Below are 50,000 nucleotides of genomic sequence, written 5' to 3' on the forward strand. Positions count from 1 at the left end.
ACCTGTAGCCGCTGGCGTAGCCTGCGATCGGCTGCGCAGCAGACGCCTGGGGCCTTGAGATTGCTGAAGGTCCTGCGGCCCTTATCGCAGCCTCGTACCTCGACAGCGGCTACAGGGGGTTTTCCGGTTGCCGATTCCAATGCCTGAACAATGGCTCAGCCAGAAACAACACAAACAACAAACGCATCACCTGCATTGCCGTTACCAGCGGCACCGACAATTGCAAGGTTTCCGCCGTCAGGCTCATTTCGGCAATGCCGCCGGGCATCATGCCCAGGGTCAGTGAGCGCAGGTCCAGGTGGGTGAGGGCGCTCAAGCCAACCGCCGCCAGAGTGGCGAGCGCCATGGTCAAGACTGTACCAATCAAGGTCCGGCCCATGAACGACGGTGCGCGGCGAAAGAACTGGCGATTGAAGTGGCAACCCAGGCCACTGCCGATCAGCCATTGGCCGATTTGGCTGCCGCCGTCGGGCAGGCCGATGTGCAAATCCCAGGTCACGCTGGCGATGGCGCTGACCAACAACGGTCCAAATAGCCAAGGGTTGGGTTGGCGCAAACGCTGCCAGCCCCAGGCGACCAAGGCTCCCGCCGGAAACAGCAGGGCCAGCCAGGCCCAGTCGACAGGTGCCGGATGAAACTGTGGCGCGCCGCCGTCCAGCAAATACTTGAAGATCGCCGGCACACACAGCACCACCACCAGCACCCGCAAACTCTGCCCGGCCGCCACGCGGCTGAGCACCGCGCCATTGCGTGCGCCGAGGTTGACCATCTCCCCGGAACCGCCCGGCATGCTGGAAAAAAACGCGGTGGCACGATCTTCACCGCTGCGGCGCATCAACCACACGCCCACTACACTCGACAGGCTGGTGATCAGTGCACCGAAGAAGATCAGGCCGAAGTGGCTCATTACCTGCTCGATCACCACGGGCGTGAAGTGCAGGCCGATGCCGATCCCCACCACCCATTGGCCACATTTGCGACCGCCGGGAATCTCTGCCAACTGCCAGGGGGTCAGGCAACGCACCAGGATGATCGCCAGCAACGAGCCGACCATATACGGCAATGGCCAGCCGACCAGGCTGGCCAAGTACCCGCCGGCCAGGCCGACCAGCGGGGTTCCCCACCAATGTTTAAAGGTGACTTCAGACATCGGCCACGGTACGACGCTGCTGGGAACGCTTGCGCCAGATACGCACGATCGGGAACAGCAGCATCAGTACGATCAGCACCCAGACCCCGAGGGTAATCGGGCTCGACCACAAGATCTCCAGCCCACCGTTGGAGATCGACAGTGCACGGCGCAGGTTCTGTTCCATCAGGCCACCGAGGATAAAGCCCAGCAACACCGGCGACAGCGGGAAGTCCATCTTGCGCAGGATGTAGCCGAAGATGCCGATACCCACCATCAAGAACAGGTCGAAGGTAGTGGCATGAACCGCGTAGACACCAATCGCGGTGATGATCGCGATCACCGGCACCAGCGCCCAGTTCGGTACGGCGAGGATGCGGGTGAAGATTCGGATCATCGGGATATTGAGGATCACCAGCATGGTGTTGGCGATAAACAACGATGCGATCAGACCCCAGACAATGTCCGGTTGCTGTTGGAACAGCAGTGGGCCAGGGGTGATGTTGTACAGCGACAACGCGCCGATCATCACCGCCGTAGTGCCCGAACCCGGAACGCCGAGGGTCAGCATGGGCACCAAGGCGCCGCAGGCGGAAGCGCCGATGGCGGTTTCCGGAGCAGCCAGGCCGCGCATATCGCCCTGACCGAATTTACCGCTGGCGCCGGCCAGGCGTTTCTCAGTCATGTAGGCAACGGCTGATGCCAAGGTCGCACCGGCACCTGGCAACACGCCCATGATGAAACCCAGCAGGCCGCAACGAATGTTCACGGCGAACACCGCCGAGGCTTCCTTGAAGTTGAACATCATGCGTCCGGTGGCCTTCACTGCTTCCTGGCCACGGTGGGTTTTTTCCAGCAACAGCAGGATCTCGCTGATGGAGAACAGTCCCAGCACCAGCACCACGAATTGAATGCCGTCGGTCAGATGAATGTTGTCGCCGGTGAAGCGGTACACGCCGCTGTTGGCGTCGATACCCACCGCTGACAGGAACAGACCGATCAACGCGGCGACAAAGGTTTTCAACGGCTTGTCACCGGCCATGCCGCCCAGGCAGACGATGGCGAACACCATCAGTACGAAATATTCCGCAGGGCCGAAGGCAATCGCCCACTTGGCCAGCAGCGGGGCGAACAGCACCATGCCGCAGGTGGCGATGAACGCACCGATGAACGAGCTCCAGGCCGACAACGACAAGGCCACGCCGGCCAGACCTTTACGGGCCATCGGGTAACCGTCGAGGGTGGTCATCACGGTGGAGGCTTCGCCCGGGATGTTCAGCAGGATCGAGCTGATACGGCCGCCGTATTCGCAGCCCAGGTACACCGCGGCCAGCAGGATCAATGCTGACTCAGGCGGCAGCCCAAGGGCGAAAGCGATAGGAATCAACAGCGCCACGCCGTTGATCGGGCCCAGGCCCGGCAGCAGGCCGACCACGGTGCCGATCAGGGTGCCGCACAGCGCAGTCACCAGGTTGTAGGGGCTCAGCGCGACGCCGAAACCCTGGCCCAAATAGCCAAAAGTATCCATATCAGTTCTCCAGAACGTCGAGCAGGCCGAGGGGCAGTGGCACGTCCATGGCTTTATCGAACAGCAGATAAAGACCGACGCTCATCAAGGTGATGATCACCGCACCGGGCAGCCAGCGGCCGCCATACAGCCGGGCCATCGGAATGCCGATCAGCATGCTGCTGAGAATGAAGCCCAGGGGTTCGAATGTGCCGGCAAATACCAGTAGCAACGCCACGCAGATGCCAATTTTGATCAGGGTGGCGCGGTCCAGCGGTGGTTCGTCGTCGCTGTGTTTGATCGGTTGTGGACGAAACAGCATGTAAATCAATGCTAGGCTCATCAGCCCGAGCATCAACAAAGGGTAGGCCCGAGGCCCGACGGGCTCGTAGGAAAACGACGCCTGATATGGCCAGGCCATCAGTGCCAGGCACCCGCAGGCCAGCAACATCACGGCCGCGAAAATGCGTTGTAAGAGCATGTGGAACTCCTGGGCCACATACCCCTGATGCACAGGGGCGTGGCCGCGAAAACAAGAGGCGATTACTGGACCAGGCCGAACTCTTTGGCCAGTATTTTGTAGTCAGCCACCTGTTTTTTCACATAGGTGTCCAGCTCCGGGCCGGTCATGGCAAACGGGAACAGTTCGCGTTGGTCACGCAGCTTGGCGAAGTCTTCGGAGGCCAGCAGTTTGTCGAAAGCAGCTTTCCACCAGGCGTAGTCTTCATCGCTGACTTTTGGCCCGAGATAGAAACCACGCACTACCGGCCAGACGATGTCGTAGCCTTGCTCCTTGGCGGTCGGGATGTTCTTCATTTCCGGCTCGTCCAGACGCTCATTGGCGAATACGGCCAGCAAGCGCATATCGCCACTTTGGATGTGTGGCATGGAGTCGGCGATGTCGGTGCTGCCCACCTGAATATGACCGCCGAGCAGGGCAGTGGCGATTTCACCGCCGCCTTCGAGGGCCACATAGCGCAATTCCCGCGGGTTGATCCCGGCGGCCTTGGCGATCAGGGCGGTTTGCATCCAGTCCTGGCTGCCGACGGTACCGCCGGAGCCGATGACTACCTTGCTCGGATCTTTCTTCAGGGCCTGGACCAGGTCGTCGAGGTTTTTGTAGGGCGAATCGCTTTTGACCGCGATGGCGCCGTAGCTGGTGCCGACGGCCGCCAGCCAGCGTACGGCGCTTTCGTCGAAACGCCCGAATTTGCCTTGGGCCAGGTTCAACAGCGAACCGCTGGACCAAGCCACCAGAGTCCCGGCATCCGCTGGACGCTGCGCCACTACGGCGTTGTAGGCCACTGCGCCGACACCGCCAGGCATGTAGGTCACACGCATCGGCTTGCTCAGCAGTTTTTCGTTGACCAGCGCGCTTTGCGCCAGTTTGCAGGTCAGGTCAAAGCCACCACCAGGGGAGGCCGGGGCAATGCATTCCGGGCGCTTGGGCTCGTCGGCTGCCAGCAGTTGGCCGGCGAATAACAGGCAACCGGCGGTCAGGGCAAATTTACGCAGTGAAAAGGTCATGGGTGTCTCCGTCATTTGTTGTTATAGGGTGTGTCTACTACCAGAGCGCTACGCTGTAACTGACCAGCAAGCGCACTTCATCTGCATCACGGGCCGAATAGTTGGAGCGGTAAGTGGCATTGCGCAAGCGTACGGCCACATCCTTGAACGTGCCGCTCTGTACCACATACTTGACCTCGGTATTGCGTTCCCACTCTTTGCCGGTCTCGCCATTTTTGAGCTTGATGTTGTCGCCTGAAAGGTAGCGGCTCATGAAGCTCAGGCCGGGAATCCCCAGTTTGCCGAAGTCATAGTCGTAACGGGCCTGCCAGGAGCGCTCCTCGGCGCCGGCAAAGTCGTTGATCTGCACGAAGTTGATCAGGTACGGGTTACTGCCATCCACGTAGGGGAAGGCGCTGTCACCAGACATGTGCTGGTAGCCGGCGCTGAGTTTATGGCCGTTCAGAGCGTAGCTGAACAGGCCGTTGAGTGAGGTGTTGTCGATATTGCCGCCACGTGCGCTGCCGGTGTCGTCACTGATGGCCAGGCGCAGGTCGGCGGCGAAGGTACCAGGGCCCATGGGGCGCGAGGCGACAAGGCCGAGGAAGTGCTGGCGATACACATCGTCGAGTTGGGCAAAGTGGTAGCTGCCGGTGAGTTTGTCGGCAAACTTGTAGTCCACACCACCGAAGTTGAAATGCTTGCCGGTGGCGCTGCTGAGGAAGCGGCTGTTCTTGTTGTTGAGGGTGATGTCTTCGTAGTTGCTGTCGTCGCGATCCTTGACCTTATCCAGGCGGCCCCCGGTGAACACCAGGTTCTTGAACTCCTTGGACGTCAGCAGGCCACCGTTGAAGGTTTGCGGCAGGATGCGGCCGTCGTTGGGCATGAGAATCGGCAGCTCGGGGATCAGCGAGCCGATTTTCAGTTCGGTGGCAGAGATCTTCACCTTGCCGGTCAGGCCCAGCTTGGAGTACTCGCTGGCCGCGCGGCCGTCGTCGTGGGTTGGCAACAGGCCGCTGCCGGTACGGTCGGGACTGGAGTCGAGCTTGACTCCCAGCATGCCCAGCGCATCGACCCCAAAACCGATGGTGCCATCGGTGTAGCCCGATTGCAGGTTGAGCATGAAGCCCTGGGCCCATTCGTCGCGCTTGGACTGCTGGGCGCTGGTGCCGTCGCGAAAGTCGCGGTTGAAGTACATGTTGCGGGTTTCGAGGGTCGCGCTGCTGTCTTCGAAGAAGGCGGCTTGGCCTAGCGGCGAGAAACCGGCAAGGGCGGCGGCACTGGCGAGGGCGGTGGAGGTCAGGCGTGAAAAACGAACAGGCGGGCAAGCCTGCAGCTGCGAGGACAGCATTGTTGGAATACTCCCGTTATTGTTCTTATTGGATGAAAACGCATCGAGGCGTTTTTCGGGCGCTATCGGTGAAATAGCTCGGCGGACGTAGCCCACCGTGGCTGGATGCTAAAGGTCGAAGCTTTCATTAACCTTTCAGTCGCCTTTCAATGTTTTCGGGCTTCACAGTGCAGGCGTCGCCTGTAAACTCGCAGTCTTTGTGTGGTGCCGACCACCCTCAACGAGGTACAGATCCATGCGTGTCCTTCTGGTCGAAGATCATTTGCAGCTAGCCGAAAGTGTCGCCCAAGCGCTCAAGAGCACGGGGTTGACGGTCGATGTGCTGCACGATGGGGTGGCGGCGGACCTGGCTTTGAGCAGCGAGGAATACGCGGTGGCGATCCTTGATGTAGGCCTGCCGCGCATGGACGGTTTCGAGGTGCTGGCGCGCTTGCGGGCCCGTGGGAAAAATTTGCCGGTGTTGATGCTGACTGCCCGCAGTGATGTGAAAGACCGGGTGCATGGTCTGAACCTGGGCGCTGACGATTACCTGGCCAAGCCCTTTGAACTCACTGAGCTGGAGGCTCGGGTCAAGGCCTTGTTGCGTCGCAGTGTGCTGGGTGGCGAGCGCCAGCAGCAATGTGGCGCGCTGGCCTACGACCTCGATACGCGGCGCTTTACGCTGGGTGATGAGCTGCTGACCTTGACCTCCCGTGAACAAGCGGTGCTGGAGGCGTTGATTGCACGACCGGGCCGGGTCATGAGCAAGGAACAATTGGCGTCCCAGGTGTTTGGCCTTGATGAGGAAGCCAGCCCTGACGCCATCGAAATCTATGTGCACCGCCTGCGCAAGAAACTCGACGGCCAGCCGGTGGCTATTGTGACCTTCCGTGGCCTGGGTTACTTGCTGGAAGCCCGCGATGCATAAGCCCAGCAGCCTTCGCTGGCGTTTGTTGTGGAACCTGGCGCTGTTGCTGGTGGTATTGATGCTGGCCAGCGGCTTGAGCGCTTATTGGAATGGTCGCGAGGCGGCGGACACCGCCTACGACCGGACCCTGCTGGCCTCGGCGCGTACTATCGCCGCCGGACTGTCCCAGCGCGACGGTACCCTCAGTGCCGATGTGCCCTACGTCGCCTTGGACACGTTTGCCTACGACAGTGCCGGGCGGATTTATTATCAGGTCAATGATATTCACCAGAAGCTGATTTCCGGCTACGAAAACTTGCCAGGCCCTCCGTCGGGCACGCCGCGCACCGACGACTACCCGGCCCTGGCGAGTTTCTACAACGCCAGGTACCAGGGGCAGAACGTGCGGGTAGTGAGCCTGCTCAAGCCGGTATCCGAGCCGAATATGAACGGTATGGCGGAAATCCGCGTGGCGGAAACCGATGAAGCGCGGGTCAGCATGGCCCGTAGCTTGATGGCTGATACGTTGCTGCGTTTGGGCATGTTGGCCGTCGGCGCACTGTTGTTGGTGTGGTTCGCTGTCAGCGCAGCTCTACGCCCGCTGGAGCGTTTGCGCACGGCAGTGGAAGAGCGTCAGCCGGACGATTTGCGCCCCCTGCCGCTGGTGGAAGTGCAGCACGAACTGGGACCGTTGGTGCATTCCCTTAACCATTTCACCGAACGCTTGCGTGGTCAGTTCGAGCGTCAGGCGCAATTTATCGCCGACGCCTCCCATGAGTTGCGTACACCCCTGGCCGCACTCAAGGCTCGCCTGGAGTTGGGCTTGCGCGCCGAAGACCCGGCGACCTGGCGCAGTACCTTGGAAACAGCAGCCCAGGGCACCGATCGACTGACTCACTTGGCCAATCAGTTGTTGTCCCTGGCCCGCATCGAAAACGGTGCTCGGGCGATTGCCGAAGGGGGCGCGCAGTTGCTCGATCTCAGCCAGTTGGCCCGTGAACTGGGGATGGCCATGGCGCCATTGGCCCATGCCCGTGGCGTCGCCCTGGCGTTGGAGGCGGATGAGCCGGTCTGGCTGCGAGGCGAGCCGACCTTGTTGAACGAGCTGTTGAGTAACCTGGTGGACAATGCCCTGGCGCACACGCCGTCGGGCGGTAATGTGATCCTGCGGGTCACGGCGCCGGCGGTGCTGGAAGTGGAGGACGATGGGCCGGGGATTGCGCTCGACGAGCGGGACCGGGTGTTCGAGCGTTTTTATCGGAGCAATCAACAGGGAGTGGGTTCAGGGCTGGGCCTGGCGATTGTCGGCGAGATTTGCCGGGCGCATCTGGCGCAGATCAGTCTGCATGATGGCGAGCTGGCAGGGTTGAAGGTGCGGGTGAGCTTTGTCGCCGGCTGAACCGTTTTTCTGCCGGGGCGTCAGTAAAACATCGACCGCGCTTCATCCATCTCGGCATTCAAGGTGCGATTTTCCGGGTTGATCCTGAGCTTTTTGAACGCCGGCAGGGTCGACAGTGGCACAGTGGCCAGCGGGTGATCAGTGCCTTTGTGGCAGTACAGCACCGCCACCTGGACCAGGTCGATGTAGTCCAGTTTGTCAGAGTCACGGCCCAGGTCCAGGTAGTACCCCGGTACGTCCACCAGCATCTGCGGAAAGTCCCAGACCCGAAGCAGTTTGTCCCCCAGTTGCGGGTGAATACTTTCAATCACATGGTTGAGGCTGACCGGGTCGGACAGCAGCTCATAGTGATCTTCGGCATAGGTCAGGATCGGTAGCACGCCAATCTGGTGCACCAGGCCGCCGAGGGCTGCCTGGTCGGGTTGCAGTTGGCTGTGCTTGCGGCACAAGGCGTAGCTGACGCCTGCCACTTCCAGGCTACGGCGCCAGACGTCGCGCATCTTCTGCTCGATTACGTCGGATCGGGCGTGGAAGATCTGCTCCATCACCAGGCCAATGGCCAGGTTGCTGCTGTAGTTGGTGCCCAGCCGAGTGATCGCGGTGTGCAGGTCGGTGACTTCCTGGGTCGCCCGCAGCAACGGGCTGTTGACCACTTTGATCAGTCGCGCCGATAGGGCGGTGTCGCGGCCGATCACTTTGCTCAAGTGACTGATGCTGATCTCTGGGTCTTCGGCGGCTTGACGAATGTTCAGGGCTACTTCCGGTAATGTTGGCAGAACCAGGTCATCGTTATCGATGGCCACAACCAAAGCCTGTTGGACTTTTTCCGCCAGCTTGTTCATTTCTACTCTCTAGGGCGCTACAAAAAAGTATGGCGATTAACGCTGGATCTCACGATCGCGGTCCAACGAGTAGGGCAGGTCCAGCAATTGCAAACCTGGTCCTTCCAGCGTACCCACATGTACATCTCCTGCGTCTGCTGCTTCGGCTTGCAGCACTGCTAGAAGTTCGATCACTGGGCCTGCCTGGGCGGCGAGTACCACTTCCCCGATGGCGCTGTTATGGCTGGGTGAAAACAGCGGCGTACCTGGTGTGGGTAATTCGCTGGCATTCAGGCTCAGGCGATACAGGCGCCGTTTGAGCTTGCCCAGGTATTGCATGCGGGCAACGATTTCCTGACCGGTGTAGCAGCCTTTCTTGAAGCTGACGCCGCCAACGGCTTGCAGGTTGAGCATTTGCGGAATGAACAGTTCGCGGGTCTGGGCCATGACCTGGCCGATGCCGGCGCGGATCTGCCCCAGCAGCCACTGGTTCAGGTCACCTTCTCTCAATTGCGCGGCCAGTTGGTTGCGCAGGGTGTCGGCTTGCGAGACGGGTGCCCAGAGTTCGGTGCGGCCAGGGGAGACCCGAATGGCGATCAGTTCGTCGGTACGGGCGACGCTATCGGTTTCAGGTGGCAATTCCAAGCCCAGGCTGGCCAGTGCCGAGTCTGCCCCGGTCAGGCCGAAACGCACCCAAGCGGGACTTTCGTCGGTCAACTTGGATTTGGAGAACACGGCGTATTTCTTAAGGTCTGCCAGTTGTGGCTCGAGCAGTTCGCTGGCCATGGCCAGGAGCACGCCGTCACCTTGCAACAGGATACGGAAGCTCGACTGCATGCGGCCTTTCTGGGTGCAGCGGGCACCGAGGCTGGCCTGGGTGTCGCTCAGGTAATTGAGGTTGCAGGTCAGTTGCCCCTGCAGGAATTTGGCAGCATCAGCGCCGCGGACGGCGAGTACGCCTTCGTGGGACAAGGGACAGAAAAAAGCAGAGTCAGCCATGGGTCATCGCAGGTTGAAAGATCATAGGTGCATCATAGAGGGGCGCCCGGCAAATGGGTAGTTTCCATATGCCGACCAAAGCCGACTGTTCCGAGCTTCCCGGGCCTGTATACTTGCGCTCTATTTGAGGAGCGCTCCATGGTCGAAGATGTAGAACTCAATCGCCTCTACTGGCACAGCCGTCGTGGCATGCTTGAGCTGGATGTGTTGCTGGTACCGTTCGTCAAGGAGGTGTATCCACACCTCAATGATGTCGACCGTGACTGCTATCGCAGGCTGCTGGAATGCGAAGACCAGGACATGTTCGGCTGGTTCATGGAGCGCGCCGAGTCGCAGGATCCAGAGCTGCAACGCATGGTTCGGATGATTCTGGATCGTGTCCAGCCCAAGTAATAGCTTCGAATGCCGCTGGCAGGCCTCACGGCTGTTGCTGGCGGTGTATCTTCTCGCCCAACTGTTCGCGCTGGGTGCTCTGCTGGTTCTCTCTGTTCCCTTCTGGGCCGCTGTGTTGGGGGGCTCCCTGTGCCTGGTCCATGCTGTTTGGGCCCTGCCGCGTCATATTTTATTGACTCATCGTTTATCGATTCGCGGCTTGCGTCGCGATGCTGATGGCTGGCAACTGTGGAGTGCTGCACAGGGTTGGCGCAGTGTGCAACTGCGTCCCGATAGCCTGGCTTTGCCACTGATCGTGGTACTGCGCTTTCGGGTGCCGGGAGAGTGGCGGGTGCGGTCGATCTGTGTACCGAGGGATTCGCAGGTCGCCGATGTGCATCGACGCCTGCGGGTGCGCTTGAAGTTCAGTCGCTGTAGGTGGCTGGCACCAGGATAGTGTCCCGGGCCTCAGGCAGCATTTGCGGGTAATCGAGGGTGTAATGCAGGCCTCGACTCTCCTTGCGCTCCATGGCTGAGCGAATCATCAGTTCGGCGACCTGGGCCAGGTTGCGCAACTCGATCAGGTCACGGCTGACTTTGTAGTTGCTGTAGAACTCGTCGATTTCGTCCAGCAACAATCTCACCCGGTGCTGCGCTCGTTGCAGGCGCTTATTGGTGCGCACGATTCCTACGTAGTCCCACATGAAGCGCCGCAACTCGTCCCAGTTGTGGGCGATGATCACGTCTTCATCCGAGTCGGTAACCTGGCTGGCGTCCCAGCGTGGCAGGGCGTCGGGAACCTGGATGCGCGGCAATTGCTCGAGGATGTCGGCAGCCGCCGAGCGGGCGTAGACGAAGCATTCCAACAACGAATTGCTGGCCATGCGATTGGCGCCATGCAGGCCGGTGAAGCTGGTTTCACCGATGGCGTACAGGCCGGGCACGTCGGTGCGGCCTTGCTGGTCGACCATGACACCGCCACAGGTGTAGTGCGCCGCCGGGACTACCGGGATCGGACCTTTGGTGATGTCGATATTGAACGCCAGGCAGCGCTCATAGACCGTCGGGAAGTGGGTCTTGATGAAGGCTTCGGGCTTGTGGCTGATGTCCAGGTAGACACAATCGATACCCAGGCGCTTCATCTCGTGGTCTATGGCCCGGGCCACGATATCCCGGGGCGCCAGTTCGGCCCGTGGGTCGAAGCGTTGCATGAAGCGTTCGCCGTTGGGCAGTTTCAGGTGCGCGCCCTCACCGCGTAGAGCTTCGGTGATCAGGAAGCTCTTGGCTTGGGGGTGATAGAGGCAGGTGGGGTGGAACTGGTTGAATTCCAGGTTGGCCACCCGGCAGCCTGAACGCCAGGCCATGGCGATACCGTCGCCGCAGGCGCCGTCGGGGTTGCTGGTATAGAGATAGACTTTGGCCGCGCCGCCCGAGGCCAGGATGGTAAAGCGGGCACCGTAGGTGTCGACTTCGCCGCTGCCACGGTTGAGGACGTAGGCACCGAGACAGCGTTCGCCTGGCAGGCCCAGGCGCTTTTCAGTGATCAGGTCGACGGCGACTCGTTGCTCCAGCAGTTCGATGTTGGACCGCTGTCGCGCTTGGGTGAGCAAGGTCTTGAAGATAGCCGCCCCCGTGGCATCGGCGGCATGAATAATGCGTCGATGGCTGTGGCCGCCTTCGCGAGTCAGGTGAAACTCGAAGCCGCCGTCGTCGCTGCCGGACTCTTCGTCCCGGGTGAAGGGTACGCCTTGGTCAATCAGCCACTGGATGGCTTCGCGGCTGTGCTCGACGGTGAAGCGCACCGCGTCTTCATTGCACAGGCCGCCCCCAGCGTTAAGGGTGTCTTCGACGTGGGATTGCACGGTGTCGGTGTCATCCAGTACGGCTGCGACACCGCCTTGGGCCCAGAAGGTCGAGCCATTGGCCAGGTCGCCTTTGCTCAGTACGGCTATACGCAGATGGCTCGGCAGGGTCAGCGCAAGGCTTAAGCCTGCCGCTCCACTGCCAATAATCAGGACATCGTGTTGAAACTGTTGGCTCATTTGAAGGATTCCGCAAAAAGCGATCCGAAGGGTTGGCGCAAACAGGACACCTGGATCGGCGAATCAAAGGGTCGCACGACCCACTAGTATATAGAGGGGGGGATCGGCACAATAGCGGGGATTCGTGGCATTGTGAGACTACGGTCAACGAACTGCACGGCTTTCAGAAAACGGCCCGGTATTGATACGGGAACTTTTTGCATAAGTTCCGACTCAATAGCAGGTTGCCCGAAAGCTGGGAAAACGTTGGAATTGCTGGCCGGCCTGGAACATGAGGCGTGTCAGAAAACCGGCGACAAGATTATTCGCGCAGCCGGCGTTGCCCGTGCTGCGTTTTTCGCGTGTGCCAAATCAGTGTGCGCCGGAAACTTGCTTGGAGGGGAGAACTTTTGCGAAAAGCCCGAGTCTATGTTTGCAAGCCTGATCGTTTAGTTATGCAAGTCTCCTCCAGGCACAACGAGGAGTGTTCATGCTAACCCAGGAAGAGGATCAGCAGCTGGTCGAGCGTGTTCAGCGCGGCGATAAGCGAGCATTTGATCTGCTAGTGCTGAAATACCAGCACAAGATTCTCGGGTTGATCGTGCGATTTGTGCACGACACCCATGAAGCCCAGGATGTTGCGCAGGAAGCCTTTATCAAGGCCTACCGCGCACTTGGTAATTTTCGCGGTGATAGTGCGTTTTACACGTGGCTATACCGCATCGCCATTAACACGGCGAAGAACTATCTGGTTTCTCGCGGCCGCCGCCCACCAGATAGTGATGTGAGTTCGGAAGATGCAGAATTCTACGATGGTGATCACGGCCTCAAGGATCTCGAGTCGCCGGAGCGTGCATTGCTGCGCGACGAGATCGAGGGCACCGTCCATCGAACGATTCAGCAACTGCCAGAAGATTTACGTACGGCATTAACTTTACGTGAATTCGATGGTCTGAGTTACGAGGACATTGCGAGTGTCATGCAGTGTCCGGTGGGGACCGTTCGCTCCCGGATTTTCCGGGCTCGGGAAGCCATCGATAAAGCCCTGCAACCATTGTTGCAGGAAAACTAAAGACAGCGGCGACAGCCAAGAGAGGAACCGCCATGAGTCGTGATGCCCTGCAGGAATCGCTGTCCGCAGTGATGGATAACGAAGCGGATGAACTGGAGCTTCGTCGGGTGCTCAACGCATTTGATGACGCCGAAACCCGTGATACCTGGTCTCGTTACCAAGTCGCTCGGGCGGTGATGCACAAGGATCTACTAATCCCTCGTCTGGATATTGCTACGGCCGTTTCTGCTGCGCTGGCCGATGAAGCTGTTCCGGCCAAGGCAGCCCGCGGCCCTTGGCGTAACCTGGGGCGTCTGGCAGTGGCTGCCTCGGTGACCGTCGCTGTACTGGCCGGTGTTCGTCTGTACAACCAGGACGAAATCGCAGGGGCCGAACTGGCCCAGCAGACCCAGCAACCGGTTATGGCCGGTCCGCAGGTCAAGGGGCCTGCCGTACTGGCTGGCTATAAGGAAAGCACTGACACTACCGGCCCGATGGCCAGTGGTGTGCTGCAAGGTCAATCCGGTTGGCAGGATCAGCGTCTACCAAGCTACCTGCGCCAGCACGCCGAGCAATCGGCGCTCAAAGGCTCCGAAAGCGCTCTGCCATACGCCCGCGCTGCAAGTCTGGAAAACCGCTAAACCGCTAAGGAGCCTTATGCGCGCCATACCGCTCCTTGCGCTTTTGCTCAGTGGCTGGTTTGCAGTACCTGCCCATGCTGACGAAGCCCAGGACTGGCTGACTCGTCTTGGGCTTGCCGAGCAGCAGCAAAGTTTCCAGGGCACCTTTATCTACGAGCGTAACGGCAGTTTTTCTACCCATGACATCTGGCATCGCGTCCAGGATGGTCAGGTTCGTGAACGGTTGTTGCGGCTCGATGGCTCCGCCCAGGAAGTCGTGCGTGTCAATGGCCGTACCCAATGTGTCAGTGGTACCTTGATTGCCGGATCTGGCGATTCACCTGACTCCCACGCCCACGCCCTTGACCCACAAACACTCAAAGCTTTCTACGACCTTGCCGTCATTGGCAAGTCGCGTGTTGCTGGCCGTAATGCCGTCATCGTGGCCCTGGCGCCTCGTGACCAATACCGCTATGGCTTTGAGTTGCATCTGGACCGTAAAACCGCACTGCCCCTCAAGTCCTTGTTGCTCAATGAGCGGGGGCAGCTACTGGAGCGTTTCCAGTTCACTCGGTTGAATACCTCCGTTGTACCTGACGATCCCGGGCTGCAGCCCAGCAGCGAGTGCCTGCCGGTGGCAGCCTCCAGCGATAAAGAGCAGCAGGTTGATACACCTCAAGCTTGGCGCCTGGATTGGTTGCCTCCGGGCTTCAAACTGACTAATAGCCACGCCCGCAAGGACTCCCAAACCAACGTTGTCGTCAACAGCCTGATGTATGCAGACGGGTTGGCGCGCTTCTCGGTATTTTTCGAGCCGCTCAACGGGGCGGTGGCGACTGAGAGTCGGACTCAACTGGGGCCGACGGTGGCTGTGTCACGACGACTGGTTGCTTCGGAGGGTGAGGTGATGGTGACGGTGGTCGGTGAAATTCCGATCGGTACTGCTGAACGGATTGCTCTGTCTGTACGCCAAGGTGCGGCGCCCGCCAAGTCGTGAGCCGTTAATCCTATGTTCATCCTGACATTTCACCGTTGCGCAGGAGGAAGTCGGTGCCTGTGTCCCAGCTGAGAATATGAAATGTCTGGACAGTATTTTCACTTGCAAAATGTTCCCATGTTTTTTATAGGTCAGAGTTTCTCGGCTCTGGCCTTGTTTTGTTCGTGGAACAAAAATGTCGGAAACAGGTTCCGGCGTTTATTGAACCCTGTCGCTCAACCCTGCTCGTCGTAACGGGAGCTGTATGTCGATACCACGCTTGAAGTCTTACCTATCCATAGTCGCCACGGTGCTGGTGCTGGGTCAGGCCGTTGCCGCGCAAGCGGCCGAGCTGCCTGACTTCACCCAACTGGTGGAGCAGGCATCGCCTGCTGTGGTGAACATCAGTACCACTCAAAAGCTGCCGGATCGCAAAGTCTCCAATCAGCAGATGCCTGACCTTGAAGGTCTGCCACCAATGTTGCGGGAGTTTTTCGAACGTGGCATGCCACAGCCGCGCTCGCCCGGTGGCGGCCAGCGTGAAGCCCAATCCCTGGGGTCGGGTTTTATCATTTCGCCGGACGGCTACATTCTTACCAATAACCACGTTATCGCCGATGCCGACGAGATTCTCGTGCGTCTGTCTGACCGTAGCGAACTCAAGGCCAAGCTGGTTGGCACTGATCCGCGCTCCGATGTGGCTTTGCTGAAGATCGAAGGCAAGGACCTGCCAGTGCTGAAGCTGGGGAAATCCCAGGACTTGAAAGCCGGGCAGTGGGTGGTCGCTATCGGCTCGCCGTTTGGTTTTGACCACACTGTGACCCAAGGTATCGTGAGTGCCATCGGCCGTAGCCTGCCGAACGAAAACTACGTACCGTTCATCCAGACCGACGTGCCGATCAACCCGGGCAACTCCGGTGGTCCGCTGTTCAACCTGGCGGGCGAAGTGGTGGGTATCAACTCGCAGATCTATACCCGTTCTGGTGGTTTCATGGGTGTGTCCTTCGCGATCCCGATCGATGTAGCCATGGACGTTTCCAATCAGTTGAAAAGCGGTGGCAAGGTCAGCCGTGGCTGGCTGGGTGTGGTGATCCAGGAAGTGAACAAGGACTTGGCTGAGTCCTTCGGCCTGGACAAACCGGCCGGCGCCCTGGTTGCGCAGATCCAGGACGATGGCCCGGCTGCCAAGGGTGGCCTGCAGGTAGGTGATGTGATCCTGAGCATGAATGGTCAGCCGATTGTCATGTCTGCGGACTTGCCGCATCTGGTGGGGGCGCTCAAGGCTGGCAGCAAGGCCAAGATGGAAGTGATTCGCGAGGGCAAGCGCCAGAACGTTGAACTGACCGTCGGTGCGATTCCGGAAGAGGGCGCGGCGCTTGACGCCCTGGGCAACAGCAAGCCCGGCGCCGAGCGCAGCAGCAATCGCTTGGGCATTGCCGTAGTCGAACTGACCGATGAGCAGAAGAAGAGCTTCGACCTCCAGAGCGGCGTGGTGATCAAGGAAGTGCAGGACGGTCCTGCGGCTTTGATCGGTCTGCAGCCGGGTGATGTCATCACTCATCTGAACAACCAGGCCATCAACTCCACCAAGCAATTCACCGACATCGCCAAGGCGTTGCCAAAGAATCGTTCGGTATCGATGCGTGTTCTGCGTGAGGGTCGTGCCAGCTTCATTACCTTCAAACTGGCTGAGTAAGCCACTGGTCGTTGTCCAATAAAAAAGCCCTGCTCTGGAGCAGGGCTTTTTTATGCGCGAGCACTTTAGCTCATCATTCCCTTGATCAGGCGTTCCTGCTCGATCAGTTCGCGCTGACGGGCATCGATCCGCGCCGACAATGGGAAATTGCTGCCGGCGCGACGCTTGGCAAAGTCCAACTGCTGAATAGCCTGCTGGAAGTCACCCACCAACGCGAAGTATTCGGCGCGAGCCTGATGCAGGCCGATGATATTGCCCGACAAACCGCGGGTCTCGGCCACTTGATACCAGACGTCCGGGTCATCCGGGCGAGACTTGAGCAAACCTTCCAGGGCTTTTTCCGCATCAGCCAGGCGATTCTGTTTGATCAGCAAGTCCACGCGTACCTGGTTCAACGGATAATTGCCGGGATATTGAGTCAGCATCCGATCTGTGCGCTGTTGGGCGTCCGGCAAGCGATTGTTGGTGATATCCAGCTCGATCTGCGCCAGGTTGTAAGTAATGTCGTTGGGAGACTTGGCCAGCAGCGGCTTGAGGCTCTCTCGAGCCTCATTGAGTTGGGTGCCTTTGATCTGGGCGATGGCCAGGCCATAACGTGCGACGTCATTTTTTGGGTTTTCATCCAATTGCGCACGAAAGCGCTTGGCCGCAAGCCCTGGGGTGTCTTCGTAATACAACTGGACCCGGGCGCGAATCAGTTGATAGTTCAGGCTATCTTCCTTGCCGCCAGCCTTGGACTGTTCGGCACGGTTGCGGGTGTCAGCGATCCGCGATTCGGTCACCGGGTGAGTCAGCAAAAATTCCGGTGGCTTGGCGTCGAAGCGGTACTGGCGCATCAGGCGTTCAAACATGGTCGGCATGGAGCGCGGGTCGTAACCGGCTTTCTCCAGGTTGAGAATGCCGATGCGATCCGCTTCTTGTTCGTTTTGCCGGGAAAATCGGCGTTGTTCCTGGATCGCTGCCGCCTGGCTGCCGGCAATCGCAGCGATACCCGCATCGCCAGCACCGGCTGCTGCTGCAATGATCCCGCCGAGCAGGGCGGCCATCATCGGGAGCTGCATGCGTTGCTGTGCTTCCACACCCCGAGCGAAGTGGCGTTGGGACAAGTGAGCCAATTCGTGGGCCAGTACCGACGCGTATTCGCCTTCGGTCTGGGCATTGAGGAACAGGCCGCCGTTGACCCCGATGATGCCGCCGGGCGCGGCAAAGGCGTTCAACTGCGGGCTGTTGATCAGAATGAACTCCAGGCGCCGGTCGTTGACTTGGCTGGTCTCGACCAGTTTGTAAACGCTGGTTTCGACGTAGTTCTTTAACTGCGGGTCATTGAGCTGTGACACCTGCCCACGCAGGTAGGCGAGCCATGCCCGGCCCAGTTGGTATTCCTGTTGTGGTGAGACAATGGCAGAACTGGCGTCGCCAAGTGACGGCAGGTCGTCAGCGAAGCCTGGAGAGGCAAGCAGGCAAGCCAGCGTCAGCAGGGTAGGGCGCAAAAAAGTCATGCACAAAGCCTTTCGACAAAGAGCTTACTGTAGCCGGACACTGAGCTTCGGACCAGATATTCTAAGCGCGCCCCCCAATGCCTTCCCGGAGTAAAACCATGACCGACGCTGTAGCCTTTGATGCCGAACTCGATGCTAGCGGCCTCAACTGCCCGCTACCCTTGCTCAAGGCCAAGCTGGAACTTAATCGACTGGCCAGCGGCGCGGTGCTCAAGGTGATTGCGACGGACGCAGGTTCCCAGCGGGATTTCCGCACCTTCGCCAAGCTTGCAGGCCATACGCTGTTGCGTGAAGAAGACGAGGCCGGAGTCTATCGTTACTGGTTACGCAAGGCCTGAAACCGTTTGAAAGTGCTTGCCCCTTTGCCAGAGGTTGATTGATGTTCAAAGTGTTACGTGACTGGATTCAGCGCTACTTCTCTGACGAGGAAGCCGTGGTGCTGGCTGTTTTGCTGTTTCTGGCCTTCACTGGCGTATTGACTTTGGGCGGCATGCTGGCGCCGGTTTTGGCAGGGATGGTCCTGGCTTACCTGATGCAAGGCCTGGTCACTGTCCTGGAGCGTTTGCGCTTGCCGGGCGGGGTTGCGGTGGGGCTGGTATTTGCCTTGTTCATGGGTGTGCTGCTGGTGTTTATCGTGGTGGTCGTGCCGCTGCTGTGGCATCAGTTGATCACGCTATTCAACGAACTGCCGGGCATGCTCGCCAAGTGGCAGTCGCTGTTGTTGCTATTGCCTGAACGCTATCCGCACTTGGTGTCCGATGAGCAAGTGTTACAGGCTATTGATGTCGCCCGGGGCGAGATCGGAAAGTTCGGGCAGTGGGCTCTGACGTTTTCCCTGTCTAGCCTGCCGTTGCTGGTCAACATCATGATCTATCTGGTGTTGGTACCGATCCTGGTGTTTTTCTTCCTCAAGGACCGGGAGATGATCGGTCGTTGGGTGCGCGGCTACTTGCCACGGGAGCGGGCACTGATTACCCGCGTAGCCGAGGAAATGAACCGACAGATCGCCAACTACATTCGCGGCAAGGTCATTGAGATTTTTATTTGCGGTGGTGTGACCTATATCGGCTTTGTCGCGTTGGGGCTCAATTACGCGGCGCTGCTGGCGCTGCTGGTAGGCATATCAGTGGTGGTGCCTTATGTCGGGGCCGTCGTGGTGACGGTGCCGGTGTTGTTGATTGCGCTGTTCCAGTGGGGCTGGAGCGACCAGTTCATCTACCTGATGGCGGTATACGGGATCATCCAGGTCCTGGATGGCAACGTGCTGGTACCGTTGCTGTTCTCCGAGGCGGTGAACCTGCATCCGGTGGCGATCATCTGTGCAGTGTTGCTGTTTGGCGGGTTGTGGGGCTTCTGGGGAGTGTTTTTCGCGATTCCCTTGGCGACGCTGTTCAAGGCGGTGCTGGATGCCTGGCCGCGCAAAGAGCCGGTGGTGGCTCCGTTGCTTTGATCGCTGGTGAGGCTGATGGCCTCGCGCGGCATAGGTCTCTACGCAATTCTTGAACTTGCCGAAAAACTGTAGCCGCTGGCGCAGCCTGCGATCGGCTGCGTAGCAGTCGTTTGGGGTTTGAAATTGCTGAAGGTCCTGCGGCCCTTATCGCAGCCTCGTGCCTCGACAGCGGCTACAAAAGCCGATCACCGATCACCGATCACCGATCACCTGTAGCCGCTGGCGCAGCCTGCGATCGGCTGCGTAGCAGTCGTTTGGGGTTTGAAATTGCTGAAGGTCCTGCGGCCCTTATCGCAGCCTCGTGCCTCGACAGCAGCTACAGAAAGCCTGGCCTTCAGGCATTGTGTCGATGCCTGTGCCCATTGCGGGCAAGCCTGCATTTGGTGTTCTCAGGGGATCTGTGCCCCTTCGGTCAGCAACATATCTACCAGTCGAATCAGTGGCAATCCCACCAGGCTGGTGGCATCTGGTCCCTCTGTGCTTTCAAACAGGCTTACTCCCAGGCCTTCGGCCTTGAAGCTGCCAGCGCAGTCGTAGGGCTGTTCAATGTGCAGGTAGCGTTCGATACGCTCGGCATCCAAAACCCGCATTTGCACGGTAAACGGAATGCAGTCTACTTGGCAGTGCCCGGTTTCGCTGTTCAGCAGTGCCAGGCCGGTAAGGAAGCTGATGCGCTTGCCGCTGGCTGCCAGCAGTTGCTCGCGTGCCTTCTCGAAGCTGTGGGGCTTGCCGATGATCTGCCCGTCGAGCGCCGCCACTTGGTCCGAGCCGATAATCAGATGTCCTGGGTGGCTGTTGGCAAGGGCGCGGGCCTTTTCCTCGGCCAGGCGCTTGACCAGCGCTACGGCGGGCTCGCCCGGGCGTTGGCTTTCGTCGATATCCGGCGAACTGCAGATGAACGGCAGGTGCAGTCGGTTCAGCAACTCCCGGCGGTAAACGGAGCTTGAAGCAAGTAATAAAGGCAGCATGTGGGTCTCCTTGAGGCTGTCGCGGATTCTAGCGGGGTGACCGGGTGACGCACAGGGCTGAATTTCCTTTGACATGGCTGGGGGCATCCCTATAATGCTGCGCCTATGTTGAATGACCCGATTCCACCTCACGTTGACCCGCGCAAATTGGCTGATCGTGGCACCACCCTTCAAGGTGAGGTGCTGCTGGCCGATTTGGAGAGACTCTGCGACCCGCTTTCCGACACTGTCGGTACGGTGCAGGCTAAATTCGTTTTTGAACGAGATGAACGTAAATCTGTGGTAATCCACAGCTTTATCGACACTGAGGTCAAAATGGTTTGCCAGCGTTGTCTTGAGCTGGTCACCCTGCCGATCCACAGCGAATGCAGTTATGCTGTGGTGAAAGAGGGTGCGAATACCCAGTCGTTGCCGAAAGGTTATGACGTGCTGGAACTGGGCGAAGATCCTTTGGATCTGCATGCACTGATCGAGGAGGAGCTTTTGCTCGCCTTGCCCATTGTGCCTGCTCATCATCCGGAAGAATGCCAGCAGCCGGAGGGTCTCGATGACGAGGCCGAGCCGAGCGAGGACGAGGTAACGCGGTCCAACCCGTTCAGTGTATTGGCGCAGTTAAAGCGTGACCCAAACGTTTAGGAGTTAATCAATTATGGCTGTTCAGCAGAACAAAAAATCCCGCTCTGCCCGTGACATGCGTCGTTCCCACGATGCTCTCGAGGCTAGCACCCTGTCCGTAGAAAAGACCACCGGTGAAGTTCACCTGCGTCACCACGTATCGCCAGAAGGCGTATACCGTGGCCGTAAAGTGATCGACAAGGGCGCTGACGAGTAATCACTTGTCTGCTCAAGTCATCGCGATTGACGCAATGGGCGGGGACTTTGGTCCCCGCAGCATTGTTCAGGCCAGTGTTGCTTGCCTGTCTGCCACACCTTCGCTGCACCTGACCCTTGTCGGTCAACCTTCCTTACTTGAAGAACTGATTGCCAGTCATCCGGCTGTGGATCGCGCGCGCCTGACGATTATGGCTGCCAGCGAAACCATTGGCATGGATGAAAAGCCCGCTCAGGCGCTGCGTGGCAAGCCGGACTCCTCGATGCGTGTGGCTCTCGAGTTGTTGCGTGATGGCAAGGTCCAGGCCTGTGTCAGCGCCGGCAATACGGGCGCCTTGATGGCGCTGTCCCGGTATGTGCTGAAAACCCTGCCAGGGATTGATCGGCCAGCGATGGTGGCGGCCATTCCGACCCAGAAGGGCTATTGCCAGTTGCTGGACCTGGGGGCGAATGTCGATTGCAGCGCCGAGCACCTGCTCCAGTTCGCGGTGATGGGCTCGGTGGCTGCGCAGGCGTTGGGGGTGGCCCGGCCCAGGGTGGCGTTGCTTAATATCGGTACTGAAGACATCAAGGGTAATCAGCAGGTCAAACTGGCCGCCAGTTTGTTGCAAGGCGCTCGGGGCTTGAACTACATCGGCTTTATCGAAGGGGATGGCTTGTACCGGGGTGAAGCGGATGTAGTGGTATGCGATGGTTTTGTCGGCAATATCCTGCTCAAGTCCAGCGAAGGCCTGGCCGCCATGATCGCCTCGCGTATCGAGGTGTTGTTCAGGCAGAACCTGGCTTCACGGCTGGTGGGTACCTTGGCGCTGCCATTGATGCGGCGTCTGCAGGCTGACCTGGCGCCGGCCCGGCATAACGGGGCGAGTTTTCTCGGCTTGCAGGGCATTGTGGTGAAAAGCCATGGTTCGGCAGGCGTCCAAGGCTTTCAAAGTGCCATTCAGCGCGCCTTGATCGAGATCCAGGAAAACCTGCCACAACGCTTGCACGGTCGCCTTGAGGATCTGTTGTCTTAGGCGAACCGGGCTGGAAATGCTTAAATGTGACCGGCCAGTTCAATTGACCATCCAATCTGTCAGTTTCTTGCGCTCCCACCTGTGGGGCGTCAATTCTCCGACGACCAGATCATTAGGGGCTTGTTACATGTCTACATCCCTCGCATTCGTCTTTCCAGGGCAGGGTTCGCAGTCCCTCGGCATGTTGGCCGAGTTGGGCGCACAATATCCGCTGATCCTGGAAACCTTCAAGGAAGCTTCCGATGCCCTGGGTTACGACCTGTGGGCACTGACCCAGCAAGGGCCGGAAGAACTGCTCAATCAAACCGACAAGACCCAGCCGGCCATCCTGACCGCTTCGGTCGCCCTGTGGCGCCTGTGGCTGGCCGAAGGCGGGGTGCGTCCAGCTTATGTAACCGGTCACAGCCTGGGCGAATACAGCGCTCTGGTGGCGGCGGGCAGCTTGACCCTGGGTGAAGCCGTCAAGCTGGTGGAGCGTCGTGGCCAACTGATGCAAGAGGCTGTTCCTGCCGGGCAGGGCGGCATGGCGGCCATTCTTGGCCTGCAAGATGCCGACGTGATCGCAATTTGCGCCGAAGCGGCTCAGGGCGAAGTGGTCAGCGCTGTCAACTTCAACTCCCCAGGCCAGGTAGTGATCGCCGGTGCCAAGGCGGCGGTTGAGCGCGCCATCGAAGGCTGTAAGGCCCGTGGCGCCAAGCGTGCGTTGCCACTGCCGGTGAGCGTGCCGTCTCACTGTGAGCTGATGCGTCCGGCGGCCGAGCGCTTTGCCGAGTCGATTGCGGCGATCAACTGGCAGCTACCACAGATTCCACTGGTGCAGAACGTCAGCGCGGCTATTGCCCCAGACCTGGAAACCCTCAAGCGCGACCTGCTGGAACAGTTGTACAAACCGGTGCGTTGGGTTGAATCGGTCCAGGCCCTGGCGGCCAACGGCGTCACCGAACTGGTCGAGTGCGGTCCGGGCAAAGTCCTGGCCGGCCTGAACAAGCGCTGCGCCGACGGCGTGTCGACGTCCAACCTCAATACCCCGGATGCCTTCGCTGCCGCTCGCGCGGCACTGGCCTGAACTTAGGAGAAGCCTGCATGAGTCTGCAAGGTAAAGTTGCACTGGTAACCGGCGCAAGCCGTGGCATTGGCCAGGCGATTGCCCTGGAATTAGGGCGTCAGGGTGCTGTGGTTATCGGCACTGCCACCTCCGCCTCGGGCGCCGAGCGTATTGCCGCGACCTTGAAGGAAAACGGCGTTCAGGGCGCCGGCCTTGAGCTGAACGTGACCAGTGATGAGTCTGTGGCCGCCGTACTGGCCAGCATCACCGCGCAGTTCGGTACACCGGCTATCCTGGTGAATAACGCTGGTATCACCCGCGATAACCTGATGATGCGCATGAAAGACGACGAGTGGTACGACGTGGTCGACACCAACTTGAACAGTCTGTTTCGCCTGTCCAAGGGTGTTTTGCGTGGCATGACCAAGGCGCGCTGGGGCCGAATTATCAATATTGGCTCCGTAGTGGGTGCCATGGGCAACGCAGGCCAAGTAAACTACGCCGCGGCCAAGGCAGGTCTGGAAGGTTTCAGTCGTGCCCTGGCGCGTGAAGTCGGCTCGCGGTCGATTACGGTCAATTCGGTGGCCCCTGGGTTCATCGATACCGATATGACCCGCGAATTGCCTGAGGCACAGCGTGAAGCCTTGCTGACGCAGATTCCGCTGGGTCGTCTGGGCCAGGCTCAAGAGATCGCCAATGTGGTCTCTTTCCTGGCGTCCGACGGTGCGGCATACGTGACTGGGGCTACAATCCCGGTGAACGGCGGGATGTACATGAGTTAAATTGTGACGGATCGCTTCAAAAAAATGTCATACGAGTTGTCTAAAATCCGTTATAAAGCTGCAATCTATTTATAGACAGATGGTCGAGAAGGTAAGAGGTGAAGCTTTCAGTTGAAAAGCTGAAAAGTCTTTCTATACACTTACCCACTGGCCAGCTGCCTGAATTTGTCCATTAGGAGTGAAAACAAGGTATGAGCACCATCGAAGAGCGCGTCAAGAAAATCGTTGCCGAGCAACTGGGCGTTAAAGAAGAAGAAGTGACCAACTCCGCTTCCTTCGTTGAAGACCTGGGTGCCGACTCCCTTGACACCGTTGAGCTGGTGATGGCTCTTGAAGAGGAATTCGAGACCGAAATCCCGGACGAAGAAGCTGAAAAAATCACTACTGTTCAAGCTGCTATCGACTACGTTACTAGCCACCAGGCGTAATAATTTGTAGTCGTCGCTTGCTGTCAGGGAAAAACCGCACTGCTGTAACGGCGTGCGGTTTTTTCTTTAGCTCTGAAGCAAAGTGTCGTCATCAAGATAAAGGAGAGTGCTGTGTCGCGTAGACGCGTCGTAGTCACCGGTATGGGTATGTTGTCGCCACTGGGTACGGATGTACCGAGCAGTTGGCAGGGCATTTTGGCTGGCCACAGTGGTATTGGTCTGATCGAACACACGGACCTTTCTGCCTACTCCACCCGTTTTGGCGGCTCGGTAAAGGGCTTCAACGTCGAGGAATATCTCTCGATCAAGGAATCCCGCAAACTCGACCTGTTCATACAATACGGCCTGGCGGCCGGTTTTCAGGCAGTGCGTAATGCCGGCCTGGAAGTCACCGACGCCAACCGTGAGCGCATCGGCGTGGCCATGGGTTCGGGTATTGGTGGTTTGACCAATATCGAAGAAACCGGTCGCACTCTGCACGATTCCGGCCCCCGTCGAATTTCACCGTTCTTCGTGCCCGGTTCGATCATCAATATGATTTCCGGTTTCCTGTCCATCCATCTGGGTGCCCAGGGGCCTAACTACGCCATTTCCACGGCATGCACCACGGGCACTCACTGCATCGGCATGGCAGCGCGCAATATCGCCTATGACGAAGCAGATGTGATGATCGCCGGTGGTGCCGAGATGGCGGCTTGTGGTCTGGGCATGGGTGGCTTCGGCGCGTCCCGTGCATTGTCGACCCGCAACGACGAGCCGACCCGTGCCAGTCGTCCATGGGACAAGGGGCGTGATGGTTTTGTGCTGTCCGACGGTGCCGGTGCCCTGGTTCTTGAAGAGCTGGAACATGCCAAGGCCCGTGGCGCTACTATCTACGCCGAGTTGATCGGCTTCGGCATGAGTGGTGATGCCTACCACATGACCTCGCCGCCGGCCGATGGCGCAGGTGCTGCGCGCTGCATCTCCAACGCGCTGCGTGACGCCAGGATCAACGTCGATCAGGTGCAGTACATCAACGCCCACGGCACATCGACCCCGACCGGCGACCTGGCGGAAGTCGAGGCCATCAAGTCGGTGTTCGGCGAGCACGCCTACAAGCTGGCGGTCAGCTCTACCAAGTCCATGACCGGTCACCTGCTGGGTGCGGCGGGCGCGGTCGAGGCGATCTTCAGTGTGCTGGCAATCAAGGATCAGGTGGCGCCGCCGACCACCAACCTGGATGAGCCGGATGAAGGCTGCGACCTGAACTTTGTGCCTCACGAGCCGCAGAGAATGCCGATCGATGTGGTGCTGTCCAACTCGTTCGGTTTTGGTGGCACCAACGGTTCCCTGGTGTTCCGCCGGTTCGCCGAGTAATGCACAGCTGGGTCGACGGTCAACCGGCGCACGCAGTGCCCCTGAAAGATCGTGGCCTGGCATACGGTGATGGTTTGTTTGAGACCATTGCCGTCAAGGCCGGGCAGCCCGTGCTGCTCGACCGCCACCTGCAACGCCTGGACGAAGGTTGCAGGCGTCTGGCGATTGTTGCGGATCAGACGCTGATCCGCAGTGAGTTGCAGGCCTATGCCGCTGCCCTGGGCGAGGGTGTGCTCAAGTTGATCCTTACCCGCGGCGATAGCCTGCGCGGTTATGGCACCCATGCTGGGGCCGTGGCCCGCCGTATTCTACAAGGCAGCCCGCCTGCTACTTACCCCCAAGCCCATGGTTCTTCAGGCATCCGCCTGTTTGCGTGTGCTACCCGTTTGTCCGAGCAACCCTTGCTCGCCGGTCTCAAGCACCTCAATCGCCTGGAGCAGGTGATCGCCCGTTCCGAGTGGCGGGATACCGAGCATGCCGAAGGTTTGATGCTGGATATGTCCGGTCGGGTCATCGAAGGCGTTTTTAGTAACCTGTTTCTGATACGTGACGGGATGTTGCTGACCGCTGATCTGAGTCGCTGTGGTGTCGCCGGCGTCATGCGGGCCGAGCTCTTGGCGCAGGCTCAGGCGTTGGGCATTGCGTTGACGGTGGCGGATATCACCCTGGAACAGCTGCAAGAGGCCGACGAGGTCTTCGTTTGCAACAGCGTCTATGGCATTTGGCCGGTGCGTGGATGTGGGGCAATGAGCTGGTCGGTTGGGCCGCTCACCCGTAAACTGCAAGGCATCGTTCGCGCGTTATTGGATATTTGATTTGAGACGTAAATTTGTATTGTTGCTGGAGATCGGTCTGGTCCTGGCGGGCCTGCTGCTGGGCGTTTCTGCCTGGAAGATGAACTCGGCCCTGGAGCAACCCCTGCGCCTGGGCGAGGAGCAGTTGCTGGATGTGCCGGCCGGTGCAACACCCACGGGCACGTTCAATCGCCTGGAAAATGAAGGTGTGCTCAGGGATGCGTTCTGGTTGCGTCTTTACTGGCGTTTCAACCTCGATGGCCAGCCGTTGCATAGTGGCGAATACCGCATGAGCCCAGGCCTCACTGCCCAAGGCCTGATTGGCCTGTGGCAGCGCGGCGAGGTGGTGCAGTACAGCCTGACGCTGGTGGAGGGGTGGAATTTCCGCCAGGTGCGTGCTGCCCTGAGCAAACACGAAAAGATCAAGCAAACTCTGTCAGGCTTGAGTGACAGCGAAGTGATGGACAAACTCGGCCACCCGGGCATTTTTCCGGAAGGGCGGTTCTTCCCGGATACCTACCGCTTCGTGCGCGGAATGACCGACCTTGAGTTGCTGAAAAAATCCTACAACCGACTGGACGATGTCCTCGCCCAGGAGTGGAGCAAGCGTGCGCCTGATGTGCCTTACACCGAGCCTTATCAAGCATTGATCATGGCCTCGCTGGTGGAGAAAGAGACCGGTGTGCCAGAGGAGCGCGGGCAAATTGCCGGAGTATTCGTGCGGAGGATGCGGATTGGCATGCTGCTGCAAACCGACCCGACGGTAATCTACGGCATGGGCGAGCGTTACAACGGCAAGTTGACTCGCGCCCACCTCAGGGAAGCCACGCCCTACAACACTTACATGATTGCCGGCCTGCCGCCGACACCAATTGCCATGGTCGGTCGCGAGGCCATTCATGCGGCGCTGAACCCGGTACCTGGCAGCAGCTTGTATTTTGTCGCCCGTGGCGACGGCAGTCATATTTTCTCCGACAACCTGGAGGCTCATAATTCTGCGGTGCGTGAGTTCCAGATGAAGCGTCGCGCCGATTACCGGTCCAGCCCCGCGCCGGCGACGAAGCCACTGGATGCGGAGCCCGAGGTGCCGGTTGAGCCATCACCCGAGCCCGAATCGCTCCTCGACGCCGCGCCGCAAGGCCCGCAATGACTCTGACTAAGGACTGCCTGTGACTGGCTTGTTTATTACCCTGGAAGGCCCGGAAGGCGCGGGCAAAAGCACTAACCGCGAATACCTGGCAGAGCGTTTGCGCGCCGAGGGCATTGAGGTGCTGCTGACCCGCGAACCGGGCGGTACCCCTTTGGCCGAACGGATCCGCGACGTACTGCTGAGCCCGGGTGATGAGCCGATGAATCCGGACACCGAACTGCTGTTGGTGTTCGCCGCTCGTGCCCAGCACCTGGCCGAAGTGATTCGTCCGGCTCTGGCACGCGGTGCCGTGGTGATCTGTGATCGCTTTACCGATTCGACCTATGCCTACCAAGGCGGTGGCCGTGGCTTGTCCGTGAAGCGCATCGCCACCCTGGAGACCTTCGTCCAGGGCGACCTGCGTCCGCATCTGACCCTGATGTTCGACTTGCCAGTGGAGGTGGGCCTGGCTCGCGCCAGCGCCCGTGGTCGTCTGGACCGTTTCGAGCTGGAAGGCAGGGTGTTTTTCGATGCAGTGCGCAGCGCCTACCTCGAGCGCGCCGACGCTGATCCCTCCCGGTATTACTTGGTGGATGCAGCACAGCCCCTGGCTCAGGTTCAGCAATCATTGGATGCCCTGTTGCCAAAACTGCTGGAGCTTTATCGTGGCTGAAGCCTACCCGTGGCAGGACAGTCTCTGGCAGCAAATGGCCGGGCGTGCCCAGCATGCCCATGCCTATTTGCTCCACGGGCCGGCAGGTATTGGCAAGCGTGCGCTGGCCGAGCGGTTGATGGCCAGCTTGTTGTGCCAGCGGCCGGAAGGCCTCGAGGCCTGCGGGCAATGTAAGTCCTGCCTGTTGCTCAAGGCGGGTAGCCATCCGGACAACTATCTGCTGGAGCCGGAAGAGGCCGACAAGGCGATCAAGGTCGACCAGGTTCGTGATTTGGTCGGCTTCGTGGTTCAGACCGCGCAGATGGGCGGGCGCAAGGTGGTGTTGATCGAGCCGGTGGAAGCGATGAACATCAATGCCGCCAATGCGTTGCTCAAGAGCCTGGAAGAGCCGTCTGGCAATACCGTGTTGCTGCTGGTCAGTCATCAGTCCAGCCGTTTGCTGCCGACTGTCCGTAGCCGTTGTGTACAGCAGGCGTGCCCGTTGCCCAGCGAGGCCATGAGCTTGCAGTGGCTGGGCCAGGCCTTGCCGGAGTGCTCCGAAGAAGAGCGGGTCGAATTGCTGACCCTGGCCGCCGGTTCGCCGCTGGCAGCAGTCAAGTTGCAGGCCCAGGGCGTGCGCGAGCAGCGGGCGTTGGTGGTGGAGGGCGTGAAGAAGCTGCTCAAGCAGGAGCAATCTGCTACGCAACTGGCTGAAACAGCCTGGAAAGACATCCCGTTGCTGCTGCTGTTCGACTGGTTTTGTGACTGGTCGGGCCTGATCCTGCGCTACCAGCTGACTGAGGATGAAAACGGCCTGGGCCTGGCGGACATGCGCAAGGTCGTGAAATACCTAGCGCAGAAGAGCGCCCAAGACAAGGTCTTGGGTATTCAGGACTGGATTCTCGCCCAGCGCCAGAAGGTTTTGGGCAAAGCCAACCTCAATCGGGTGCTGTTGCTTGAGGCCTTGCTGGTGCAATGGGTCGGTTTGCTCGGCCGTCGTTGAAGTTTTTGGGGTCGACGGGTGTATCGTTGGCCAGACATTTCCTGTGACGCAAGTTGTAACTTCTTATGCTCGTAGATTCCCATTGCCACCTTGATCGCCTCGACCTTGCCGAACACGGCGGCTCCCTTGACGCCGCCCTTGAGGCTGCCCGCCAGCGTGGGGTAGGGCACTTCCTGTGCATTGGCGTCAGCGCCGAAAACGCCGCCGACGTCAAGGCCCTGGCCGAGCGTTATGCCGATGTCGATTGCTCGGTGGGTATCCATCCCCTCGACCTCAAGCCTGGTGAAGCGCCCGCCCTGGATTGGCTGCTGGGTGAGCTCAATCACCCGCGCGTGGTCGCCATTGGCGAGACCGGGCTGGATTATCACTACGAGCCGCAGGCCGCCGAACTCCAGCAGGCATCGTTCCGCTTGCACCTGCAAGCCGCCCGGCAGACGGGCAAGCCAGTGATCGTCCACACCCGTGGCGCCCGAGCCGACACCTTGACCTTGCTACGAGAAGCCGCGCTGCCCCAAGCGGGCGTGTTGCATTGCTTCACCGAGGATTGGGACATGGCCAAGGCGGCCCTGGACCTGGGCTTTTACATTTCCCTGTCGGGTATCGTGACCTTCCGTAATGCGGACGCGTTGCGTGATGTGGCGCGCCAGGTGCCCGCGGACCGCCTGTTGGTGGAAACCGATTCGCCGTACCTGGCGCCGATCCCCCATCGTGGCAAGCCGAACTTGCCGCAGTACGTGCGGGATGTGGCAGATTATCTGGCGATATTGCGGGGCGAGCCCTATGAACGTTTGGCCGAACAAACCACGGAGAACTTCAAGCGCCTGTTCCCGTTGGCGCACGTTCACTGCCCGCGCTGATAAACACGGGCAAAAAAAACCCGGGTTCTGGGGGGGCGAATCCGGGTTAAGACCATTAGGAGTAAAACAAGGGCGCACAGTCCTTCGGCACCCATGTCGACGCTTCACTTGGGGGAGATGTTGCGCCGACCATTCAAGTATTGATCAGTATCCGATTCAGTCCAGCTACATCTGATCGTTTTTTAAACAGATTTGGAATACGCTCGCTTCTGTTGAGTTCTCATTGGTACGGTAGGCGCACAAAGTGCGGTGCGTCTTGTTTCTGACTCATACCGCCTGATTCGTTGGCGGACTGTAAGTTAAGTGCGCCGATTGTTCACATAGACATTGCCCAACGACCGTTCAGTCGGGATAATCCCTCGCACTGGGTAAAACGTTCCGCCAAGCGAGGCTTGGGGTGCGCGCCCTCCCGATATTGACCTCTGCAGACCTTTTTCTTATGCATAAAGAACCTCGTAAGGTCCGTGAGTTTCGCCGCCGTGAGCAAGAAATTCTCGACACCGCACTCAAGTTGTTCCTCGAGCAAGGTGAAGACAGCGTCACCGTCGAGATGATTGCGGATGCCGTGGGTATCGGCAAAGGCACCATCTACAAGCACTTCAAATCCAAGGCCGAGATTTACCTGCGCCTGATGCTCGACTATGAACGGGATTTGAACGAGTTGCTGCACTCGGCAGATGTCGACAAGGACAAGGAAGCCCTGTCCCGGGCTTACTTCGAATTCCGCATGCGCGATCCACAACGCTACCGCTTGTTCGATCGCCTGGAAGAGAAAGTGGTCAAGGGCAACCAGGTGCCGGAAATGGTCGAGGAGCTGCACAAGATCCGTGCCTCGAACTTTGAGCGCCTGACCCTGTTGATCAAGGGTCGCATCAGCGAAGGCAAGCTGGAAGATGTGCCACCGTATTTCCACTACTGCGCCGCCTGGGCGTTGGTGCATGGCGCCGTTGCGCTGTACCACTCACCGTTCTGGAGCAACGTGCTGGAAGATCAGGAAGGTTTCTTCCAATTCCTGATGGACATCGGCGTGCGCATGGGCAACAAACGCAAGCACAGTACCGAGCTGCCGAACGCCGAGACACCGGCTACGTAAGTCATTCGGCGCAGTGATGGGCTGATGTTTTGCTGCCGGATGCGGTAGTCCAGGAATATACTCAGGCAAGGACTTGCTAAAAACTGATTTATGAGTCAGGTTTTGGTGTGCTCGAATTATCCTCTGCCGGAGTCATCCATGATCGTTGATCGTCAAGGCAGGCGATTCCGCAATTTGCGGATCAGCCTGACCTCAGCCTGCAACTACGCGTGTACCTACTGCGTGCCCAACGGCAAGCGGTTGGTGGCTGCGCAGGATGAGTTGTCGGCCGAGGCCATGGCACGGGGCGTGGCTTATTTGATCGAGGCTGCCGGTATCGAGCGCTTGCGCATTACCGGCGGTGAACCGCTGGTCAGCCCCAAGCTGGAGGCTTTCATGGGGGCGGTGGGGCAGATGGGCTTGAGTGATATCAGCCTGACCACCAATGGCCAGTTGCTTGCGCGTAAGCTGCCGTTGCTGGTGGACGCCGGTATTCGGCGGATCAACGTCTCTCTCGATACTCTGGATGCCGACGCCTTTCGCAGCATTGCCCGAGGCGGCGACCTGGCCACCGTGCTTGATGGCATGGATCAGGCCAGCGCGGCCGGCATCAAGATCAAGGTCAATATGGTGCCGTTACGCGGCCAGAACCTCGACCAGGTGATGCCACTGCTCGACTATTGCCTGGCGCGCGGTTACGAGTTGCGTTTTATCGAACTGATGCGCATGGGCCATCTGGCCAAAGACTCGAATGCCTTTCTTCAACAGTTCGTCAGCCTTCAGCAGTTGCTGAGTCTGATTGGCGACCATCACGAATACCTGCAAGCCGATGCCCCGGTAGATGCTACCGCCGTGCGCTATGAGGTACCGGGCCAAGGCTTCTTCGGCGTAATCGCCAACGAAAGCGTGCCGTTCTGCCGCACGTGCTCGCGGTTGCGGCTGTCGTCTACCGGGTGGCTGCATGGCTGCCTGTCATCGAGCAATCGTCACTACGTCGGCGACCTGCTGGACAAGCCCCGCCACCAGGCGTTGCCGGCCTTGCAGCGTTTGCTGGTCAAGGCGTTGGACGACAAGCAGGAAGTGGCGTTCTCCGGTGGGGCGACCGTCATGAAGATCATCGGCGGCTGACGCCGAGCGGAAAGCCACAAGCTTGAAGCTTAAAACTTGTGTCCCTCCCTCTGGCCTAGAACCTGCATCGAGTGCCCATTCGCCGGTTTTCCGTCACCGGCTTCTGGAGGGTAGGATGCGTAGTCTGGTTTTGTTGCTGGCCTCATTTGCGTCGTTGGCGTTGAGTGGCTGCATGACCGTCAGCGATATGGCCGAAGGCACTCGCTATCAGATGAGCGATGCCGGGTTGCTGGATCACAGCGATACTCGTCGTTCCAACTCGGTTCGCGTGCAACCGGATTCCTTTATTTTTATCGCCCAGGGTGCGTTTGCGCCTCCGGGCAGCGCTTATCCACGGCCCAACGTGGTGGCTGAAGAAGCCTTCAACGGGTTTGTCGAATATTTTCCCATGGTCCGTCGCGCCCGTGCACCGCAAGGCCTGGAACAAGCGATGGTCGAGGCGCGCAGTGTCGGTGCCCACTACCTGTTGTACGCCCGCTTCGCCAGGGCCGACGACCGCATTGGCAATGCTGATGAATGGGTCGATCAGCAGGCCGTGGACCGCCTGGGGATCGACAGCGGGATCATTCAGATCATGCTGATCGAGACTAGCACCCAGTATTTGATTGATACTGCACGGATTCGCAGTCGTGGCGGTTTACTGACGTTCCACGATAACAAGCCTGAAGACCTGATTGCCAAGCCCCTGGCGCAATACGCCCGTAGTCTGTTGGGTATGAGTGATCAGTAAGCCCCGAGGAGAACAGCATGACCGACTCTGCCAAGGCCAATGATTTGTTGGCGCAATTGCCCAAGGGTAAAGGCCCGGCGCCGGTGCATCTGTGGAATCCGGATTTTTGCGGCGACATCGACATGCGTATCGCCCGTGATGGTACCTGGTATTACCTGGGCACGCCGATTGGCCGTAAACCCATGGTCAAGCTGTTCTCCAATATCATTCGCCGCGACGGTGATGATTACTTCCTGATCACCCCGGTGGAAAAAGTCGGAATCAAGGTCGACGATGCACCGTTTGTCGCGGTGACCCTGGAAGTCGAAGGGCAGGGCGAGCACCAGGTCTTGCGCTTTACCACCAATGTTGACGAGCCGATCGAAGCCGGTACCGAGCATCCGCTACGGGTGGTGATCGACCTTCAAACCCAGGAACCTGCGCCGTATTTACGGGTACGCAACAACCTTGACGCCCTGGTGCATCGCAACGTTTTCTACCAGTTGGTGGAGCTGGCAGTGAGCCGTCCGATCAACGGTCAGGAATGGCTTGGCGTCTGGAGCAGCGGGGTGTTTTTCCCCATCGGGCCACATCCCTGAGGCCGATTTTGTCTTTTCCCTGAAATAATTAGCTTGCTGTAGCTGGGTGCTTTCGGTTATCAATTTGTACATGATTAGACATGTTCGGTTTGATAAGAAAAAACGCGTTGTCGACGAGATGATCCGCCGCATCGAAGGCGGACTCATGAGCGACGGTTTCCTGTTGCCGGGCGAGCATCAACTGGCCGAAGAGTTTGCGGTCAGTCGAGGCACCCTGCGTGAGGCCCTCGCCGAGCTCAAGCGCCGTAACTATATTGCCACCCAGAGCGGTGTCGGCTCCATCGTCACCTTTGATGGCATGGTCCTCGATCAACGCAGCGGCTGGGCCCAGGCCTTGGAGGACACGGGTGCCCTGGTGACGACCGATATCCTGCGCCTGGAAGCCATCACGCGGCCGGACCTGCTCAGCCGCTTCGGCAGCGATCAGTTCATTGCCCTCGACCGTCGCCGCTGTACCACTGATGGCACTGCCGTGTCCCTGGAACGCTCGTTGATGCCCGCGTCCGGAGGCCTGGAACGCCTGCCACAGGTTGGGCTGATCGATAACTCCCTGACCGTTACCCTGGCGGCCTACGGTTTTATCGGCGCTGATGGCGACCAATGGATCGGTGCCGAGCCATTGAACGAAGCCGATGCCCTGTTGCTGGGCCGCCCGGCCGGTACTGTATTTCTCAAGGCGCTGCGCACCACCTATGACCGCCGCGAGCGTTTCATGGAGTACGTTGAAAGCTTGCTCGACCCTCTGCACTTTCGCCTGCATCTTCAATTTGGAACACCGAAATGACCCCGCACACTCGCGCTCTCGGCGCTTTCTATGGCCTGGCCCTGGGCGATGCCCTGGGCATGCCCACTCAATCCTTGAGTCGCGAGCAGGTCAAGGCTCGCTTCGGCAACATCACCGGCCTGGAAGATGCAGGCGCCGATCAGCCAATTGCCCCGAACATGCCCAAGGGCTCCATCACCGATGACACTGAGCAGGCGATCCTGGTGGGTCAGCTGTTGGTGGACGGCCAAGGCCGGATCGACTCGGGGGCGCTCGCTCAGCGCTTGATCGACTGGGAAGCAGTCATGCGTGCCAAAGGCTCCCAGGACCTGCTGGGCCCATCGACCAAGCGGGCCATCGACATGATCCTCGCGGGCCACTCGCCGGAAGAGTCCGGGCGCTACGGCACCACCAATGGCGCGGCAATGCGCATTACCCCGGTGGGCATCGCGGCAAACGTCACCGACCCTGAGCCGTTTATCCAGTCAGTGATCCAGGCCTGCCAGGTGACCCACAACACCACGCTTGGTATTGCCAGTGCGGCCGCTGTCGCGGCGGTGGTCTCGGCCGGCATCAATGGCGTAGACCTGGGAGAAGCGCTGAGTATCGGCACCCAGATTGCGCAACAGGCTGAAAACCATGGGCATTGGGTTGCCGGTGGGCGTATCGCCACCCGCATCAGTTGGGCGCGGACGCTGAGTGTGGGCAGTAGCGACAAGGCACTGTTCACTGACCTGCTCTACGAACTGATCGGTACCTCGGTGGCGTCCCAGGAATCGGTGGTGGTGTCGTTTGCCCTCGCCCAGCAAGTGGCGGTGGGCGAAATGGAGGCTTTCGAAGCCCTGTGCATGGCTGCCAGCCTTGGCGGCGATACCGACACCATTGCCGCCATGCTCGGGGCCATGCTGGGTGCGTGCCTGGGAATGCAGTGCTGGCCGGAGGCGATGATCGAGCAGGTCAAGCAGGTCAATGGCCTGGATCTGCAACCGCTGGTGCAAGGGCTGCTGGCGCTGCGCTGAATACCTGTAGGCGCGAGTCAGGGAGGCCGGCTACAGATTTGAATTTTCCAACTGCCACAACCACAAAAACAGGCATCAGGAGCACCCCATCATGAGTTCGACCTCTTCCGGCCAAAGCGCCGGGCAATTGGAAACCCGCGGTATCGAGCCCGTCCCTGAAGGCGAATGCAACGGCCACCCGCTGCAACTGTTCTGGGTCTGGTTCGCCGCTAATATCAGCATCCTCGGCTTGCCGCTGGGGGCGACCCTGGTGGCGTTTCGCGGGCTGGCGATCTGGCAGGCAATCATCGTCGCGATCCTAGGTGCCGCTGGTTCCTTTGCGGTGGTGGGGATCATTTCCATCGCCGGTCGTCGTGGCCGCGCACCGAGCCTGACCCTGTCCCGGGCGATCTTTGGTGTACGTGGCAATATCGGCCCGACTCTGGTCTCGCTGATGTCGCGCCTGGGTTGGGAAACCGTCAATACCACCACTGCCGCCTTCGTGCTGCTGTCGCTGTGCTCGATCCTGTTCAACTCGCCGGTCGCGGCAAAAAGTGCGCCGCTGCTGACCTTGCTGTTCATCGGGATTTTTGTGCTGCTGACCCTGGCAGTCTCGGGCCTGGGCCATGCGACCTTGCTGGTGATCCAGAAGTGGGCGACCTACGTTTTCGGCGCGCTGAATATTGTGGTGGGCGGGTTCCTCTGCGCCACCATCGACTGGAGTGCGGTATTCAACGCCACCCCGGCACCGCTCAGCGCAATGATCATAGGCGTCGGCACCATGGCCGCCGGCACTGGCATCGGTTGGGCCAACGCCGGCGCCGATATGTCCCGCTACCAGCATCGCAGCGTCAAGGCCGTGCGCCTGGTGGCATCCGCTGCTTTCGGTGCGGGGATTCCACTGGTGCTGTTGATCACGTTGGGCGGCTTGCTGTCGGTGGGCAACAACGACTTGGCCTCGGCCACCGACCCGATCATCGCGATCCGCGACATGCTGCCTACGTGGATGGCCGTACCGTATCTGATCACCGCATTTGGCGGGCTGCTGTTGTCGAATAACCTGTCGGTGTATTCGGCGGGCTTGACCACCTTGACCCTCGGTTTGAAGGTCAAGCGCGTCCATGCGGTGATTGTCGACATCGTGGCAATTTTCGCCGGCTCCATCTATTTCATGCTGATTGCCGACAGTTTCTACGGCCCGTTCATCACCTTCATTTCGCTGCTGGCCGTGCCGATCACCGCCTGGGTGGGGATCTTTGTGGTTGACCTGATTCATCGTCACTACTACAGCGCCAAAGACCTGCTGGACGTCACGCCGAGCAGTGCCTACTGGTATCGCGGCGGGATTGAGTGGCGGGCATTCGGTGCCTGGGTACTTGCGATTGTGTTGGGCTTTTGCTTCACCACCATCGGCACCACCGCTGAAAATATCTGGTTCGCCGGGCCTTTGTCCGATTCCTGGTTGGGTCATAACGGCCTGGGCTGGATCGTCACCTTCCTGGTGGCTGGCGGGGTTTACGCGGTTTTGGGCGGTGCTGCTGATCGTCGTCCGGCATTAGTCGAGAGCCAGAATGTCTAGATTGATTCACAGCGGCCAGGTCATCGTCGACCTGGTCATGTCCCTCGACACCCTGCCGGCAACTGGCGGCGACGTATTGGCCAACTCCGCCAGCTTTGAAGCCGGCGGTGGCTTCAACGTGATGGCGGCTGCGCGGCGCAACGGGTTGCCGGTGGTCTACCTGGGGCGACACGGCAAGGGCCGCTTCGGTGACCTTGCGCGTGCGGCGATGCTGGCCGAAGGGATCGAAATAGCCCTCGCTGCCAGCGACAACAAAGACACCGGGTTGTGCGTGTCCCTGACCGAAGCCACCACCGAGCGCACCTTCATTTCCCATATCGGCGCTGAAGGTGAGTTGAGCGCCGAAGACTTGGCGAGTGCGGTGCCCCATCCTGACGATTATGTATACGTCAGCGGCTACAGCCTGCTGCTGGAGGGCAAGTCCCAGGTCTTGCTCGACTGGCTATTGGCGTTGCCGCGAGCGATCACGGTGGTGTTCGATCCGGGTCCATTGGTGAAGGCGCCTGACTCGGCCTTGATGGTGGCGTTGTTGCCGCGTATCGATATCTGGACCAGCAACGGTCCGGAAGCCTTGGCATTCACGGGCGCCAGAGACCTCGCAGGTGCCTTGCTCAAACTCAACGACCACCTGCCTGCTGCTGACACCTTGTTGGTGGTGCGCGACGGGCCGAACGGTTGCTGGGTCAGCCGCAACGGCCAGGCGCAACATGTGCCGGGATTCAAGGTGCAGGCAGTGGACAGCAACGGCGCGGGCGATGCCCATGCCGGCGTATTTATCACCGGCCTGGCCAACGGTTTGGCGCCGGACGTTGCTGCTCGACGAGCCAACGCAGCCGCCGCGTTGGCGGTCACCCGTTGGGGGCCGGCGACGTCGCCGGGCACCGCTGAAGTGGATGCGTTGTTGGCCCACAGGCCTGAGTCGGCAGAATAGGCGGCATTGCTGCCGCCCATGGCTGGTTTGAACGTGGTGGACCTTGGCTGTGGCTAGGGTGCACTTTCAAGCTTGCGGGCCGCTTCCACGCCGGAGGCCGTCAGTTTTATCGGCAGGTTCAGCGTGTGTTCACCGGCATCGTTGCAGGTCACATGACCCTCCTTGATCAAGCCGCGGTCCTGAAGGGTGGCCAAGGTGCTGGCTACCACTTTTTCACCTCGGTAATTGTCCAGCACTTCCTTGCCCAATCCACTTGGATGGGCGTGCAGCAGGCGAGTGAGAACTTCTTTTTCAAGGCTTTTATCGACGTTCATGCATACCTCTTCACTGGGAAATGGTGGGTGTTCGTCTGTTCTGTGATTCAGGGCGTGGGCTGTTTGGGCGTGCCGGGGATGTCGTCATTGTCGCCAGGGGTGGCATTTTTGCCCGGGCCCATTTTGCCGTTCTCCACGTCGTTACCAAGGCCTTGGCGGTTGCTGTCATTGCCTTGGGTGCGAGGGTCGGTGCTGTTGTCGATGATCGCTCCGCCATTGGTGTCGAGGCCAGTACCCATGGAGTCCTTGGACTCTTCGGTCGCGGGGCTGGGTGGGCTGCCAATCGGGTTGGTCGGGCCGGTGGAATCGGCAAAGCTACTCAGCGAAACCGCAGAGAGCCAACCTGTGAGGGCGAGGGCAACAAGTCTGGAAGTCGTCATGATGGTGTCTCCATATGATTAATGTCCGTACTTGATGTTGGGCCGCCCCTATTTGCCATTGGTGCCTGGCCAGCGACGAACGGTCCTATGTTGCTTGTAAGATTTTATGTGCCGAGCCCCGTCGCCAGATCAGTCGCCCCACGGTGATCAAGCCCAAGGACAACCCAAAGAGCATCTGACCTAATGACGCCTTACTTCACGCCTATCTCATCAATAAAGGCTTCCATAAATTCCTTGAGCCGTTGATGCCGGACTTGCGCCAACCGTTGCCCTGTCGCCGTTTGAAAACCCCCGGCCAGATGCAACAACTTGGTCTGGAAGTGATCGAGGCAGAAGCGCTTGTCGTCATAGCCCCGATCCTGTGCCGTCGGATCGGCCGGGTCATACAGAATGCTGCCCATGCGCCCGGCGGTGTAGAACGTGCGGGCCACGCCGATCATCCCCAGGGAGTCGAGGCGGTCGGCATCCTGGACGATCCTGGCTTCCAGGGTGTTGGGTGTAAGTGCCGCAGAGAAACTGTGGGTCTCGATAGCATGGGTCACGGCGAGGATACGGGCGGGCTGCCAATCCAGGCTCTGTAATATCCGTTCGGCCTTGGTGGCCGCCAGCCGTGATGCCTGGGCGCGCAACGGTGAGTTCTTTTCCACCGCCACGCAGTCATGCAGCAACACCGCTGCCAGCAGTACCTCAAGGTCGCCACCTTCCTCAGTCTGGATCGATTGCGCGTTGTGCCATACCCGCTGCAAATGGGACAGGTCATGGGCGCCATCCTCCGAAGGTTCCAGCGCGTGGGGCAGCAGAGTGCTGGCGAGGGCGGACAAGGGGGCGAAGAGCATGGGCGTTCTCGTTGGGCGGTTAGCCTACAGGGTAGTTGCGAATGAAATTGCACTGCAACCGGTCATCAAAGCCCCTTAATATGTGTTCTTTCCTTTTGCCCCAAGGCCTGTCCATGACCATCGAGATTCGCCCCGCCGTGCCCAGCGATGCTGCGCAGATCCTGACCTTCATCACGGAGCTTGCCGACTACGAGAAAGCCCGCCACGAAGTGATCGCCAGCGTGGTGGATATCGAGCGGAGCCTGTTCAGCGAGGGCGCCACCGCCCATGGTCTGATCTGCCTGCGGGACGGTGTGCCGATTGGTTTTGCGGTGTTCTTTTTCAGCTATTCCACTTGGCTGGGCAGTAACTGCCTGTACCTGGAAGACCTCTACATCAACCCGGAGCAACGCGGCGGCGGCGCGGGCAAGAAGTTGTTGCGGCACCTGGCGAAAATTGCTTTCGATAACGGCTGTGGCCGCTTCGAATGGAGCGTGCTGGACTGGAATGAACCGGCCATTGCGTTCTACAAATCCATCGGTGCCCAGCCCCAGGAGGAGTGGGTGCGCTATCGCATGGAAGGGGATGCCCTGAGGGAATTTGCCCAGGGCTGAAACGTTTGGGAAACCGGCAATTACTGCCGGTTTTTTAAATAATGTCTCAATATATGGGATGTATAATTATATATTGAGATATTTCAAGTTCTGGGTTTATAGTCCCCTGCATCAGCACTCACTACCAAAAATAAAACAGGTGAAGCGATGCAGGCACAACCGTTGTCATTACCCGCCGTGCCCGAGCCAACGTACGGCGAGCGGCTCAAAGACAAAGTGGTGATCATCACTGGCGCCGCCCAAGGTATTGGCGAGGCCATTGTCGCCTGCTTCCAGGCCCAGCAAGCACGTTTGGTGATCGGTGATATCCAGGCCGAGAAAGTCGAGGCTCTCGCCGCCCACTGGCGCGAGCATGGCGCCGAGGTCTATGCGCAAGCCGTCGATATCACCTCCAAGGACCAATGGCAGGTATTGGTGGCTGTTGCCATTGAGCGCTTCGGTCGCGTCGATGTGCTGGTCAACTGTGCCGGCGTCAACGTATTCCGTGACCCCCTGGAGATGACCGACGAAGACTGGCGCCGCTGCTTCGCCATCGACCTGGACGGCGCCTGGTACGGTTGCCGCACAGTGTTGCCGCACATGATCGAGCAGGGCATCGGCAACATCATCAATATCGCCTCCACCCATTCCAGCCACATCATTCCCGGCTGCTTCCCTTATCCAGTGGCCAAGCACGGCCTGCTGGGCCTGACTCGGGCCTTGGGCATCGAATACGCACCCAAGGGCATCCGCGTCAACGCCATCGCGCCCGGCTATATCGAAACCCAGCTCAACATCGACTACTGGAACGGCTTTGCAGACCCTCACGCCGAACGCCAGCGTGCCTTCGACTTGCACCCGCCCAAACGTATCGGCCAACCCATCGAAGTGGCGATGAGTGCATTGTTCCTGGCCACCGATGAGGCGCCGTTTATCAATGCGACCTGCCTGATGATCGATGGTGGGCGCTCGGTGATGTACCACGACTAGAACTTTGCCAATAACAACAAGAGGTGCCCCATGCTGGTCAAAAACAGGTTCAAGAAAACACTGCGCACCCTGGCTGTCGCCGTCGCAATCAGCGGCTTCAGTACCCTCGCCACCGCCGAAGAAGTAAAGATCGGCTTCCTGGTCAAGCAAGCCGAAGAGCCCTGGTTCCAGACCGAATGGGCCTTCGCCGAAAAGGCCGGCAAGGACCAGGGTTTCACCGTGATCAAGATCGCCGTGCCCGATGGCGAGAAAACCCTGTCGGCCATCGACACGCTCGCGGCCAACGGTGCCAAGGGCTTTGTGATCTGCCCGCCGGACGTATCCCTTGGCCCGGCGATCATGGCCAAGGCCAAGCGCAACGGTTTGAAAGTGCTGGCGGTGGATGACCGGTTCGTCGACGCCAACGGCAAGCCCATGGAGGACGTGCCCTACGTCGGCCTGGACGCCTACAAGATCGGCCAGAAACAAGGCGAGGCCATGGCGACTGAAGCCAAGAAACGCGGGTGGGACTGGAAGGAAACCTATGCGGTCATCAACACCTTCGACGAACTGGAAACCGGCAAGAAACGCACCGACGGTTCTATAGAAGGCCTCAAGGCCGCCGGCCTGCCTGCCGACCACATCCTGTTCAGCCCGCAGAAAACCCTCGACGTCCCAGGCAGTATGGATGCCACGAACTCGGCCCTGGTGAAACTGCCCAGCGCCGCGAAAAACCTGATCATTGGCGGCATGAACGACAGCACCGTGCTGGGCGGCGTGCGTGCCACTGAAAGCGCTGGTTTCAAGGCTGCCAACGTGATCGGCGTGGGCATCAACGGCACCGATGCCATCGAGGAACTGAAAAAATCCGACACGGGCTTCTTCGGCTCGATGCTGCTCAGCCCCGACGCGTCCGGTTATAAAACCGCCACCGCGATGTTCGAGTGGGTGACTAAAGGCACTGAGCCTGCGAAGTTCACGGCCCTGGATAACGTCACCCTGATCACCCGAGCCAACTTCAAGGAAGAGTTGGGCAAGATCGGTTTATGGAAATGAGCGGGGCGGCCTTACGTTTCAACAGCGTTGGCAAGGAGTTTCCCGGGGTGAAGGCCCTGTCGCAGATCAGCTTTGAAGCGCGCCCCCATTCGGTGCATGCGCTGATGGGCGAGAACGGCGCGGGCAAGTCGACCTTGCTGAAAATCCTCGGTGGTTTCTATCCGCCCAACAGCGGAAGCCTGCAATTGGGCGAGCGTAGCGTCAGTTTCAAATCGGCGGCCGACAGCATTGCCAATGGTATCGCGGTGATCCACCAGGAGCTGCAACTGGTACCGGAAATGACCGTCGCCGAGAACCTGTTGCTGGGGCATATGCCGTCGCGCTGGGGCGTGGTAAATCGCGGGGCAATGGTGCGCAAGGCCCGGGAGTTGCTCAAGGGCCTGGCGGATGAGATCGACCCTGCGGCGCGCCTCGCCAGCCTGTCCCTGGGCCAGCGGCAACTGGTGGAAATCGCCAAGGCCATGTCGCGCAATGCCCATGTGATCGCCTTCGACGAACCCACCAGCAGCCTGTCGGCCCGGGAGATCGAGCGGCTGATGGTGATCATCGCCAGGCTGAGGGATGAAGGCCGGGTGATCCTCTACGTGTCCCATCGCATGGAAGAAGTGTTCCGCATCTGCGACGCCGTCACCGTGTTCAAGGATGGGCGCTTCGTGCGCACCTTTGACGACATGCAGCAGCTGAGTGTCGATCAATTGGTCAGTTGCATGGTGGGCCGCGATATCCAGGACATCTACAACTACCGGCCTCGGGAACACTTCGGCCAAGCGTTGCGGGTGGAAGGGTTGTTGGGGCCGGGACTGCAGGAGCCGGTGAGCCTGCACGTCGACAAGGGCGAGATTCTTGGGCTGTTCGGCCTGGTGGGGGCAGGGCGTACCGAGCTGTTGCGCCTGCTGGCGGGGTTGGCCCGCCGCGAGCAGGGCGCGCTGGTGCTGCATGGCCAGGCGCAGACGTTCAAGTCTCCTCGGGATGCAATCGCCGCCGGCGTCTTGCTGTGCCCGGAAGACCGCAAAAAGGAAGGCATCGTGCCCCTCGCCAGCGTTGCAGAGAACATCAATATCAGCGCCCGTCGCGACCATGCGCGTTTCGGCTGGCTACTCCAGGGCGGCTGGGAACGGGACAACGCCCAGCAGCAAATCAGTGCGCTGAACGTGCGCACGCCGTCGGCCGAACAACCGATCCTGTACCTCTCCGGCGGCAACCAGCAGAAGGCCATTTTGGGTCGCTGGTTGTCGATGCCGATGAAGATCTTGCTGTTGGATGAACCGACCCGTGGCATCGATATCGGTGCCAAATCCGAGATCTACCAGATCATCCACAACCTGGCGGCCAGTGGGATTGCGGTGATTGTGGTGTCCAGCGACTTGATGGAAGTGATGGGCATCAGCGACCGCATCCTGGTGATGAGCGAAGGCGCGCTCACCGGCGAGTTGGCCCGCGATCAAGCGGATGAAGCACGGCTGCTGCAATTGGCTCTCCCGCGTTCGCGGGACTGAAGAATATGAGGTGGGTATGTCACAGGTAAAAACCGCGAGACGCTTCTGGCCGGGTTTCAACCAGCGCAAGTTTCTTGATGAATGGGTCATGCTGTTGGCGGCCTTGGGCATCTTTTTGCTCAGTGCCGTGTTTATCGACAACTTCCTGTCGCCGCTGAATATGCGGGGCCTGGGCCTGGCCATTTCCACCGTCGGGATTGCTGCCTGCACGATGCTGTTTTGCCTGGCGTCGGGGCACTTCGACTTGTCGGTGGGCTCAGTGATCGCTTGTGCCGGCGTAGTGGCGGGGATCGTGATTCGCGACACCGACAGTATCGTCCTGGGCGTGTCGGCGGCATTGGCCATGGGCTTGGTGGTGGGGCTGATCAACGGCATTGTCATCGCCAAATTGCGCATCAATGCGTTGATTGCGACCTTGGCGACGATGCAGATTGTGCGAGGGTTGGCCTACATCTTTTCGAATGGCAAGGCGGTTGGCGTGATGAACGAAGGCTTCTTTGTCTTCGGTAATGGCCAGCTGTTTGGCGTGCCAGTGCCGATTGTCATCACCGTGCTGTGCTTTGTATTTTTCGGTTGGTTGCTCAACTACACCACCTACGGGCGCAACACCATGGCCATCGGCGGCAACCAGGAAGCGGCGTTGTTGGCCGGGGTGAATGTCGACCGCACCAAGATCATCATCTTTGCCGTACACGGTGTGATCGGGGCGCTGGCGGGGGTGATCCTGGCATCGCGCATGACCTCTGGCCAGCCGATGATTGGCCAAGGTTTTGAGCTGACAGTGATCTCTGCGTGCGTATTGGGCGGGGTGTCATTGAGCGGTGGCATTGGCATGATTCGGCATGTGATTGCCGGGGTGCTGATCCTGGCGATCATCGAGAACGCGATGAACCTGAAGAACATCGACACCTTCTACCAATACGTGATTCGTGGTTCGATCCTGTTGTTGGCGGTGATTATCGACCGCATGAAGCAGCGTTGATGGCCGGTACTTGCCATAATGTCCGCCGTTTTCGTACCCCCACATAGGCCTGATATGCAGGAAAACGCCCACACTCCCCTAAAAGACACCGCCCCCACCGGCACCCAGACCCTGCTGCGCGGCCTGGGCGTGGTGCAAGCGGTGGCGGCTGGCGCACGGGATCTCAAGGAGATTGCCAAGCGCATCGGCACCACCCGCAGCACCACTCACCGCCTGGCCAGTTGCCTGGTGGAAGAGCGTTACCTGCGGGTGGTGCCGCAAGTCGGCTATCTGCTGGGCCCCAAGCTGATCGAACTGGGCTTCCAGGCACGGGAAGAACTGCCTCTGGTGACCTTGGCGGTTCCCTATCTGGACGAACTGTCGGCGTTGACCGGCGATACCATCCACCTGGCCATCCGCGAATATGACGACGTGCTGTACCTGCACAAGAACCCTGGTCGCAACGGCCCGGAAATGCGCTCGCGGGTTGGCCATCGCATGCCTTTGGCGCGCACCGGGATCGGCAAGGCCTTGCTGCTCGATGACAGCGTGGAGGAGTGGCAGCGACTGTATCAGGTCAGCTTGCCGGTAGGCGGGAAGAACCTGCAATGGCCGCAGCACCCGGAGCAGTCATGGGCGCAGTTCGAGCAGCGCATGCGCGAATATGTGGCGGGGGGCTATGCGTTCGACCTGGAAGACAACGAACCGTCGATCCGTTGCGTCGCGGCACCGGTGCGCGATGCCAGCCGGCGAATTGTCGCCGGCATCAGCATCGCCAGTACCGTGCCCTACATGCCGCTGGAAAAAATGGCCGAGCTGATCCCCGTGGTTAAACAGGTCGCGGCCCGGCTGTCAGCGGAGTTGGGGGCGAGGGCCTGATCAGGCCTTCAAGGTCGCCATGTCAATGACGAAGCGGTACTTCACGTCGCCGGCAATCATGCGGGTGTAGGCTTCGTTGATCTGGCGGATGTCGAGCATTTCGATGTCGCAGCTGATGTTGTGCTCGGCGCAGAAATCCAGGACTTCCTGGGTTTCTGCGATGCCGCCGATCAAGGAACCAGCCAACACTTTGCGGCCCAATACCAGCTTGGCGGCGTTGACGGGCGGGTCTACCGGCTCGATCAGGCCAACCAGAATGTGCATGCCGTCAAAGCGCAGCACGTCGAGGTAGGGGTTCAAGTCGTGCTGTACTGGAATGGTGTCCAGCAGGAAGTTGAAGTGCCCGGCAGCGGCTTTCATCTGTGCTTCGTCGGTGGACACGATCACGTGATCGGCGCCTTGGCGACGGCCTTCTTCAGCCTTGCTCGCGGAGCGGGTAAACAAGGTCACTTCGGCGCCCATGGCCTTGGCGAACTTGATACCCATATGGCCGAGGCCACCCATGCCGAGAACCCCAACCTTGTCGCCCGCTTTCACACCGTAGTGCTTGAGCGGCGAGTAGGTGGTGACGCCGGCGCAGAGGATTGGCGCGGCGCTGGCCAGGTCGAGCTTGGCCGGAATCTTAACCACGAAGTGCTCGCTGACCACGATGCTGTCGGAGTAACCGCCCATGGTGTTGCTGCCGTCGATCCGATCCGGGGTGGCATAGGTCATGGTCGGGCCTTCAAGGCAGTATTGCTCCAGGTCCGCGTGGCAAGCGTCACAGTGACGGCACGAGTCGACCATGCAGCCCACACCTACCAGGTCGCCGATTTTATGGGCGGTGACGTTGGCGCCGATGGCGGTGACCTTGCCGACGATCTCATGCCCTGGCATCAACGGGTACACGGCGATACCCCATTCGTTGCGTGCCTGGTGGATGTCGGAGTGGCAGACGCCGCAGTAGAGGATTTCGATCGCCACGTCATCGGCGCGCGGGCTGCGACGCTCGAAGGACATGGGGGCGAGGGGAGTGGTGGCCGATTGGGCGGCGTAGCCGATGGCGGTGTACATGGTGAACCTCGCAAAAGCAGTGACGGGTGAGGTGGGCCATTCTCCGCGCCGAGCCTTGGTACGGCCATGGCGATTGCTCCGAGTCTTATGCCTAAAACTACGGAGGAGCAGCTAAAAGCCGCAAGCTTCAAGCTGCACGCTATAAACTGGACGTCCTCTTGCAGCTTGGCTTGCCATCCTGCACAGCCCCGTGAATTTCCGAGAGCGCTTTTATGCTGACCCGCCATCTCGACGCCAATGCCGCGTTGGTTGCCTTGATTGAACCGCTGACGCCTTGCGACGGCTTCTCTGCCACGAACCTGCCCGGCGTGCAGGTGTTGCGTGCCAGTTGCGATGTGGCGCGGGGGCCGCAAATCTATGAGCCGAGCCTGATGATCGTCGCCCAGGGCAGCAAAGTCGCGTACCTGGGCCCGCGAACGCTTGAGTATGGTGCCGGGCATTACCTGATCCAGGCGATGCCGGTGCCCTTTGAATGCGAAACCTTTGCCCTGCCCAATGCGCCGTTATTGGGGGTAACCGTGGGTATTGACCGAGTGGTGTTGGGAGAGCTGGTAATGGCCATGGGGGTTCAGGCAGGCCCCCCGCCGGCGGCGCAGACCCTGGAGTCGATGAGCTCGGTGGTGTTGGATGACGCCATGCGCAACTGCGTCGAGCGGCTGTTGCAGTGTTTGCACGATCCTCTGGAGAGCCGGATCATGGGGCCTGCGCGCGTGCGCGAATTACTGTTCACTGCGTTGCGTGGGCCACAGGCCGATGTGTTGCGGGCGCTGGTGGAACAGCAGGGGCAATTTTCCCGGATCGCCACCTCATTGAGTCACCTGCATGCTCATTATGCAGAGCCCCTGAACATCGAGACGTTGGCGAGTTATGCGCATATGAGTGCGTCGACCTTTCACGAGCACTTCAAGCGTTGCACACTGCTGTCGCCGGTGCAGTACCTCAAGCGTTTGCGGCTGCTCAAGGCCCAGCAGTTGCTGCTACTCGACGGCATGAGCGTGGCCCAGGCGGCGCATGGCGTGGGGTATCAGAGTTCGTCGCAGTTCAGCCGCGAATATAAACGCTATTTCCAACGCAACCCGGGAGAAGAGCGCGCTGCGTGATCGTTCCCACGCGGAGCGTAGGAACGATCGCTGATGAGCCAACAAAAAGGCCCCCATTCCGGGAGCCTTGATGTTCAAGCCGCTGATTTACATATTCGGGTAAGTTGGCCCACCCGCGCCTTCCGGCGTGACCCAGGTGATGTTCTGCGAAGGGTCCTTGATGTCACAGGTCTTGCAGTGCACACAGTTCTGGGCGTTGATCTGGAAGCGCTTCTCGCCGTCTTCCTGGGTGATCACTTCATACACGCCCGCCGGGCAGTAGCGCTGCGCCGGTTCATCGTAGAGCGGCAGGTTGGTGCCGATCGGGATGCTCGGATCTTTCAGCTTCAAGTGGCACGGCTGCTCTTCTTCATGGTTGGTGCTGGAGATGAATACCGAACTGAGTTTGTCGAAGCTCAGCTTGCCATCGGGTTTGGGGTAATCGATCTTCTTGCTGTCCTTGGCCAGCTTGAGGCAGGCGTAGTCCGGCGTGGTGTCGTGCAGGGTGAACGGCATCTTGCCGCCCAGGATGTTCTGGTCAAACCAGTTGAAGCCGGCGCCGATGATCGGGCCGAACTTGTGCATCGCCGGGCCGAAGTTACGGGTGGCGAACAACTCATCAAAAAGCCAGCTGTTCTTGAAGCTGTCGACGTAAGCTGTGAGTTCGTCGCCGCCTTCGGACTCGGCGAACAGGCGATCAGCCACGGCGTCGGCGGCGAGCATGCCGGACTTCATGGCGGTGTGGCTGCCTTTGATCTTGGCAAAGTTCAGGGTGCCCAAATCGCAACCGATCAGCGCGCCGCCCTTGAACACCATTTTCGGCAGTGAGTTCAGGCCGCCCTTGCAGATGGCGCGCGCGCCGTAGCTGATGCGCTTGCCGCCTTCCAGGTATTGTTTGAGCACCGGGTGATGCTTGAGGCGCTGAAACTCGTCGAACGGTGACAGGAAGGTGTTGCTGTAGGACAGGTCGACAATCAAGCCCACGACAACCTGGTTGTTTTCCAGGTGATAGAGGAACGAACCACCGGTGTTCTCGGCGCTCATGATGTCCAGCGGCCAACCGGCGGTGTGCACCACCAGGCCTGGCTGATGCTTGGCTGGGTCGATTTCCCAGATTTCCTTCAAACCGATGCCGTAGTGCTGGGCATCGGCGTCGCTGTCCAGGTTGAAGCGCTCGATCAACTGCTTACCGATATGCCCACGGCAACCTTCGGCGAACAGCGTGTACTTGCCACGCAGCTCCATGCCCGGGGTGTACAGGCCTTCTTTGGGATTGCCTTCGCGGTCGACGCCGAGGTCACCGGTGATGATCCCGCGCACCACGCCGTTCTCGTCGAACAGCGCTTCCTGGGCGGCGAAGCCCGGGTAGATTTCCACGCCCAGGTTCTCGGCCTGCTGGGCGAGCCAGCGGCACAGGTTGCCCAGGGAGATGATGTAGTTGCCCTCGTTGTGCATGGTCTTGGGCACAAAGAAGTCAGGAACCTTGGTTGCGGCCTCGCTGGAGCGCAGTACATAGATGTCATCGCGCACCACCGGGGTGTTGAGCGGGGCGCCGAGTTCTTTCCAGTCAGGGAACAATTCGTTCAGGGCCCGTGGCTCAAACACTGCACCGGAGAGGATGTGAGCGCCGACTTCGGAGCCTTTTTCGACCACGCAGACGCTGATTTCCTTACCGGCTTCGGCGGCCTTCTGCTTCAGTCGGCAGGCGGCAGACAGGCCCGCCGGGCCAGCGCCGACGATGACCACGTCGAATTCCATGTATTCGCGTTCCACAGGCTATCTCCTACTCAAGGCTCAACAGTTTTTTTTCTAATGGGTGGAGGTTCGGTGTTTCATCCAGCATTGTCTGCATGAATCTCATGCAATAGCACAGGGATGACCCACCTTTCTCTCTAGGTGGCGCATTATATCTACACCACTCTCAGCGTCCAATACAAACGTTTGTTTGAATCGGCCGCAAGCTAGGTAAATCAAAGCAGCGCGGCTTATAACTGACCATTTTGGCGTATTGACCGGAATAGGCGTTCCGGTCAATATACGGTCGGTTTTGCGCATCCCGTAGGCAGACTGTAGGTTTCAAGAGCACCTCTAAAGGCAGGGCTGAGGCAAAAATGGTGACGCGCAGTCAGACGTTGGCGCGCAGTTTACACGCCGCGATAATGAATGACCTCTCAGTCACCACTGACGAACGGTCATCACTCCCGTGAGCAAGGTCACCCGCCGACGATAGCCGGCGTTTTTGGAGGTGCCCTTGTGTGCCGATGAGCATCAACCGCCAGGTTCGCCTAGGCGACTTTCTTTTCACCGGAGAGTAACGAGGAATCCATGAAGGTTCTTGTAGCTGTCAAACGCGTTGTCGATTACAACGTGAAAGTTCGCGTCAAGGCGGACAATTCCGGCGTCGATCTCGCCAACGTCAAAATGTCGATGAACCCTTTCTGCGAAATTGCCGTGGAAGAAGCCGTACGCCTGAAAGAGAAAG

The 50,000-nt window shown here is 59.6% G+C and carries 52 protein-coding genes and 1 pseudogene; 38 read left to right on the forward strand and 15 right to left on the reverse strand.

Going from position 1 to position 50,000, the window contains the following annotated elements; genetic code table 11:
* Positions 1 to 109 precede the first annotated feature (109 nt).
* From GIR22_RS21995 to GIR22_RS22015, 5 genes are all read right to left on the reverse strand, one after another.
* Positions 110 to 1,150 (reverse strand): AbrB family transcriptional regulator, encoded by a 1,041-nt coding sequence (locus GIR22_RS21995; protein ID WP_154745379.1) that lies wholly within the window; start codon positions 1,148 to 1,150, stop codon positions 110 to 112.
* Positions 1,143 to 2,657: a tripartite tricarboxylate transporter permease gene (locus GIR22_RS22000; RefSeq protein WP_154745380.1), complete on the reverse strand. Its 1,515-nt coding sequence runs from the start codon at positions 2,655 to 2,657 to the stop codon at positions 1,143 to 1,145. Before GIR22_RS22000 ends, GIR22_RS21995 begins: the two co-directional genes overlap by 8 nt.
* A gap of 1 nt (position 2,658) precedes the next feature.
* Entirely contained in the window at positions 2,659 to 3,117 is a 459-nt protein-coding gene (locus GIR22_RS22005) for a tripartite tricarboxylate transporter TctB family protein (protein WP_154745381.1), read from the reverse strand.
* A 62-nt stretch (positions 3,118 to 3,179) separates the two neighbouring features.
* Positions 3,180 to 4,163, reverse strand: a complete 984-nt coding sequence (locus tag GIR22_RS22010; RefSeq protein WP_154745382.1) for a Bug family tripartite tricarboxylate transporter substrate binding protein — start codon at positions 4,161 to 4,163, stop codon at positions 3,180 to 3,182.
* A gap of 37 nt (positions 4,164 to 4,200) precedes the next feature.
* Positions 4,201 to 5,493, reverse strand: coding sequence for an OprD family porin (locus tag GIR22_RS22015; RefSeq protein ID WP_154745383.1), 1,293 nt, complete (start codon positions 5,491 to 5,493; stop codon positions 4,201 to 4,203).
* A gap of 235 nt (positions 5,494 to 5,728) precedes the next feature.
* Between GIR22_RS22015 and GIR22_RS22020 the strand changes: the two genes are divergently transcribed.
* Both GIR22_RS22020 and GIR22_RS22025 read left to right on the forward strand, forming a co-directional pair.
* The gene (locus GIR22_RS22020) at positions 5,729 to 6,400 is read left to right on the forward strand and encodes a response regulator (protein WP_154745384.1); all 672 of its coding nucleotides are present in this window, start codon (positions 5,729 to 5,731) and stop codon (positions 6,398 to 6,400) included.
* The gene (locus GIR22_RS22025; RefSeq protein ID WP_154745385.1) at positions 6,393 to 7,778 is read left to right on the forward strand and encodes a sensor histidine kinase; all 1,386 of its coding nucleotides are present in this window, start codon (positions 6,393 to 6,395) and stop codon (positions 7,776 to 7,778) included. Before GIR22_RS22020 ends, GIR22_RS22025 begins: the two co-directional genes overlap by 8 nt.
* Positions 7,779 to 7,798: 20 nt before the next feature.
* Here the strand turns inward: GIR22_RS22025 and GIR22_RS22030 are convergent, their stop codons facing one another.
* Both GIR22_RS22030 and ygfZ read right to left on the reverse strand, forming a co-directional pair.
* Positions 7,799 to 8,620 (reverse strand): HDOD domain-containing protein, encoded by an 822-nt coding sequence (locus GIR22_RS22030; protein ID WP_154745386.1) that lies wholly within the window; start codon positions 8,618 to 8,620, stop codon positions 7,799 to 7,801.
* Positions 8,621 to 8,656: 36 nt separating this feature from the next.
* Positions 8,657 to 9,598, reverse strand: a complete 942-nt coding sequence (gene ygfZ / locus GIR22_RS22035) for a CAF17-like 4Fe-4S cluster assembly/insertion protein YgfZ (protein WP_154745387.1) — start codon at positions 9,596 to 9,598, stop codon at positions 8,657 to 8,659.
* 138 nt (positions 9,599 to 9,736) lie between these two features.
* On the opposite strand from ygfZ, the gene GIR22_RS22040 reads away from it, so the two are divergent.
* Positions 9,737 to 9,991, forward strand: a complete 255-nt coding sequence (locus GIR22_RS22040) for an FAD assembly factor SdhE (protein WP_154745388.1) — start codon at positions 9,737 to 9,739, stop codon at positions 9,989 to 9,991.
* Positions 9,975 to 10,427, forward strand: a complete 453-nt coding sequence (locus GIR22_RS22045) for a protein YgfX (RefSeq protein WP_178122414.1) — start codon at positions 9,975 to 9,977, stop codon at positions 10,425 to 10,427. Before GIR22_RS22040 ends, GIR22_RS22045 begins: the two co-directional genes overlap by 17 nt.
* Here the strand turns inward: GIR22_RS22045 and nadB are convergent.
* Complete coding sequence (gene nadB / locus GIR22_RS22050; RefSeq protein ID WP_154745389.1) at positions 10,396 to 12,012, reverse strand: L-aspartate oxidase; 1,617 nt, start codon at positions 12,010 to 12,012, stop codon at positions 10,396 to 10,398. The genes GIR22_RS22045 and nadB overlap by 32 nt on opposite strands.
* A 469-nt stretch (positions 12,013 to 12,481) precedes the next feature.
* Here nadB and rpoE point away from each other — a divergent pair, with 469 nt between their 5' ends.
* The 4 genes from rpoE (at position 12,482) to GIR22_RS22070 (ending at position 16,334) form a co-directional block, all read left to right on the forward strand.
* Positions 12,482 to 13,063 carry an RNA polymerase sigma factor RpoE/AlgU gene (gene rpoE / locus GIR22_RS22055; RefSeq protein ID WP_003172477.1) on the forward strand — a complete coding sequence of 194 codons (582 nt, stop codon included), beginning with the start codon at positions 12,482 to 12,484 and terminating at the stop codon, positions 13,061 to 13,063.
* 32 nt (positions 13,064 to 13,095) lie between these two features.
* Positions 13,096 to 13,683, forward strand: coding sequence for a sigma-E factor negative regulatory protein (locus GIR22_RS22060; protein WP_154745390.1), 588 nt, complete (start codon positions 13,096 to 13,098; stop codon positions 13,681 to 13,683).
* A 16-nt stretch (positions 13,684 to 13,699) separates the two neighbouring features.
* Positions 13,700 to 14,659 carry a MucB/RseB C-terminal domain-containing protein gene (locus GIR22_RS22065; RefSeq protein ID WP_154745391.1) on the forward strand — a complete coding sequence of 320 codons (960 nt, stop codon included), beginning with the start codon at positions 13,700 to 13,702 and terminating at the stop codon, positions 14,657 to 14,659.
* A gap of 244 nt (positions 14,660 to 14,903) precedes the next feature.
* Positions 14,904 to 16,334 (forward strand): DegQ family serine endoprotease, encoded by a 1,431-nt coding sequence (locus GIR22_RS22070; RefSeq protein WP_154745392.1) that lies wholly within the window; start codon positions 14,904 to 14,906, stop codon positions 16,332 to 16,334.
* 65 nt (positions 16,335 to 16,399) lie between these two features.
* Here GIR22_RS22070 and GIR22_RS22075 read toward each other — a convergent pair whose 3' ends face one another.
* Positions 16,400 to 17,833, reverse strand: coding sequence for a M48 family metalloprotease (locus GIR22_RS22075; protein WP_154745393.1), 1,434 nt, complete (start codon positions 17,831 to 17,833; stop codon positions 16,400 to 16,402).
* 98 nt (positions 17,834 to 17,931) lie between these two features.
* Here GIR22_RS22075 and GIR22_RS22080 point away from each other — a divergent pair, with 98 nt between their 5' ends.
* A complete protein-coding gene (locus tag GIR22_RS22080) occupies positions 17,932 to 18,171 on the forward strand; it encodes a sulfurtransferase TusA family protein (RefSeq protein ID WP_154745394.1) in 240 nt (79 codons plus the stop codon).
* Between the two features lie 41 nt (positions 18,172 to 18,212).
* Positions 18,213 to 19,283 carry an AI-2E family transporter gene (locus GIR22_RS22085; RefSeq protein WP_154745395.1) on the forward strand — a complete coding sequence of 357 codons (1,071 nt, stop codon included), beginning with the start codon at positions 18,213 to 18,215 and terminating at the stop codon, positions 19,281 to 19,283.
* Between the two features lie 389 nt (positions 19,284 to 19,672).
* Here GIR22_RS22085 and GIR22_RS22090 read toward each other — a convergent pair whose 3' ends face one another.
* Positions 19,673 to 20,251, reverse strand: a complete 579-nt coding sequence (locus tag GIR22_RS22090) for a Maf family protein (protein WP_154745396.1) — start codon at positions 20,249 to 20,251, stop codon at positions 19,673 to 19,675.
* 105 nt (positions 20,252 to 20,356) lie between these two features.
* Here GIR22_RS22090 and GIR22_RS22095 point away from each other — a divergent pair, with 105 nt between their 5' ends.
* From GIR22_RS22095 to GIR22_RS22190, 20 genes are all read left to right on the forward strand, one after another.
* Complete coding sequence (locus GIR22_RS22095) at positions 20,357 to 20,887, forward strand: YceD family protein (RefSeq protein ID WP_005790551.1); 531 nt, start codon at positions 20,357 to 20,359, stop codon at positions 20,885 to 20,887.
* A gap of 13 nt (positions 20,888 to 20,900) precedes the next feature.
* Positions 20,901 to 21,083, forward strand: a complete 183-nt coding sequence (gene rpmF / locus GIR22_RS22100) for a 50S ribosomal protein L32 (RefSeq protein WP_003179396.1) — start codon at positions 20,901 to 20,903, stop codon at positions 21,081 to 21,083.
* Positions 21,084 to 21,087: 4 nt separating this feature from the next.
* The gene (plsX, locus tag GIR22_RS22105; RefSeq protein ID WP_154745397.1) at positions 21,088 to 22,098 is read left to right on the forward strand and encodes a phosphate acyltransferase PlsX; all 1,011 of its coding nucleotides are present in this window, start codon (positions 21,088 to 21,090) and stop codon (positions 22,096 to 22,098) included.
* A gap of 127 nt (positions 22,099 to 22,225) precedes the next feature.
* Positions 22,226 to 23,164: an ACP S-malonyltransferase gene (gene fabD, locus GIR22_RS22110; RefSeq protein WP_154745398.1), complete on the forward strand. Its 939-nt coding sequence runs from the start codon at positions 22,226 to 22,228 to the stop codon at positions 23,162 to 23,164.
* Positions 23,165 to 23,181: 17 nt separating this feature from the next.
* The gene (gene fabG, locus GIR22_RS22115) at positions 23,182 to 23,925 is read left to right on the forward strand and encodes a 3-oxoacyl-ACP reductase FabG (RefSeq protein ID WP_154745399.1); all 744 of its coding nucleotides are present in this window, start codon (positions 23,182 to 23,184) and stop codon (positions 23,923 to 23,925) included.
* 191 nt (positions 23,926 to 24,116) lie between these two features.
* Complete coding sequence (acpP, locus tag GIR22_RS22120; protein WP_004371293.1) at positions 24,117 to 24,353, forward strand: acyl carrier protein; 237 nt, start codon at positions 24,117 to 24,119, stop codon at positions 24,351 to 24,353.
* Between the two features lie 111 nt (positions 24,354 to 24,464).
* Positions 24,465 to 25,709 (forward strand): beta-ketoacyl-ACP synthase II, encoded by a 1,245-nt coding sequence (gene fabF, locus GIR22_RS22125; protein ID WP_178122415.1) that lies wholly within the window; start codon positions 24,465 to 24,467, stop codon positions 25,707 to 25,709.
* Entirely contained in the window at positions 25,709 to 26,524 is an 816-nt protein-coding gene (gene pabC / locus GIR22_RS22130; RefSeq protein ID WP_154745401.1) for an aminodeoxychorismate lyase, read from the forward strand. The genes fabF and pabC overlap by 1 nt, the downstream gene beginning before the upstream one ends.
* 1 nt (position 26,525) lies before the next feature.
* Entirely contained in the window at positions 26,526 to 27,653 is a 1,128-nt protein-coding gene (mltG, locus tag GIR22_RS22135) for an endolytic transglycosylase MltG (protein WP_154745402.1), read from the forward strand.
* A 19-nt stretch (positions 27,654 to 27,672) separates the two neighbouring features.
* A complete protein-coding gene (tmk, locus tag GIR22_RS22140; RefSeq protein ID WP_178122416.1) occupies positions 27,673 to 28,305 on the forward strand; it encodes a dTMP kinase in 633 nt (210 codons plus the stop codon).
* On the forward strand, positions 28,298 to 29,287 hold the full coding sequence (locus tag GIR22_RS22145; RefSeq protein WP_178122417.1) for a DNA polymerase III subunit delta': 990 nt from the start codon (positions 28,298 to 28,300) through the stop codon (positions 29,285 to 29,287). The genes tmk and GIR22_RS22145 overlap by 8 nt, the downstream gene beginning before the upstream one ends.
* A gap of 65 nt (positions 29,288 to 29,352) precedes the next feature.
* The gene (locus tag GIR22_RS22150) at positions 29,353 to 30,144 is read left to right on the forward strand and encodes a TatD family hydrolase (RefSeq protein WP_154745405.1); all 792 of its coding nucleotides are present in this window, start codon (positions 29,353 to 29,355) and stop codon (positions 30,142 to 30,144) included.
* A 439-nt stretch (positions 30,145 to 30,583) separates the two neighbouring features.
* Positions 30,584 to 31,237 carry a TetR/AcrR family transcriptional regulator gene (locus GIR22_RS22155; protein ID WP_154745406.1) on the forward strand — a complete coding sequence of 218 codons (654 nt, stop codon included), beginning with the start codon at positions 30,584 to 30,586 and terminating at the stop codon, positions 31,235 to 31,237.
* Between the two features lie 138 nt (positions 31,238 to 31,375).
* Positions 31,376 to 32,344 (forward strand): GTP 3',8-cyclase MoaA, encoded by a 969-nt coding sequence (locus GIR22_RS22160; protein WP_154745407.1) that lies wholly within the window; start codon positions 31,376 to 31,378, stop codon positions 32,342 to 32,344.
* A gap of 115 nt (positions 32,345 to 32,459) precedes the next feature.
* Positions 32,460 to 33,074 (forward strand): DUF4823 domain-containing protein, encoded by a 615-nt coding sequence (locus tag GIR22_RS22165; RefSeq protein WP_154745408.1) that lies wholly within the window; start codon positions 32,460 to 32,462, stop codon positions 33,072 to 33,074.
* Between the two features lie 17 nt (positions 33,075 to 33,091).
* On the forward strand, positions 33,092 to 33,652 hold the full coding sequence (locus tag GIR22_RS22170) for a DUF1285 domain-containing protein (protein ID WP_154745409.1): 561 nt from the start codon (positions 33,092 to 33,094) through the stop codon (positions 33,650 to 33,652).
* A 70-nt stretch (positions 33,653 to 33,722) separates the two neighbouring features.
* Positions 33,723 to 34,436: a GntR family transcriptional regulator gene (locus GIR22_RS22175; RefSeq protein ID WP_154745410.1), complete on the forward strand. Its 714-nt coding sequence runs from the start codon at positions 33,723 to 33,725 to the stop codon at positions 34,434 to 34,436.
* Positions 34,433 to 35,434, forward strand: a complete 1,002-nt coding sequence (locus GIR22_RS22180) for an ADP-ribosylglycohydrolase family protein (RefSeq protein WP_154745411.1) — start codon at positions 34,433 to 34,435, stop codon at positions 35,432 to 35,434. The genes GIR22_RS22175 and GIR22_RS22180 overlap by 4 nt, the downstream gene beginning before the upstream one ends.
* 91 nt (positions 35,435 to 35,525) lie before the next feature.
* Complete coding sequence (locus GIR22_RS22185) at positions 35,526 to 36,992, forward strand: purine-cytosine permease family protein (RefSeq protein WP_154745412.1); 1,467 nt, start codon at positions 35,526 to 35,528, stop codon at positions 36,990 to 36,992.
* Positions 36,985 to 37,923: a PfkB family carbohydrate kinase gene (locus GIR22_RS22190; RefSeq protein ID WP_154745413.1), complete on the forward strand. Its 939-nt coding sequence runs from the start codon at positions 36,985 to 36,987 to the stop codon at positions 37,921 to 37,923. Before GIR22_RS22185 ends, GIR22_RS22190 begins: the two co-directional genes overlap by 8 nt.
* A 53-nt stretch (positions 37,924 to 37,976) precedes the next feature.
* Here the strand turns inward: GIR22_RS22190 and GIR22_RS22195 are convergent, their stop codons facing one another.
* The 3 genes from GIR22_RS22195 to GIR22_RS22205 all read right to left on the reverse strand — a co-directional run bounded on the left by GIR22_RS22195 (position 37,977) and on the right by GIR22_RS22205 (position 39,453).
* Complete coding sequence (locus GIR22_RS22195) at positions 37,977 to 38,237, reverse strand: hypothetical protein (protein WP_154745414.1); 261 nt, start codon at positions 38,235 to 38,237, stop codon at positions 37,977 to 37,979.
* Between the two features lie 47 nt (positions 38,238 to 38,284).
* The gene (locus GIR22_RS22200) at positions 38,285 to 38,617 is read right to left on the reverse strand and encodes a hypothetical protein (RefSeq protein WP_154745415.1); all 333 of its coding nucleotides are present in this window, start codon (positions 38,615 to 38,617) and stop codon (positions 38,285 to 38,287) included.
* Positions 38,618 to 38,808: 191 nt separating this feature from the next.
* Complete coding sequence (locus GIR22_RS22205; RefSeq protein ID WP_154745416.1) at positions 38,809 to 39,453, reverse strand: HD domain-containing protein; 645 nt, start codon at positions 39,451 to 39,453, stop codon at positions 38,809 to 38,811.
* Between the two features lie 113 nt (positions 39,454 to 39,566).
* On the opposite strand from GIR22_RS22205, the gene GIR22_RS22210 reads away from it, so the two are divergent.
* The 6 genes from GIR22_RS22210 to GIR22_RS22235 all read left to right on the forward strand — a co-directional run bounded on the left by GIR22_RS22210 (position 39,567) and on the right by GIR22_RS22235 (position 45,386).
* Positions 39,567 to 40,046: a GNAT family N-acetyltransferase gene (locus GIR22_RS22210; RefSeq protein ID WP_154745424.1), complete on the forward strand. Its 480-nt coding sequence runs from the start codon at positions 39,567 to 39,569 to the stop codon at positions 40,044 to 40,046.
* Positions 40,047 to 40,193: 147 nt separating this feature from the next.
* Positions 40,194 to 41,015, forward strand: a complete 822-nt coding sequence (locus GIR22_RS22215) for an SDR family oxidoreductase (RefSeq protein ID WP_154745417.1) — start codon at positions 40,194 to 40,196, stop codon at positions 41,013 to 41,015.
* Positions 41,016 to 41,045: 30 nt separating this feature from the next.
* Positions 41,046 to 42,050 carry a substrate-binding domain-containing protein gene (locus tag GIR22_RS22220; protein WP_154745418.1) on the forward strand — a complete coding sequence of 335 codons (1,005 nt, stop codon included), beginning with the start codon at positions 41,046 to 41,048 and terminating at the stop codon, positions 42,048 to 42,050.
* A complete protein-coding gene (gene araG / locus GIR22_RS22225) occupies positions 42,041 to 43,546 on the forward strand; it encodes an L-arabinose ABC transporter ATP-binding protein AraG (protein WP_154745419.1) in 1,506 nt (501 codons plus the stop codon). Before GIR22_RS22220 ends, araG begins: the two co-directional genes overlap by 10 nt.
* A 16-nt stretch (positions 43,547 to 43,562) precedes the next feature.
* On the forward strand, positions 43,563 to 44,528 hold the full coding sequence (araH, locus tag GIR22_RS22230) for an L-arabinose ABC transporter permease AraH (RefSeq protein ID WP_154745420.1): 966 nt from the start codon (positions 43,563 to 43,565) through the stop codon (positions 44,526 to 44,528).
* A gap of 54 nt (positions 44,529 to 44,582) precedes the next feature.
* Positions 44,583 to 45,386: an IclR family transcriptional regulator gene (locus tag GIR22_RS22235; RefSeq protein ID WP_154745425.1), complete on the forward strand. Its 804-nt coding sequence runs from the start codon at positions 44,583 to 44,585 to the stop codon at positions 45,384 to 45,386.
* On the opposite strand, the gene GIR22_RS22240 is transcribed toward GIR22_RS22235, so the two are convergent.
* On the reverse strand, positions 45,387 to 46,439 hold the full coding sequence (locus GIR22_RS22240) for an NAD(P)-dependent alcohol dehydrogenase (protein ID WP_154745421.1): 1,053 nt from the start codon (positions 46,437 to 46,439) through the stop codon (positions 45,387 to 45,389).
* A 212-nt stretch (positions 46,440 to 46,651) separates the two neighbouring features.
* On the opposite strand from GIR22_RS22240, the gene GIR22_RS22245 reads away from it, so the two are divergent.
* A complete protein-coding gene (locus GIR22_RS22245; RefSeq protein WP_154745422.1) occupies positions 46,652 to 47,539 on the forward strand; it encodes an AraC family transcriptional regulator in 888 nt (295 codons plus the stop codon).
* Positions 47,540 to 47,626: 87 nt separating this feature from the next.
* On the opposite strand, the gene GIR22_RS22250 is transcribed toward GIR22_RS22245, so the two are convergent.
* Positions 47,627 to 49,291, reverse strand: a complete 1,665-nt coding sequence (locus tag GIR22_RS22250; protein ID WP_178122418.1) for a 4Fe-4S dicluster domain-containing protein — start codon at positions 49,289 to 49,291, stop codon at positions 47,627 to 47,629.
* A 552-nt stretch (positions 49,292 to 49,843) separates the two neighbouring features.
* On the opposite strand from GIR22_RS22250, the pseudogene GIR22_RS22255 reads away from it, so the two are divergent.
* Positions 49,844 to 50,000, forward strand: a pseudogene (locus tag GIR22_RS22255) (electron transfer flavoprotein subunit beta/FixA family protein); the annotation flags it as partial.

The organism is Pseudomonas karstica (assembly GCF_009707515.1).
In the GTDB taxonomy this organism is placed as follows: Bacteria; Pseudomonadota; Gammaproteobacteria; order Pseudomonadales; family Pseudomonadaceae; genus Aquipseudomonas; species Aquipseudomonas karstica.

What these genes read in the sequence shown, in the direction of transcription:
- GIR22_RS22235 (WP_154745425.1), top strand. Translation starts at nt 44,583, where the DNA reads ATGCAGGAAAACGCCCACACTCCCCTAAAAGACACCGCCCCCACCGGC.
- GIR22_RS22040 (WP_154745388.1), top strand. Translation starts at nt 9,737, where the DNA reads ATGGTCGAAGATGTAGAACTCAATCGCCTCTACTGGCACAGCCGTCGT.
- GIR22_RS22030 (WP_154745386.1), bottom strand. Translation starts at nt 8,620, where the DNA reads ATGAACAAGCTGGCGGAAAAAGTCCAACAGGCTTTGGTTGTGGCCATC.
- pabC (WP_154745401.1), top strand. Translation starts at nt 25,709, where the DNA reads ATGCACAGCTGGGTCGACGGTCAACCGGCGCACGCAGTGCCCCTGAAA.
- GIR22_RS22160 (WP_154745407.1), top strand. Translation starts at nt 31,376, where the DNA reads ATGATCGTTGATCGTCAAGGCAGGCGATTCCGCAATTTGCGGATCAGC.
- GIR22_RS22195 (WP_154745414.1), bottom strand. Translation starts at nt 38,237, where the DNA reads ATGAACGTCGATAAAAGCCTTGAAAAAGAAGTTCTCACTCGCCTGCTG.
- fabD (WP_154745398.1), top strand. Translation starts at nt 22,226, where the DNA reads ATGTCTACATCCCTCGCATTCGTCTTTCCAGGGCAGGGTTCGCAGTCC.
- GIR22_RS22210 (WP_154745424.1), top strand. Translation starts at nt 39,567, where the DNA reads ATGACCATCGAGATTCGCCCCGCCGTGCCCAGCGATGCTGCGCAGATC.
- araH (WP_154745420.1), top strand. Translation starts at nt 43,563, where the DNA reads ATGTCACAGGTAAAAACCGCGAGACGCTTCTGGCCGGGTTTCAACCAG.
- GIR22_RS22215 (WP_154745417.1), top strand. Translation starts at nt 40,194, where the DNA reads ATGCAGGCACAACCGTTGTCATTACCCGCCGTGCCCGAGCCAACGTAC.
- araG (WP_154745419.1), top strand. Translation starts at nt 42,041, where the DNA reads ATGGAAATGAGCGGGGCGGCCTTACGTTTCAACAGCGTTGGCAAGGAG.
- rpmF (WP_003179396.1), top strand. Translation starts at nt 20,901, where the DNA reads ATGGCTGTTCAGCAGAACAAAAAATCCCGCTCTGCCCGTGACATGCGT.
- GIR22_RS22245 (WP_154745422.1), top strand. Translation starts at nt 46,652, where the DNA reads ATGCTGACCCGCCATCTCGACGCCAATGCCGCGTTGGTTGCCTTGATT.
- rpoE (WP_003172477.1), top strand. Translation starts at nt 12,482, where the DNA reads ATGCTAACCCAGGAAGAGGATCAGCAGCTGGTCGAGCGTGTTCAGCGC.
- GIR22_RS22175 (WP_154745410.1), top strand. Translation starts at nt 33,723, where the DNA reads ATGATTAGACATGTTCGGTTTGATAAGAAAAAACGCGTTGTCGACGAG.
- GIR22_RS22220 (WP_154745418.1), top strand. Translation starts at nt 41,046, where the DNA reads ATGCTGGTCAAAAACAGGTTCAAGAAAACACTGCGCACCCTGGCTGTC.
- GIR22_RS22075 (WP_154745393.1), bottom strand. Translation starts at nt 17,833, where the DNA reads ATGACTTTTTTGCGCCCTACCCTGCTGACGCTGGCTTGCCTGCTTGCC.
- GIR22_RS22005 (WP_154745381.1), bottom strand. Translation starts at nt 3,117, where the DNA reads ATGCTCTTACAACGCATTTTCGCGGCCGTGATGTTGCTGGCCTGCGGG.
- GIR22_RS22015 (WP_154745383.1), bottom strand. Translation starts at nt 5,493, where the DNA reads ATGCTGTCCTCGCAGCTGCAGGCTTGCCCGCCTGTTCGTTTTTCACGC.
- GIR22_RS22155 (WP_154745406.1), top strand. Translation starts at nt 30,584, where the DNA reads ATGCATAAAGAACCTCGTAAGGTCCGTGAGTTTCGCCGCCGTGAGCAA.
- GIR22_RS22000 (WP_154745380.1), bottom strand. Translation starts at nt 2,657, where the DNA reads ATGGATACTTTTGGCTATTTGGGCCAGGGTTTCGGCGTCGCGCTGAGC.
- GIR22_RS22080 (WP_154745394.1), top strand. Translation starts at nt 17,932, where the DNA reads ATGACCGACGCTGTAGCCTTTGATGCCGAACTCGATGCTAGCGGCCTC.
- GIR22_RS22185 (WP_154745412.1), top strand. Translation starts at nt 35,526, where the DNA reads ATGAGTTCGACCTCTTCCGGCCAAAGCGCCGGGCAATTGGAAACCCGC.
- GIR22_RS22070 (WP_154745392.1), top strand. Translation starts at nt 14,904, where the DNA reads ATGTCGATACCACGCTTGAAGTCTTACCTATCCATAGTCGCCACGGTG.
- GIR22_RS22150 (WP_154745405.1), top strand. Translation starts at nt 29,353, where the DNA reads ATGCTCGTAGATTCCCATTGCCACCTTGATCGCCTCGACCTTGCCGAA.
- GIR22_RS22010 (WP_154745382.1), bottom strand. Translation starts at nt 4,163, where the DNA reads ATGACCTTTTCACTGCGTAAATTTGCCCTGACCGCCGGTTGCCTGTTA.
- GIR22_RS22165 (WP_154745408.1), top strand. Translation starts at nt 32,460, where the DNA reads ATGCGTAGTCTGGTTTTGTTGCTGGCCTCATTTGCGTCGTTGGCGTTG.
- GIR22_RS22065 (WP_154745391.1), top strand. Translation starts at nt 13,700, where the DNA reads ATGCGCGCCATACCGCTCCTTGCGCTTTTGCTCAGTGGCTGGTTTGCA.
- GIR22_RS22090 (WP_154745396.1), bottom strand. Translation starts at nt 20,251, where the DNA reads ATGCTGCCTTTATTACTTGCTTCAAGCTCCGTTTACCGCCGGGAGTTG.
- GIR22_RS22095 (WP_005790551.1), top strand. Translation starts at nt 20,357, where the DNA reads ATGTTGAATGACCCGATTCCACCTCACGTTGACCCGCGCAAATTGGCT.
- GIR22_RS22200 (WP_154745415.1), bottom strand. Translation starts at nt 38,617, where the DNA reads ATGACGACTTCCAGACTTGTTGCCCTCGCCCTCACAGGTTGGCTCTCT.
- acpP (WP_004371293.1), top strand. Translation starts at nt 24,117, where the DNA reads ATGAGCACCATCGAAGAGCGCGTCAAGAAAATCGTTGCCGAGCAACTG.
- GIR22_RS22205 (WP_154745416.1), bottom strand. Translation starts at nt 39,453, where the DNA reads ATGCTCTTCGCCCCCTTGTCCGCCCTCGCCAGCACTCTGCTGCCCCAC.
- GIR22_RS21995 (WP_154745379.1), bottom strand. Translation starts at nt 1,150, where the DNA reads ATGTCTGAAGTCACCTTTAAACATTGGTGGGGAACCCCGCTGGTCGGC.
- GIR22_RS22085 (WP_154745395.1), top strand. Translation starts at nt 18,213, where the DNA reads ATGTTCAAAGTGTTACGTGACTGGATTCAGCGCTACTTCTCTGACGAG.
- ygfZ (WP_154745387.1), bottom strand. Translation starts at nt 9,598, where the DNA reads ATGGCTGACTCTGCTTTTTTCTGTCCCTTGTCCCACGAAGGCGTACTC.
- GIR22_RS22190 (WP_154745413.1), top strand. Translation starts at nt 36,985, where the DNA reads ATGTCTAGATTGATTCACAGCGGCCAGGTCATCGTCGACCTGGTCATG.
- nadB (WP_154745389.1), bottom strand. Translation starts at nt 12,012, where the DNA reads ATGAGCCAACAGTTTCAACACGATGTCCTGATTATTGGCAGTGGAGCG.
- fabG (WP_154745399.1), top strand. Translation starts at nt 23,182, where the DNA reads ATGAGTCTGCAAGGTAAAGTTGCACTGGTAACCGGCGCAAGCCGTGGC.
- GIR22_RS22025 (WP_154745385.1), top strand. Translation starts at nt 6,393, where the DNA reads ATGCATAAGCCCAGCAGCCTTCGCTGGCGTTTGTTGTGGAACCTGGCG.
- GIR22_RS22170 (WP_154745409.1), top strand. Translation starts at nt 33,092, where the DNA reads ATGACCGACTCTGCCAAGGCCAATGATTTGTTGGCGCAATTGCCCAAG.
- GIR22_RS22180 (WP_154745411.1), top strand. Translation starts at nt 34,433, where the DNA reads ATGACCCCGCACACTCGCGCTCTCGGCGCTTTCTATGGCCTGGCCCTG.
- GIR22_RS22060 (WP_154745390.1), top strand. Translation starts at nt 13,096, where the DNA reads ATGAGTCGTGATGCCCTGCAGGAATCGCTGTCCGCAGTGATGGATAAC.
- GIR22_RS22020 (WP_154745384.1), top strand. Translation starts at nt 5,729, where the DNA reads ATGCGTGTCCTTCTGGTCGAAGATCATTTGCAGCTAGCCGAAAGTGTC.
- GIR22_RS22240 (WP_154745421.1), bottom strand. Translation starts at nt 46,439, where the DNA reads ATGTACACCGCCATCGGCTACGCCGCCCAATCGGCCACCACTCCCCTC.